At 65.1% G+C, this 57071-nt stretch carries 48 protein-coding genes, 1 tRNA gene and 2 riboswitches (2 of these 51 running past the window's edge); of the genes, 20 read left to right on the top strand and 29 right to left on the bottom strand.

Translation table 11 applies throughout. The features are described 5' to 3' along the window. On the bottom strand, positions 1 to 183 hold the 5' portion of the coding sequence (locus AC4D2W_RS15015) for a DUF503 domain-containing protein (protein ID WP_490927721.1). Its footprint begins 114 nt before the window's first position; only the first 183 of its 297 coding nucleotides appear in the window; the start codon lies at positions 181 to 183; its stop codon lies off the left edge, out of view. 116 nt (positions 184 to 299) lie between these two features. Between AC4D2W_RS15015 and AC4D2W_RS15010 the strand changes: the two genes are divergently transcribed. Together AC4D2W_RS15010 and AC4D2W_RS15005 are read left to right on the top strand one after the other, a co-directional pair. Further along, positions 300 to 785, top strand: coding sequence for a DUF2243 domain-containing protein (locus AC4D2W_RS15010; RefSeq protein ID WP_490927720.1), 486 nt, complete (start codon positions 300 to 302; stop codon positions 783 to 785). A gap of 2 nt (positions 786 to 787) precedes the next feature. Continuing rightward, complete coding sequence (locus AC4D2W_RS15005; protein ID WP_490927719.1) at positions 788 to 1567, top strand: cytochrome c oxidase assembly protein; 780 nt, start codon at positions 788 to 790, stop codon at positions 1565 to 1567. A gap of 10 nt (positions 1568 to 1577) precedes the next feature. Here the strand turns inward: AC4D2W_RS15005 and mmsB are convergent, their stop codons facing one another. Both mmsB and AC4D2W_RS14995 read right to left on the bottom strand, forming a co-directional pair. Further along, the gene (gene mmsB / locus AC4D2W_RS15000) at positions 1578 to 2525 is read right to left on the bottom strand and encodes a 3-hydroxyisobutyrate dehydrogenase (protein WP_490927718.1); all 948 of its coding nucleotides are present in this window, start codon (positions 2523 to 2525) and stop codon (positions 1578 to 1580) included. 104 nt (positions 2526 to 2629) lie between these two features. After that, the gene (locus AC4D2W_RS14995; protein ID WP_490927717.1) at positions 2630 to 4078 is read right to left on the bottom strand and encodes an MFS transporter; all 1449 of its coding nucleotides are present in this window, start codon (positions 4076 to 4078) and stop codon (positions 2630 to 2632) included. A gap of 235 nt (positions 4079 to 4313) precedes the next feature. On the opposite strand from AC4D2W_RS14995, the gene AC4D2W_RS14990 reads away from it, so the two are divergent. Genes AC4D2W_RS14990 through AC4D2W_RS14980 form a run of 3 tightly spaced genes read left to right on the top strand, consistent with a single transcriptional unit; the run spans position 4314 to position 7527 of the window. Further along, positions 4314 to 5534 carry a type III polyketide synthase gene (locus tag AC4D2W_RS14990; RefSeq protein WP_490927716.1) on the top strand — a complete coding sequence of 407 codons (1221 nt, stop codon included), beginning with the start codon at positions 4314 to 4316 and terminating at the stop codon, positions 5532 to 5534. Next, a complete protein-coding gene (locus AC4D2W_RS14985; protein WP_490927715.1) occupies positions 5531 to 6304 on the top strand; it encodes a class I SAM-dependent methyltransferase in 774 nt (257 codons plus the stop codon). The genes AC4D2W_RS14990 and AC4D2W_RS14985 overlap by 4 nt, the downstream gene beginning before the upstream one ends. Continuing rightward, positions 6301 to 7527 (top strand): FAD-dependent oxidoreductase, encoded by a 1227-nt coding sequence (locus tag AC4D2W_RS14980; RefSeq protein WP_490927714.1) that lies wholly within the window; start codon positions 6301 to 6303, stop codon positions 7525 to 7527. Before AC4D2W_RS14985 ends, AC4D2W_RS14980 begins: the two co-directional genes overlap by 4 nt. 153 nt (positions 7528 to 7680) lie before the next feature. Here the strand turns inward: AC4D2W_RS14980 and AC4D2W_RS14975 are convergent, their stop codons facing one another. The 4 genes from AC4D2W_RS14975 to speB form a co-directional block, all read right to left on the bottom strand. Beyond that, the gene (locus AC4D2W_RS14975) at positions 7681 to 9510 is read right to left on the bottom strand and encodes an MDR family MFS transporter (protein ID WP_490927713.1); all 1830 of its coding nucleotides are present in this window, start codon (positions 9508 to 9510) and stop codon (positions 7681 to 7683) included. Further along, positions 9507 to 10004 (bottom strand): MarR family winged helix-turn-helix transcriptional regulator, encoded by a 498-nt coding sequence (locus AC4D2W_RS14970; protein WP_490927712.1) that lies wholly within the window; start codon positions 10002 to 10004, stop codon positions 9507 to 9509. The genes AC4D2W_RS14975 and AC4D2W_RS14970 overlap by 4 nt, the downstream gene beginning before the upstream one ends. A 233-nt stretch (positions 10005 to 10237) precedes the next feature. Beyond that, a complete protein-coding gene (locus tag AC4D2W_RS14965) occupies positions 10238 to 11953 on the bottom strand; it encodes a thiamine pyrophosphate-binding protein (RefSeq protein WP_490927711.1) in 1716 nt (571 codons plus the stop codon). After that, entirely contained in the window at positions 11950 to 12918 is a 969-nt protein-coding gene (gene speB, locus AC4D2W_RS14960; protein WP_490927710.1) for an agmatinase, read from the bottom strand. The genes AC4D2W_RS14965 and speB overlap by 4 nt, the downstream gene beginning before the upstream one ends. Positions 12919 to 13080: 162 nt before the next feature. Between speB and AC4D2W_RS14955 the strand changes: the two genes are divergently transcribed. Then, positions 13081 to 14778: an FAD-dependent monooxygenase gene (locus tag AC4D2W_RS14955; protein WP_490927709.1), complete on the top strand. Its 1698-nt coding sequence runs from the start codon at positions 13081 to 13083 to the stop codon at positions 14776 to 14778. Positions 14779 to 14817: 39 nt separating this feature from the next. On the opposite strand, the gene AC4D2W_RS14950 is transcribed toward AC4D2W_RS14955, so the two are convergent. The 3 genes from AC4D2W_RS14950 to AC4D2W_RS14940 all read right to left on the bottom strand — a co-directional run bounded on the left by AC4D2W_RS14950 (position 14818) and on the right by AC4D2W_RS14940 (position 18561). Then, positions 14818 to 15393 (bottom strand): helix-turn-helix domain-containing protein, encoded by a 576-nt coding sequence (locus AC4D2W_RS14950; RefSeq protein WP_490927708.1) that lies wholly within the window; start codon positions 15391 to 15393, stop codon positions 14818 to 14820. A 77-nt stretch (positions 15394 to 15470) separates the two neighbouring features. Next, positions 15471 to 16631: an AI-2E family transporter gene (locus tag AC4D2W_RS14945; protein ID WP_490927707.1), complete on the bottom strand. Its 1161-nt coding sequence runs from the start codon at positions 16629 to 16631 to the stop codon at positions 15471 to 15473. A 40-nt stretch (positions 16632 to 16671) separates the two neighbouring features. Next, the gene (locus tag AC4D2W_RS14940; protein ID WP_490927706.1) at positions 16672 to 18561 is read right to left on the bottom strand and encodes a long-chain-fatty-acid--CoA ligase; all 1890 of its coding nucleotides are present in this window, start codon (positions 18559 to 18561) and stop codon (positions 16672 to 16674) included. Positions 18562 to 18849: 288 nt separating this feature from the next. Here AC4D2W_RS14940 and AC4D2W_RS14935 point away from each other — a divergent pair, with 288 nt between their 5' ends. The 3 genes from AC4D2W_RS14935 to AC4D2W_RS14925 all read left to right on the top strand — a co-directional run bounded on the left by AC4D2W_RS14935 (position 18850) and on the right by AC4D2W_RS14925 (position 23151). Beyond that, complete coding sequence (locus AC4D2W_RS14935) at positions 18850 to 19974, top strand: VIT1/CCC1 transporter family protein (protein WP_490927705.1); 1125 nt, start codon at positions 18850 to 18852, stop codon at positions 19972 to 19974. 9 nt (positions 19975 to 19983) lie between these two features. After that, positions 19984 to 20811 (top strand): aldo/keto reductase, encoded by an 828-nt coding sequence (locus AC4D2W_RS14930; RefSeq protein WP_490927704.1) that lies wholly within the window; start codon positions 19984 to 19986, stop codon positions 20809 to 20811. 396 nt (positions 20812 to 21207) lie between these two features. Further along, positions 21208 to 23151 (top strand): BCCT family transporter, encoded by a 1944-nt coding sequence (locus AC4D2W_RS14925; protein ID WP_490927703.1) that lies wholly within the window; start codon positions 21208 to 21210, stop codon positions 23149 to 23151. Positions 23152 to 23246: 95 nt separating this feature from the next. On the opposite strand, the gene AC4D2W_RS14920 is transcribed toward AC4D2W_RS14925, so the two are convergent. The 5 genes from AC4D2W_RS14920 to AC4D2W_RS14900 form a co-directional block, all read right to left on the bottom strand. Beyond that, positions 23247 to 24647, bottom strand: a complete 1401-nt coding sequence (locus AC4D2W_RS14920) for a sugar porter family MFS transporter (protein WP_490927702.1) — start codon at positions 24645 to 24647, stop codon at positions 23247 to 23249. Between the two features lie 84 nt (positions 24648 to 24731). Then, positions 24732 to 25634, bottom strand: coding sequence for a succinate--CoA ligase subunit alpha (sucD, locus tag AC4D2W_RS14915; RefSeq protein WP_400933744.1), 903 nt, complete (start codon positions 25632 to 25634; stop codon positions 24732 to 24734). A 38-nt stretch (positions 25635 to 25672) separates the two neighbouring features. Next, on the bottom strand, positions 25673 to 26842 hold the full coding sequence (sucC, locus tag AC4D2W_RS14910) for an ADP-forming succinate--CoA ligase subunit beta (RefSeq protein WP_490927701.1): 1170 nt from the start codon (positions 26840 to 26842) through the stop codon (positions 25673 to 25675). 210 nt (positions 26843 to 27052) lie between these two features. After that, on the bottom strand, positions 27053 to 29551 hold the full coding sequence (gene pcrA, locus AC4D2W_RS14905) for a DNA helicase PcrA (protein WP_490927700.1): 2499 nt from the start codon (positions 29549 to 29551) through the stop codon (positions 27053 to 27055). A gap of 86 nt (positions 29552 to 29637) precedes the next feature. After that, positions 29638 to 30444, bottom strand: coding sequence for an inositol monophosphatase family protein (locus tag AC4D2W_RS14900; RefSeq protein WP_490927699.1), 807 nt, complete (start codon positions 30442 to 30444; stop codon positions 29638 to 29640). A gap of 126 nt (positions 30445 to 30570) precedes the next feature. Here AC4D2W_RS14900 and AC4D2W_RS14895 point away from each other — a divergent pair, with 126 nt between their 5' ends. Beyond that, positions 30571 to 31197 carry a hypothetical protein gene (locus tag AC4D2W_RS14895; RefSeq protein WP_490927698.1) on the top strand — a complete coding sequence of 209 codons (627 nt, stop codon included), beginning with the start codon at positions 30571 to 30573 and terminating at the stop codon, positions 31195 to 31197. 546 nt (positions 31198 to 31743) lie between these two features. Here AC4D2W_RS14895 and AC4D2W_RS14890 read toward each other — a convergent pair. Beyond that, positions 31744 to 33882, bottom strand: a complete 2139-nt coding sequence (locus tag AC4D2W_RS14890) for an MMPL family transporter (RefSeq protein ID WP_490927697.1) — start codon at positions 33880 to 33882, stop codon at positions 31744 to 31746. 86 nt (positions 33883 to 33968) lie between these two features. Here AC4D2W_RS14890 and AC4D2W_RS14885 point away from each other — a divergent pair, with 86 nt between their 5' ends. Both AC4D2W_RS14885 and AC4D2W_RS14880 read left to right on the top strand, forming a co-directional pair. Further along, positions 33969 to 34478 carry a MarR family winged helix-turn-helix transcriptional regulator gene (locus tag AC4D2W_RS14885; RefSeq protein ID WP_490927696.1) on the top strand — a complete coding sequence of 170 codons (510 nt, stop codon included), beginning with the start codon at positions 33969 to 33971 and terminating at the stop codon, positions 34476 to 34478. Between the two features lie 67 nt (positions 34479 to 34545). After that, positions 34546 to 34622, top strand: a tRNA-Arg gene (locus AC4D2W_RS14880). Between the two features lie 64 nt (positions 34623 to 34686). On the opposite strand, the gene AC4D2W_RS14875 is transcribed toward AC4D2W_RS14880, so the two are convergent. Then, a complete protein-coding gene (locus AC4D2W_RS14875) occupies positions 34687 to 36585 on the bottom strand; it encodes an ABC transporter ATP-binding protein (RefSeq protein WP_490927695.1) in 1899 nt (632 codons plus the stop codon). 127 nt (positions 36586 to 36712) lie between these two features. Between AC4D2W_RS14875 and AC4D2W_RS14870 the strand changes: the two genes are divergently transcribed. Further along, a complete protein-coding gene (locus AC4D2W_RS14870; RefSeq protein ID WP_490927694.1) occupies positions 36713 to 38389 on the top strand; it encodes a sensor histidine kinase in 1677 nt (558 codons plus the stop codon). Between the two features lie 12 nt (positions 38390 to 38401). On the opposite strand, the gene fdhD is transcribed toward AC4D2W_RS14870, so the two are convergent. The 9 genes from fdhD to AC4D2W_RS14825 all read right to left on the bottom strand — a co-directional run bounded on the left by fdhD (position 38402) and on the right by AC4D2W_RS14825 (position 46218). After that, positions 38402 to 39229 (bottom strand): formate dehydrogenase accessory sulfurtransferase FdhD, encoded by an 828-nt coding sequence (fdhD, locus tag AC4D2W_RS14865; protein WP_490927693.1) that lies wholly within the window; start codon positions 39227 to 39229, stop codon positions 38402 to 38404. Between the two features lie 136 nt (positions 39230 to 39365). Continuing rightward, positions 39366 to 40664: a molybdopterin molybdotransferase MoeA gene (locus AC4D2W_RS14860; protein ID WP_490927692.1), complete on the bottom strand. Its 1299-nt coding sequence runs from the start codon at positions 40662 to 40664 to the stop codon at positions 39366 to 39368. Next, positions 40654 to 40944, bottom strand: coding sequence for a DUF6457 domain-containing protein (locus AC4D2W_RS14855; protein ID WP_490927691.1), 291 nt, complete (start codon positions 40942 to 40944; stop codon positions 40654 to 40656). The genes AC4D2W_RS14860 and AC4D2W_RS14855 overlap by 11 nt, the downstream gene beginning before the upstream one ends. A gap of 22 nt (positions 40945 to 40966) precedes the next feature. Then, positions 40967 to 41638 (bottom strand): molybdenum cofactor guanylyltransferase, encoded by a 672-nt coding sequence (mobA, locus tag AC4D2W_RS14850; RefSeq protein WP_490927690.1) that lies wholly within the window; start codon positions 41636 to 41638, stop codon positions 40967 to 40969. 20 nt (positions 41639 to 41658) lie between these two features. Beyond that, positions 41659 to 42159 (bottom strand): HNH endonuclease, encoded by a 501-nt coding sequence (locus tag AC4D2W_RS14845; RefSeq protein WP_490927689.1) that lies wholly within the window; start codon positions 42157 to 42159, stop codon positions 41659 to 41661. 211 nt (positions 42160 to 42370) lie between these two features. Next, positions 42371 to 43240, bottom strand: a complete 870-nt coding sequence (locus AC4D2W_RS14840; protein WP_490927688.1) for an NlpC/P60 family protein — start codon at positions 43238 to 43240, stop codon at positions 42371 to 42373. A 32-nt stretch (positions 43241 to 43272) separates the two neighbouring features. Further along, entirely contained in the window at positions 43273 to 44181 is a 909-nt protein-coding gene (locus tag AC4D2W_RS14835; protein WP_490927687.1) for an NlpC/P60 family protein, read from the bottom strand. 3 nt (positions 44182 to 44184) lie between these two features. Beyond that, positions 44185 to 44350, bottom strand: a riboswitch (cyclic di-AMP (ydaO/yuaA leader). A 118-nt stretch (positions 44351 to 44468) separates the two neighbouring features. Then, entirely contained in the window at positions 44469 to 45077 is a 609-nt protein-coding gene (locus tag AC4D2W_RS14830) for a M23 family metallopeptidase (protein ID WP_490927686.1), read from the bottom strand. A 164-nt stretch (positions 45078 to 45241) separates the two neighbouring features. Beyond that, positions 45242 to 45454, bottom strand: a riboswitch (cyclic di-AMP (ydaO/yuaA leader). A gap of 65 nt (positions 45455 to 45519) precedes the next feature. Beyond that, positions 45520 to 46218: an iron-dependent transcriptional repressor DtxR gene (locus tag AC4D2W_RS14825; protein ID WP_490927685.1), complete on the bottom strand. Its 699-nt coding sequence runs from the start codon at positions 46216 to 46218 to the stop codon at positions 45520 to 45522. Positions 46219 to 46446: 228 nt separating this feature from the next. Here AC4D2W_RS14825 and serC point away from each other — a divergent pair, with 228 nt between their 5' ends. After that, positions 46447 to 47577: a phosphoserine transaminase gene (serC, locus tag AC4D2W_RS14820; RefSeq protein ID WP_490927684.1), complete on the top strand. Its 1131-nt coding sequence runs from the start codon at positions 46447 to 46449 to the stop codon at positions 47575 to 47577. A gap of 33 nt (positions 47578 to 47610) precedes the next feature. Here the strand turns inward: serC and AC4D2W_RS14815 are convergent, their stop codons facing one another. Genes AC4D2W_RS14815 through AC4D2W_RS14805 form a run of 3 tightly spaced genes read right to left on the bottom strand, consistent with a single transcriptional unit; the run spans position 47611 to position 49896 of the window. Further along, positions 47611 to 48885: an MFS transporter gene (locus tag AC4D2W_RS14815; protein ID WP_490927683.1), complete on the bottom strand. Its 1275-nt coding sequence runs from the start codon at positions 48883 to 48885 to the stop codon at positions 47611 to 47613. A gap of 55 nt (positions 48886 to 48940) precedes the next feature. Continuing rightward, positions 48941 to 49498, bottom strand: a complete 558-nt coding sequence (locus tag AC4D2W_RS14810) for a DUF3027 domain-containing protein (protein WP_490927682.1) — start codon at positions 49496 to 49498, stop codon at positions 48941 to 48943. Between the two features lie 14 nt (positions 49499 to 49512). Next, positions 49513 to 49896, bottom strand: a complete 384-nt coding sequence (locus AC4D2W_RS14805) for a cold-shock protein (RefSeq protein ID WP_210231717.1) — start codon at positions 49894 to 49896, stop codon at positions 49513 to 49515. 291 nt (positions 49897 to 50187) lie between these two features. Between AC4D2W_RS14805 and AC4D2W_RS14800 the strand changes: the two genes are divergently transcribed. The 6 genes from AC4D2W_RS14800 to AC4D2W_RS14775 all read left to right on the top strand — a co-directional run. Continuing rightward, positions 50188 to 50451 (top strand): hypothetical protein, encoded by a 264-nt coding sequence (locus AC4D2W_RS14800; protein ID WP_400933812.1) that lies wholly within the window; start codon positions 50188 to 50190, stop codon positions 50449 to 50451. 39 nt (positions 50452 to 50490) lie between these two features. Continuing rightward, complete coding sequence (locus AC4D2W_RS14795; protein WP_490927681.1) at positions 50491 to 52923, top strand: helicase-associated domain-containing protein; 2433 nt, start codon at positions 50491 to 50493, stop codon at positions 52921 to 52923. Further along, on the top strand, positions 52916 to 54562 hold the full coding sequence (locus tag AC4D2W_RS14790; protein WP_400933818.1) for a DNA repair helicase XPB: 1647 nt from the start codon (positions 52916 to 52918) through the stop codon (positions 54560 to 54562). The genes AC4D2W_RS14795 and AC4D2W_RS14790 overlap by 8 nt, the downstream gene beginning before the upstream one ends. A gap of 79 nt (positions 54563 to 54641) precedes the next feature. Further along, on the top strand, positions 54642 to 55355 hold the full coding sequence (locus AC4D2W_RS14785; RefSeq protein ID WP_490927680.1) for a response regulator transcription factor: 714 nt from the start codon (positions 54642 to 54644) through the stop codon (positions 55353 to 55355). Between the two features lie 54 nt (positions 55356 to 55409). Then, positions 55410 to 56822 carry a sensor histidine kinase gene (locus AC4D2W_RS14780; protein WP_490927679.1) on the top strand — a complete coding sequence of 471 codons (1413 nt, stop codon included), beginning with the start codon at positions 55410 to 55412 and terminating at the stop codon, positions 56820 to 56822. Between the two features lie 153 nt (positions 56823 to 56975). Beyond that, positions 56976 to 57071, top strand: partial view of a WXG100 family type VII secretion target gene (locus AC4D2W_RS14775; protein ID WP_490927678.1) — the beginning only. The gene runs 195 nt beyond the window's last position; the window shows 96 of its 291 coding nt (coding positions 1–96); the start codon lies at positions 56976 to 56978; the stop codon falls past the right edge of the window.

Below are 57071 nucleotides of genomic sequence, written 5' to 3'. Positions count from 1 at the left end.
CGCAGTCACCAACCCCACCCCGATGCCCGCACGCCGGTGCAGGTCCGGCTCACCGGTTTCGGCGACCGATACCTCATATTTTCTCCGCAGCTCGGCCAGAATCGGGCGGATGACTGAACGTTTGCCCTTGAGCGAGTGCACGTCTCCCAACAACAGATCAAACTCAATGATTCCTATCCACATGGGCACCATCGTGGTGCATGCCTGCCCGCAAATGCCAGCGGCTGGTTGCCCGCGGGCGGGGGCGGGCCCGCCCGGCCGGGGTGCGCCCGCCGGTGAGCCGGTGTTATCTTCTCTGGATGAGCACGCCCGCCAAAGCTCCGGTCCGTCCAACCCGCCGCAACGTCCTCTCCGGAGTATTGGTGGGAATCGGGGTGGCGGCGTTTGTGGATGAAGTGGTCTTTCACCAGCTCCTGCATTGGCACCATTTCTATGACAAATCCACCCTCGCCGCCGGGCTGGTCTCCGACGGGCTGTTTCACGCCTTCGGCTGGTTCGCCGTGGTGGCCGGACTCTTCCTTTTCGCAGACCTGCGCCGCCGTGCCATCCTTCTGCCCGCACGCTGGGCAGGGGCGGTCCTGGTGGGGACCGGAGGTTTTCAGCTGTATGACGGGACTGTCCATCACAAGCTTCTGGAACTGCACCAGATCCGCTACAACGTTCCGCTGCTGCCCTACGACCTGATCTGGAATCTGACTGCGGCGGTGATGATTCTTGCCGGTGCCGTCCTGCTCTACCGGACCCGGGATGCGGCGCCAGCCCGCGCCGGCGCTCCCCGGGCCTAGCGGTGGACCATCACCAGTCAGGCGGATTCAGCGTTGAACTGCTGTTCCTGATACCGGCCGCCGCAGCCGTTGCCGCGTATTGGGCAGGCACTGTGTCAGCCCGTTCCCGGAACTGGCCGCTGCACCGCGCCGTACTGTTTACGGCCGGAGTGGCCGCGGTTCTTGCCACGGTCCTGGATCCGCTGGCAGCCCGCAGCCACATGGATTTTGCCGCCCTAAGCTTCACCCACCTCCTGGCCGGGATGCTGGGACCGTTGCTTTTGGTGCTGTCCCGCCCGGTGTCACTTGCACTGCGCACATTGGATGTTGTTCCCGCCCGCCGGCTCTCCCGTGTTCTGCGCAGCCGGCCGCTGCGGTTCCTGACCTTCCCGGTAACTGCCGCCGTCCTCAACGTCGGCGGGATGGTGGTGATGTTCCGGACCGGCGTGTTTACCGCCATGCAGGAATCAATGCCGGTCCATTGGCTGGTGACCTTCCACCTGGCGGCTGCCGGGTACCTGTACACCGCTGCCCTCGTGGGCCGGGACCCCATGCCGCACCGCGCCCGATTGCGGCTGCGTGCCGTGGTGCTGGTTCTTTCGGCAGCGGCCCACAACATCCTGGCCAAGTCGCTCTACGCCGATCCGCCGGCAGGAGTGGACCGGGCGAACGGAGAGGCAGGAGCACTGATCCTGTACTACGGCGGCGGAGTGGTTGAGCTGGTCCTGATGTTCCTTTTGTGCCGGCAGTGGTATTCCGCCCAGCGGCCCCCGTACCGGCTTCCCTCCGCCGCCTCCTCCTAGCTGTCTCCTCCTAGCTGCGTCCGCCGGCTGACAGCTCTGCCCCCGCTCCGCCGGTTCCGGTCTTTTCCGCCAGGCTCCCGTCCACCAGCGAGACAATCATGGAGCAGTCCTTTCCAGCCTGTCCCGCGTCCACCAGTCGCTGGAAGAGCTGCTGCACATGCTCACCGATCTCCAGCGGCGTCCCCGTGGCCCGGGCGGCGGCGATGGCCAGGTTGATGTCCTTGTTGGCGAGCTCTGTGGTGAAGGTCGGGGCGAAATCGTTGTTGGAAGCTGCTGATTCCACCACTCCGGGTACGGGGTACCATGTGCGCAGTGCCCAGCTGTCGCCGGAAGATACTGACGCGATATCCCAGAACACCTGCTTGTCCAGACCGAGCCGGTCGGCCAGCACGGCCCCTTCGGAGGTGGCCGCAAGGTTGATGAACAGCATCAGGTTGTTGCAGATTTTCGCCGCCTGGCCCGTGGTGGCTCCTCCGGTGGGAATCACGTTGCCGGCCATCGGCCCAAGAAATGCGCCGGCTTCCTGCACCGCACCAGGTTCACCTCCCACCATGAACGTCAGCGTTCCGGCCTCGGCACCGCTCATTCCGCCTGAGACCGGAGCGTCCACAAAGCGGAAGCCGGCGGCAGCGGCGGCGTCGTGCAGTGCCTGTGCCGACTCAATGTCGATGGTGGAGGAGTCCACCAGCAGCGTCCGGGTGTCTGCGTGCGCCAGGACTCCGTCCGGCCCCAGGTAGACCGAGCGTGAATGCTCGCCTTTGGGCAGCATGCTGAAGATGACGTCGGCTCCTTCCACCGCTTCGGCGATGCTGTCCACGGTTTGCACACCGTGATCGGCGGCCGCCGCCACCGCTGCGGGATTCAGATCGTAACCGCGCACGGTGTGCCCGGCCTTCACCATGTTGGCGGACATGTAGCCGCCCATGTTTCCCAGTCCAATCCATCCGACTGCAGCCATGATTCACAGCTCCTTTGCTTGTGGGCGCCTGCATCCTGCAGGCGCGGAAATCAGAATGTCACCCGGGTGTTGGGTGTTCAAGAGCAGAATTCCGCCGGGTCCGGTCACTTGCGGCGGCCGGACTTGGCAGCTGTCCCCTTGGCCGGGGATTTTTTCGCGGCTGCGGTCCGGGATGCTGCCAGGAGATCCGCGGTGCCCCGGGCATCGGCGGCATCCACGTCCTGCAGGGAGATGCCGTTGGTCTCCCGCAGCATCAGCACGGAGAAGGCGGTGACCGCACAGGCACAGAGCAGGTAGACGGCCACCGGAGTGGACGAGTCGTATTTCTCCAGCAACGAGGTGGCGATGATGGGGGCCAGCGAACCTGCAACGATCGATGTCACCTGGTACCCCAGTGAAACACCTGAATAACGCATCCGGGTGGGGAACATTTCGGCCATAATGGCGGGCTGCCCCGCGTACATCAGGGCGTGGAACAACAGGCCGATGGTGACGGCCCCCAAGATCACCAGGTCATCTGCCGTATCCATCATGGGGAACGCAAAGAAGCCCCACGTGGCACCCAATACTGCCCCGGCGAGATAGACAGGACGCCGGCCGAGCCGGTCGGACAGCTTCCCCACCACAGGTACTGCGCAAAAGTGAATGAAGTGCGCCACGAGCAGCAGCAGGAGAATCCGGGAGGTATCCACCTCCACCACCAGCTTCAGATAGGTGATGGAGAACGTCACCACCAGGTAATAGAGGATGTTCTCGGCGAAACGCAGCCCCATGGCGGTGAAGACCCCGCGCGGGTAGCGCTTGAAGACCTCGATTACGCCGTATCCTTTGGCTTCCTCCTCGACCTCCTTCTGCGCTTCCAGGAAGATCGGGGCATCGCTGACCTTGGTTCTGATGTAGTAGCCCACCAGTACGATCACCGCCGAGAGCCAGAAAGCCACGCGCCAGCCCCACCCCAGGAAGGCGTCCGAAGAAAGCGTCGCGGAGAGCAGGAACAGCACACCAGTGGCGAGCAGGTTGCCCATGGGCACGGCGGACTGGGGCCAGCTGGACCAGAACCCGCGGGATTTGTTGGGGCTGTGCTCCGCCACCAGCAGCACGGCGCCGCCCCATTCACCGCCAACGGCAAAGCCCTGGATGAACCGCAGCGCCACCAGCATGGCGGGAGCCCAGTAGCCCACCTGGTCGAAGCCTGGCAGGCATCCCATCAGGAAGGTGGACACGCCCACCAAGATGATGCTCAGCTGCAACAGCTTCTTCCGCCCGAATTTATCGCCGAAGTGACCAAACACAATGCCGCCGATGGGCCGGGCCACAAAGCCGACGGCATAGGTCACGAAGGCTGCAATGATGCCGTCCAGTTCCGTTTCGGCATTGGGGAAGAAGAGCTTGGCAAAAACCAGCGTCGACGCCGCCGCATAGAGGAAGAATTCGTACCACTCCACCACCGTGCCGGCCATGGAGGCCACCACAACCTTCTTCAGCCCCTCCGGCGCGCGCTCCCTGCGGCCGCCCGCCGGGGACCCGCCCTGCCGTGGAATTTTCGTACTCATGGGGTGCTCCTGACATGTCTCCGTTGACATTTCCCGCCGCCTCCCGGCGGCCGGGCTGCAATGTTTCATTGAGTATGGACGCATAACGCAGTCTCCTCAATCCCCATAAACACCGTGCCGCTCCGGAAATCGATCCAAGTGCGGTGGCGTCCCGGGTCCCGGCCGCGCTTCCCCGCGGGAAGTTGCAGCGGACCGCACCATTGTGTCCCGCAGAACATTCCCCTAAGAATGGACTATGACGGTTACCCTCAGATCACTGGAAATTGCTGTCCCGCCCACCGTGCTGGTACAAACCGAGGCACGAGACGTCTTTGCCGCCCAGCCCGGCCTTACCAGGCTGGGACAAAGGCTGGTCAATACCTGCTTCAACTCAGCTGCCATCGATACCCGCCGCACGGCCCTGACCGAGCTTTCACTCTCCAGCCGGTCCGAACACCCGCAATTCTTTGATGTTGAAACGGGCAACATGCTCAGTCCCAGCACAAAAACCCGGAATGACATCTTTGCCACCGAGGCCACCAAACTTTTCATTGAATCCGCCCAAAAGGCAGTTGATGCCTGCCAGGGCATCACCCCCCGAGACATCACCCACGTCATTACCGTTTCCTGCACGGGTTTCTTCAATCCGGGACCCGATTACAAGGTGGTCCGGGCGCTTGGCCTGAACCCGTCGGTGCAGCGGTTCCATCTGGGTTTCATGGGCTGTTATGCGGCCTTCCCGGCAATGCGGGCAGCCAAGTCCTTCTGCGAAGCGGACCCCGATGCCGTGGTCCTGATAGTCAGCGCCGAGCTGTGCTCCCTGCATGTGCGGACCTCCAATGACCCGGACACCATCATGGGCTCCTCGCTCTTTGCTGACGGTGCTGCTGCGGCCGTTATTACCGCCCGGGACCTGCCCGGCAACGCCCCCGGAATCCAGCTGGACCACTTCGAGACCATCCTGACTCCGGTGGGCGAGGAATCGATGGCGTGGAACATCGGTGACGAGGGCTTTGAGATGGTGCTGGGAACGTACGTGCCGCACATCATTGACGATCACATTGTCGGCGCGCTGGAACCGCTGCTTGCCAAGGACCCCAGCCTCACCGGGCAGGCTTACCGCGACATTGAGCATTGGGCCATCCACCCCGGCGGCCGGAGCATTCTGGACAAGGTGGAGGCCAAGCTCGACCTCACCGAGGAGCAGCTGGTTCCGGCCCGCGAAACCCTGCGCAACTGGGGCAACATGTCCAGTGCCACGGTGCTGTTCGTTCTCAAGCACATCCTGGACCAGCCGTTCCGCGGGGGCAACGAGCGCATCTGCTCCATGGCCTTCGGTCCCGGGCTGACGGTCGAAACGGGACTCTTCACCCGTGTGGGAGGTCCCGTTGAGCCCGCAACAGGCGACTCCACGGCAGAGCAGCTGCCGGCAGCAGCTACGGACCCGGCCGCCGTCCCGGCTCCGGCAGGCGTGTGAGCACCGGAACTTCTGCGGGCCACCTCACCCAGGGGCCGCTGGCGCGGCGGCTCACCCCGCCGCGCCTGCGGTCCCTTACGGAACGGGATGTCCGCGCAGTGGAGGAAATGGACCGTTCCGACTGCGACCCGGCGAAGCTGCAGCGCACCTATGCCCAGTTCTGGCTGATCAACTCAGTGGTCTCCGGCTGGCGGCGCAATTATGTCCGGTACCTGCGTCCCCGGTTCGAGACCGGGCGGACCAACACGCTGCTGGACATCGGTTCCGGCGGCGGCGACGTTCCTCGGATGCTGGCACGCTGGGCACGGCGGGACGGCCTGCGCCTGGAGATCACCGGAATCGACCCGGATGAACGGGCGCATGGCTTCGCCTCTTCGCGCCGGGACGTGCCGGGGCTGAGTTTCCGCCGCGCGTTCAGCAGCGAGCTGGTCGCCGAAGGCAGGACCTACGACGTCGTTATTTCCAACCATGTCCTGCACCACCTCACCGATGAGCAGTTCAGTTCCCTGCTCGCCGACTCGGAACAGCTGGCCACCCGGCTGGTCCTGCACAGCGATATTGAGCGCAACCGCTGGGGTTATGCCCTCTTCTCGGCCGGAACCCTGCCGTTTTTCCCCGGCAGCTTCATCCGGCAGGACGGACTGACCTCCATCCGCCGCAGCTACACCGCCTCCGAACTGGCCGCCGCCGCCCCGGCGGGGTGGGACTGCGTCCAGCACCGGCCGTGGCAGAACCTGCTGCTGTATTCGCCCGCCGGGAAGCAGCCGTGACGCCGCCGTTGCAGCCCGCTGCCCAGCTCCGGTCCGCCGCCGTTCCCCGACCTGTTTCCGATGTGGCAGTGGTGGGCGGCGGACCCGTGGGCATGTTCTTGGCTGTGCTGTTGGCTCAGGAGGGTGTGCGCGTGCAGGTCTTGGAGCAGCGGGCGGAGCGCTCGGCGCATTCACGCGCCATCGGCATCCATCCCCCGGCGCTGGACGCGCTGGCTGCTGCCGGGGTTGCCGAAATGATGAGCGGCGAAGGCGTCCAGATCCGCCGAGGCGAGGCCCGCAGCGGCGGCCGGCGTGTGGCGGAAGTGGATTTTTCCGCGGTTTCGAAGCGGTTTCCCTACGTTCTAACCCTTCCCCAGCTGCGCACCGAGGCCATCCTGGAGGCCCGCCTGCGCGAACTGGATTCCGGGGCACTGGTGCGCGGGGTGAGAGTCAGCGGACTGCACGACGACGACGGCCGGGTTCTGCTGCTCGGCACCGGCGCAGCGGGCACCGGTCCTGCCGGTGACCCGGAGGGCCGAGGGGAAACTTTTGCCCTGTCGGCACGGATCGCAGTGGCGGCCGACGGCGCCCGCTCCGGCCTGCGCCAGCTGGTGGGAACACAGTGCCGGACCCGTACGCTCCCGGACACCTATCTGATGGGAGACTTTGCGGACACTACCGGGGACGACGCCGTGGGCGTGCTGTACCTCGAGTCCGGCGGCATCGTGGAGAGCTTCCCCCTGCCCGGCGGCATCCGGCGATGGGTTGCCCACACCGACCAGCTGATGGGGTCGGCCACAGCGATGGACCTGGCCCGCCTGGTCCGTGAGCGCACCGGAATGCATCCGGATCCGGAAACCAACACCATGCTCAGCTCTTTTTCGGTGCGCACAGGGCTGGCGCGCCGGCTGGTCCGGGGCCGCACCGTACTCATCGGTGACGCCGCCCACGAGGTAAGTCCCATCGGCGGCCAGGGCATGAATCTCGGCTGGCTGGATGCCGAGGCACTCGCCCCGATCATCACCGCCTCCCTGCAGGGACAGGATGTTGGATCGAAGCTGGAAGCCTACAGCCGGGACCGTCGCCGGGCTGCGCTTGTGGCCTCCCTGCAGGCCCAGCTGAACATGGCGCTGGGCAGGCCGCTGGCTCCGAGGATTTTGGCGGGCCGCAATGCGGGGGTTGCCCGGATCCTCCGGTCCCCGTCGGCCGGCAACCTGGTAGCCCGCCGGTTCACCATGCAATAGGCCGGCGGTGCAGCTTGTGGCTGACACAGGTCATTGCACAGCCGCAGCTTAACGCGATCAGGCCCGGCCCCTGAGGGGACCGGACCTGAAGGTGCAGGACCTGTCACTGCTGAGCCCGCGACCTCCGGCCGGCCACTGCCGTCGGCCGGAGGGTTATCGCCTTGCGGCGCCGCTGCCTTGCACGGTTTCCGCGGCTTCTGCGGCGGTTCCGTTGTCCTGGGAGGTTCCGTTGTCCTGGGCAGTGCCCGGAACGGTGGACATGGCTCCGGAGTTCACCACGTCGGAGCCGCCGTTCATCCCCGGCTCAACCGACGTCGTGGCGGTCGGCTTGATGTCGAGCGTGCGGCGCAGGATCTGCTCCTTGATGAAAAGCACGGCAATGAATGCCACCACGGAGATGACTGCAGCGATCTGGAAGATCGTGGCAGTGGCGTCACCGTATGCGGCGCGGAAGATGCCCTGGATGGCGGGCGGCAGGCTGCCAATGTCGAGCGAGTCGCCGGCACCGCCGTCGGACACCGGAATGTTGGCGGCGCGCAGGCCGTCGGCAGCCCGGCTGCTCACGGAGCTGGACATGACGGCGCCCAGAACCGAGACACCGATGGCACCGCCAACGGTGCGGAAGAACGCAATCGAAGCGCTGGCAGAGCCCACCTCGGAAACCCGGACGGTGTTCTGCACCGCCAGGACGAGGTTCTGCATGAGCAGGCCCATGCCCAGGCCGAGGACGAAGATGTACAGGCTGACCAGGACCATGTCGGTTTCGTGGTCCACGGTTCCTGCCAGCCCTGTCCCGGCGATAACCATGATCGTTCCGGCAATCAGGAACCGCTTCCACTTGCCGAAGCGGCTGATCAGCTGCCCGGAGCCCACGGAACCGGCCAGGTTGCCGGCGATCATCGGAAGCATCAGCAGGCCGGCTTCGGTGGGGCTGAAGCCGCGGGCAATCTGGAAGTACTGGCCCAGGAAGGTGGTGGAGCCGAACATCGCGATTCCCACGGACACGGAGGCCACAATGGCCAGGGCCGTGGTGCGCTGGCGGATGATCTGCAGCGGGATGATGGGTTCGCGGACCTTGGACTCCACGAGGACCAGCAGGGCCAGGAGAACGACGGCGCCGCCCACCATGGCGGCGGTCTGCCAGGACATCCACTCGTAGTAGTCGGCCTTGCCTGCGAACGAAACCCAGATCAGCAGCAGGGAGACACCGGCGGTCAGCAGGAGCGAACCGAGCCAGTCGATGCTGACCTTGCGGCGGGTGTGCGGCAGGCGGAGCGTGACCTGAAGCAGGAACAGTGCCACTACGGCCAGCGGCACGCAGAGGAAGAAGGTCCAGCGCCAGCCCAGCGGGCTGTCCACGATGAAACCGCCCAGCAGCGGGCCGCCGGCCGTGGCAACAGCCATGACCGCACCCATGTAGCCGGAATACCGGCCTCGCTCGCGCGGCGGGATGATCGATCCGATGACGGCCTGTACGAGCGCGGTCAGGCCACCCATGCCGATGCCCTGGATGACACGGGCGGTGAGCAGGACGGGCATGTTATCCGCCAGGCCGGCAACCACGGAGCCGATGACGAAGACGATGATGCTCAGCTGGACCAGCAATTTCTTGCTGAACAGGTCGGCGAGCTTGCCCCAGATGGGGGTGGAGACGGCGTTGGCCAGCAGCGCCGCCGTGACCACCCAGGCGAAGTCCGTCTGCGTGCCGTGCAGGTCCGCCATGATGGTGGGCAGGGCGTTCGCCACAATGGTGGTGCTCAGCATGGCGGTGAACAATGCCGCGAGCAGGCCGGTCAGGGCCTGGAGGATCTGACGGTGGCTCATTTCGCCGGGAACATGGTTCTGCCGGGCAGGCTTGGCGCTCCGGCGGCCCTTGGCGGCCTTGGGGTTGTTGGGTTGGTTGGGGTTCTTGGGGTCGATGCCGGATGCGGACGCCGTGGCGTCCTGGCCGGGACTGGTTGTGGTTCTTTGCGACTCTGTCACTTCGCTGTCTCTCCTGCCGGGATGGGCATCTGTTGGGTACCCGGCTTCATTGCGCGGATTGCTGTGTGTAGTGATTCTGTGAGCTTGGCCAGCGATTCGCTGGCCGAACGTGCTTCTTCGCCTGTCCAGTCTCCGAGCATGTCCTGGAGCAGGGCTGCGCGGCGGCGCATCTCGTCAGCTACCACCCGGGTTCCCACCGGGGTAAGGCTCATCAGGTACGCCCGCCCGTCATCCGGATGGGGCCGCCGGAAGACGTAGCCCATCTCCACCAATTCGGTGATGTGCCGGCTCAGTCCTGCCGCCCCGATGCCCAGCTTCTCGGCCAGTTCGGTGGCCCGGATCTCGCCGGCATCGCCGATCATCCGCATTACTCCCTGCAGAGCAGTGCCGGGCCCCCGTGGATCCGCACTCTTCTGCGAGAGGCAACGCAGCTGGCGCTGGAGCTTGAAGACCAAGCTGATGAGTTCTTCGGCCGACTGCTGGTTGACTGCCACAAAACACCTGTCTGAATAATGTTGTTTGCCTCAGGCAACGGTACGAGAAGTAATTGCCTTAGTCAACGAAATAATGGCAGGAGTTGCTTCACGCTGAAGTTTTTCGGCAGGGATGCCCAGGCGGGCTCGCCGGAGTCAGCGGTTTACCGGCGCTAAATATTCCCTGCTCGCATATTCCTTGCTCCACGCCGGAAGCCGCTCACAACCCTCCACCGCGGACCGCTCCGGACCGCTTAGACCGCCAGGTGCGTTGGGGAGAAGAGGCCGAGAGTCGCTTCGACCACCACCACATTGGGTCCTTCGGCGGCGAGGGATTCAGCCAGTGCCGCCCCCACGCCGTCGGGCGCGGTCCTGAGGGCCGGGACGCCAAAGGACTCGGCCAGTTTCACGAAGTCCGGACCGGCAAGCTCGGTGGCGGTGGCCTTGCCGAAGGCGTCCACCATGTATTCGCGCAGGATGCCGTAACCGCCGTCGTCGACAATCAGCCAGGTCACGGGCAGGTTGTGCTGGCGGGCGGTGGCGAGTTCGGCGATGGAGTACATGGCCGAGCCGTCCCCGGAGACGGCGAGGACGCGCTCCCCCAGCCCAACGGCACCCCCGATCGCTCCCGGGTAGCCGTACCCCAGGCCGCCGGCACCCTGGGCGGAATGGAACTGTCCGGATCTGGCGTCCCAACAACTCCAGGCCCAGTACGCGGAGATGGTCATGTCCCAATAGGTCTGCATGGAATCAGGAACTGCGGCGCGGATGTCGGCCATGAATTTCCGCTCCGTCGCCAAGTCCTGGCCATCCAGGCGGGCGGAGACCTTCGCCAGGGTCTGGGCCACCAGATCCTCGGGCACCTGCCCGTTCCAATCCGGAACCTTCGCTCGCGAACCGGGAAGAACGACGTCGAGGGCCTCCACCAGCGCTGCGAGGGCCTGGCCGGCGTCGGCACGGATGCCCAGAGCGGGCCGGTTGGATTCGAGCACCCGCGGCTCGGCATCAATCTGAATGATCCGGCCGCGCGGCGCGAGCGTGAAGTAATTGGACGTGACCTCACCCAGGGAGGAGCCGATCACCAGCAGGACGTCGGCCTCTTCAAGGACATCGGTGGTGTGGCGGTCCTCGATCCACGACTGCAGGGACAGCTCATGGTTCCAGGGAAAAGCACCGTTTCCCCCGGGCGTGCAGATCACCGGTGCCCGCAGCATCTCAGCCAGGGACAACAGGTCCGCTTCAGCACCTCCCCGGCGGGTGCCGCCGCCGGCAATGATGGCCGGACGCTGCGCTCCGGAAAGCCACCGGACCGCTTCCTTGACCAATTCGGTCCGCGGCGGATTGTCGAACGGTTCGGCCAGCGCATCCTCGACGGCAGGAACCATCACCGGGTTCAACAGGACGTTTTGCGGGATTTCCAGCCACACCGGACCCATGGGTGAGGAAATGGATTCCGTCCAGGCATCCTGGATGGCCGAGGGGATGCCTGAGGCGTGCTGGATGAGGCGCTGGCTTTTGGTGACGTTGGCTGCCGACGCCTTTTGGTCATCGAGCTGGTGCAGCATGCCGCGGCGGCGGGCGCCAAGTCCCTCGATGGGTATCTGGCTGGCCACCACCACCATCGGCACGCCGGTGGCGTAGGCCTCCTGCAGCCCGGCGAGCGCCGTGAGGGCCCCCGGTCCGGTGGATAGGAAGACAACGCCCACCTGTCCCGTGGCCCGGGAGAAGCCGTCAGCGGCAAAGGCTGAGTTGTTCTCCACCCGCGAGGAGACAAACCGAAGCTCTGAGCGGGAGAGGGCGTCGAAGAGCCCCAGAGCGTGCTGGCCGGGAATGCCGAATACGGTGGTGGCGCCCAGGGCAGCCAGGGTTTCCACCACAAGGTCACCGCCGTTGCGCACAGGGGCCTGTTCGCGGAGGCCCCGGTCCCTGCCGTCTTCTTCCAGGCCGCCCTCTTCTGCCAGTGCGCTCATTCCGAAAGTCCCATCAGCGTGATCAGGTCATAGGCGACATGGGAAGCGGCCACCGCGGTAATGTCGGCGTGGTCATACGCCGGGGCCACCTCGACGACGTCGGCACCCACCAGATTCAGGCCCCGCAGCCCGCGCAGGATTTCCAGCAGTTCGCGGCTGGTCATGCCGCCGGCTTCAGGAGTGCCGGTTCCGGGCGCATGGGCCGGGTCCAAAACGTCGATGTCAACGGAAACGTAGAGCGGCCGGGTTCCGATGCGGTCCCGGAGTTTGGCGATCACTTCGTCCACCCCCTGCCGGAAGACATCGGAGGAGGTCACAATGCCAAAGCCAAACCGCCGGTCGTCCTCAAGATCCCGCTTGCCGTAGAGCGGTCCGCGGGTGCCCACGTGCGAAATGGCCTCAGTGTCGAGGATCCCTTCCTCCACCGCCCGGCGGAAAGGGGTGCCGTGGGTGTATTCCGCGCCAAAGTAGCTGTCCCAGGTATCCAGATGCGCGTCAAAGTGCAGCAGGGCAACGGGCTGCCCGGCGCGTTCGGCGGCGGCGCGCAGCAGGGGCAGGGCAATAGTGTGGTCCCCGCCCAGGGTCAGGAGCTTGGTTCCGGATTCGGTCAGGCCGAGCGCGTTGGCCTGGATGGCTTCGATGGCCTCATCGATGTTGAACGGATTGACGGCCATGTCTCCGGCGTCCGCAACCTGGAGGTTCTCGAACGGCGAGGCATCCAGCGCCGGGTTGTACGGACGCAGCAGCCGTGAAGCCTCGCGGACATGGTTGGCTCCGAAGCGGGCGCCGGGCCGGAAGGAGACCCCCGAGTCGAACGGAACCCCGACAACGGCCACATCCGCAGAATCGACCTCGTCGAGCCTCGGCAGCCGCGCATACGTGGCCGGGCCGGCGTACCGCGGCACACGAGCCGCATCCACAGGTCCGATATTGCCGTTGGCGGTGATCCGCGGCGGATTCTGCATGCTGGCTGCTCCGATTCCGGACCTGCCCGAAACGGCCATGCCCTGTGCAGGCCTCTCCGGGACGGGCGGCCGGACCTCCGGACGCCGTTGCCTGGGAGGCATCAATAGTTTTCCCTGAGGCTAAAGTGGAACGGCAGCTCCCGTCAAGACTAGGCTGTTCCTATGGCGGCTCAACAACACAGTGCGGACAGTAACTACGACGTCGATGTTCTGATCGTGGGCGCAGGCCCCACAGGGCTGGCCCTCGCGGCTCAACTGGCGAGTTTTGGCACCAGTTTCCGAATCATCGACCGCGACTTGAACCGGTCGGAACATTCCCGGGCGCTGGCTCTGCAGCCGCGCACACTGGAAGCTCTTCGTCCGTTCGGCATCAGTAGTGCGCTGGCAGCGGCCGGCCGCCCCGCACGCGAACTGCACCTCCATCTTCCGGACCAAACCATCCCCGTGGATTTGGCCGACGCCGGCATCAAAGACTCCGAGTTTCAGCATCTGCTCGTCCTCTCCCAGGCGGAGACGGAACGCGCCTTGCTTTCTTACCTGGCCGGACGCGGAGTCCGGGTTGAGCGCGGTGTTGAGCTCCACGACTTGGAACGCCTTGACTCCGACGATCCCTTTGCCGGGATGGAAGCCAAGATCCAGCGGATGGACCGTGGCATCGAACGCGTCCGTGCCCGCTACGTGGTGGGTGCTGACGGCGCGCAGAGCACCGTCCGCGCCAAGGCCGGCATGGACTGGCGCGGCGGGGTCTACCCCGGAACCTTCGTGCTGGCAGACCTGGAAGCCGACGGCGTGGAACCGGGCATTGTGCATTCCTACCTCAATGAGGACGGCTTCATGCTGCTGTTTCCGCTGGGCAGCCCCGCCACCTGGCGGCTGATCAACATGAAGGATAAGGCAGACACCGCCGAGGCAACCCTGGACTCCCTGCAGTCCATCGCCGACCGGTTCACCGGCGGCACGGTGACGCTTTCCGATGCCAAGTGGATCAGTACCTTCAAGCTCTCCCACCAGATGGCCGAATACTTCCAGGACGGCTCGGTCTTCCTGGCCGGCGATGCAGCTCATGTTCACTCCCCCGTGGCGGCCCAGGGCCTGAACACCGGAATCCAGGACGCCCTGAACCTCGGGTGGAAGCTGGCCCTGGGTGCACGCGGGCTGGCTTCGGACGACCTGGTGGACAGCTATGACGCCGAACGGCGGCCCGTGGACCAGAGCGTCCTGCAGTTTACGGACCGTATTTTCCGGCTGGCTTCCAGCAAGAACGGTCTGCTGAAGCTTCCCCGGACCAAGATCCTTCCCGCCCTTGCACCGAAAGCTTCGGGCTCCAAAGCCCTGCGCAACCGCCTCTTCCGTACGGTCTCCCAGGTGGACACGCAGTACCGCGGCAGCGACGTGGTGGACACCGGCTCTACCCGTCTGCCGGCGTTCCTCACTGCCGGGCCCAAAGCCGGCGACCGGCTTCCGGACGCCGTGGTGCTGGACCACGGGCGCGAACTGCGCCTGCACGACGTCCTCTCCGCCCCCGGCTTCCATGTCCTTCTGTGCGGTCCGGGCTGGCCGGCAGACGCCCAGCTGCGGCTGCACAACGCCTTGGAACGGCTCTCCCCGTGGGTCAGCGTCCGGCGCCTGAACGTGGGCAGCCGGCTGGCAGCCGCAAACCCCAATGAGGTCCAGGACGTCACCGGACTGGCGTTCGAACGGCTTGGTTTGAGTGTCCGCCGCCCGGAACTCCTGGTGGTGCGGCCCGACGGGCACATCGGCTTCCGTTCCCAGGGCATCGACACCACCGCGGCAGTGGATTACCTGAACCGGCTCACCACGCCCGCGGCAGCACTCAAGCCCGCCCCGGCAGAGGTTTAACCGTCCCGGCGGAGCCCGGGAACCGGCGGCCGGCTTTCGTCAGCTGGCCGCCGGGCTAACCAGCGTCCACAGGACCACAGCTTCCTCGTCCGAGGGGTTGTGCCAGGAGTGCGGCTCCTGCCCGGGGAACGTCACGGTGTCTCCCTCGGACAGCTCCATTGTCTCCCCGGCGAACAGCAGGACAAAGCTTCCGCGGGACACATGGACCACCTCTACATCGCAGTCCACCGAGTACAGCTCGGTTTCCCCGGACCCGTGGGGTGCAATGACGGCCCGGATGACCTGGACCCGGCGTTCCGCCCGGGACGTTACCAGCCGCTCGGTGATGCCGGTGCCGCCAAGCTGCACCGACGGTGCGTCATTCCAGCGCGTCAGCTCCCTGGCCGGAGCGGAGAAAAGGTCTCCAATGGAGATCGACAGCACCTGGCACAGGGTCAGCAGCGAGGCTACCGACGGGGAAGTGAGGTCCCGCTCCACGCGGCTCAGGAAGCCCTTCGTCAGGCCGGTCGCCCCGGCCACCTGCTCAATGGTCATTCGCCGGGCCTGCCGCGCGAGGCGGATCTTCGGCCCGATGGCCACCGGGGCGTTGGAGGGCTCTACGGGCAGGGCCTTCATGACGGCAAACGTCCTCTCACTTCGTGTCCCTGCCGCAAACCCGCAGAGTTCCCTTCTCCGGTTCCGTACTCTGCAACCTAGCTGCGTTCCGGGACCCCGGCAGCTTCGACCTCGTCCGAGTCCGAATCCGCGTCGTCCTCTTCCTCGGGATCACCCTCGTCTTCTCCGGTCCACACCTTGATGATCGCCCAGGTGACGGCCGCGATCGGAACCGAGAGGATGGCGCCGACAATGCCGGCAAGGATGGTTCCGGCGGTCAGGGCCAGCAGGATGACGAGGGCGTGGATGCTCAGGGTCCGGCCCATCACCACCGGCTGCAGGAAGTTGCCTTCCAGCTGGTTGACCAGAATGATCACGATGACCACGATCAGTGCCACGATCGGACCGTTGGCCACCAGGGCGATCAGGGCCGCGAGCACGCCCGCCGCCGTGGCACCCACCAGCGGGATGAAGGACCCAACAAACACGATCACGGACAGCGGAAGGGCCAACGGCACCTGCAGGATGAACAGGGCCGCACCGATGCAGATCGAGTCGACGGCGGCCACAATGGCGGTTCCGCGCACATATCCGCCCAGCACTTCCATGGCACGGGTTCCGGACAGGCGCGCCTTTTGCAGCCGTTCACCGTGGAACCAACGAAGAACGAAGGCCCAGATCTTGTCCCCGTCCTTGAGGAAGTAGAACAGGACCACGGCCATCAGCAGGAAGCCGGTGACAAAGTTGGTGGCCACACCGATGCCGGCCAGCGCACCGTTGCCCACGGTGGAACTGGTGGCGAAACTGATCGCAGTGTCACGCGCGTTTTCGATGGTGGCGGCGTCATGCGGGATGGGGCTGTCCTGGATCAGTTCATAGAGCTGGTTGAAGCCATCCACTGCCTGGTCCACGAGCGAGCTCCACTCACTGCGGATGGCAAAGACGATGCCCGTGATGAGCCCGCCGAAAACCGCAAGCAGGAGTAGGAAGGACACCCCGGTGGCCAGGGCGCTTGGCCAGCCCTTGTGCCGAAGCCAGTTCACGAACGGAGCGATTGCTGCGGCCAGGATCAGGGCCAGCAACACGGGGATGACCACCAGGGTGATCTGCAGCAGCCCGTAAACTGCCACGCCCACCAGGAGCAGAACCAGCAGGATCTGGGCGGAACGCTGGCCGGCATGGCCAAGGGCGCCGTTCCAATACCCGTTGGGAGTATCCCGAGCCGGTCCGCGCTTGAGGGGGGACGGTGTTCTGGGCATATCTGATCTTCCTGTCTGCGAAACCGGGTGAAGAGTTGCTCTAGCTGTTTTCTGTTGTGCTGCCGTTTTCGGCAGAGTTTGGGGTGTCCGGGGCATTGCTTCCCGCGCCTGGCTCGGCGATGTCCGGACCGGTCAGGCTGTCCCGGACATGCCGGCGCATCACCTTCCCGATCAGCGAGCGCGGCAGATCCGGGATTTGCACGATCCGGCGGGGCACCTTGTAGGCGGCGAGTTCACTGCGGACGTACTCGCGGAGGCCTTCAGGGTTGAAATGCGCGTCTTCCTTCAGGACCACTGCCGCCACCACGTCCTCACCCCCGCTGGCCCGGCCAATGCCGACGACGGCGGCGTCGGCAATGCTGTCATGGCGCATCAGGGCTTCCTCCACCTCGGTGGGAGAAACATTGAAGCCGCCGGTGATGATCAGTTCCTTGATCCGGTCGCGGATGGTGACGAAATGGTCTTCATCCACGGTTACGATATCGCCGGTCCGGAACCAGCCCCCGTCCAGCAGTGCAGCGCTCGTTTCCGCCGGCTTGTTCCAGTACCCCTGGAAGACCTGGGGCCCGCGGACCAGCAGTTCCCCCGGCTCACCCTGCGGGCGGTCGATGTCCGGATTTTCCGGGTCCACAACGCGGATATCGGTCAGCGGGAACGGCACACCCACTGTCCCGGACTTCCGGGTGGGTCCCATCGGGTTGCCAACCGCCACCGGCGAGGTCTCGGTCAGGCCGTACCCTTCGATCAGGTGGCCTCCGGTGGCCTCTTCCCACACCTTGACGGTGGACGCCGGCAGGTTCATGGCACCGGAAATCGCGTAACGCAGGCCCTTCAGCGATATGCCCTGCTCCTTGGCCCCGGCCGCAATGCGGTCATAAATCGGAGGAACCGCAGGCAGGAAGGTGGGAGGCGACTTCTTCACGGCCTTCAGCACCAGGTCCACGTCAAATTTGGGGAACAGGACCAGCTTCGCACCGAGGCTCATGGCCGTGGTGAGGCACAGCGTCAGCCCGTAGGCGTGGAACATGGGCAGGACGGCGTAGAACGTCTCCTTGCCCGGACGCAGCCCGGGCACCCAGGCTCTCCCCTGCGCCGCGTTGGCCATCAGGTTGGCGTGGCTGAGCATGGCACCCTTGGGGCTGGACGTGGTGCCGCTGGTGTATTGGATGGCGGCCAGGTCCGACGCCGCGGGGCGGGGATGGCGCCGGGGCAGCGGCCTGTTATCCAGCAGTTTCTTCCACACGACCACGCGGCGCGGCCCCGCGGCCGGAGGCTTGGAGACAGTCAGGGCACTGCGGGCCTTGCGTGCGGCGGGCACCGGAAGTTTCAGGGCCAGCCGGTTTTTCAGCGGCATGCTGTCGATGAGGTTCACTGAGATGATGGTGCGCAGCGGAACGTCCTCCGGAAGCGCCTGCAGCCGGTCCACTGCCTGGTCCCACGCCACGGCTACCGTGGCGCCGTGGTCCTCGAACTGGTGGCGCAGCTCCCGGTCGGTGTACAGCGGGTTGTGCTCCACGACGACGGCGCCCAGCCGCAGGATCGCGTAGAACGCCACGATGTGCTGGGAGCAGTTCGGCAGCACCAGGGCAACCCGGTCGCCCTGCTTCACGCCGAGCTTCTTCAGGCCGTTGGCTGCCCGGCGGATCTGTTCGCCGAGGGCTTGATAGGTGGTGGTTGCACCGAAGAATTCAAGGGCCGGTTTCGACCCGTACTTCCGGATTGATTCGTCCACCATGTCCACCAGGGATCCCTCCGGCAGACGCAGGTCCACGGGGACTCCGGCGCTGTAGTGGCGGGTCCAGGGCCGCGGGAAGTCTGCCGGGGCTGAAAGCGTAGAAGTACTCACGTCTCCGACTTTAGCCGCTGGGCGGAGGGCATCCTGCCGTGGCCCGCCCGGTCCGGTGCCAAAAACGTCTCCCACTGACTGCATCCTGCCTTCCTCTGATTGCTGGTCATTCTCGGCTACACTGATAGGTCGAAGGGGAGTAGCTCCGGCCCTCCCGCATCATCCATGGTAATAAACGCACGCAGCAGCGATCGCGTTTCATGCGCCGGATGTGCGGGCAGCCGAGGTCTGTCGACATACTGGCCGCCGTTGTGCGGCCCGGCATTCCACCCGCAGTGTTCAACGCACGGGCGAGCGAGACCTTCGGTCAGTTTGACTACCAACTGACCGGAGCCTCCCGAAAACCGCTCCGGTCCCCGCACCAGGAGCATTGTGAACACCCACCCCGCAGACGAGCGCTTCTCAGGTTCCGAGCCGCCGTCGTCGTCCGACCTTAAGCGGTGGCGGCAGTATCTGGCGGATGAACGCGCCGAGGCAGACACCTACCGCTATCTGGCCGAACGCCGTGAGGGCGAAGAACGCGACATCCTGCTGGCCCTCGCCGAAGCCGAAGGCCGCCATGAGGCCCACTGGCGCGAACTGCTGGGAGAAGACAGCCACCGCGAAGTCAGGGCAACCCTGCGCAACCGGATGCTGGCATTCCTGGCCCGGCGCTTCGGATCGGTCTTTGTACTGGCCCTGGCCCAGCGCGCCGAAGGCCGCTCCCCCTACGCACAGGATCCCCATGCCACCAGCGCCATGGCGGCGGATGAGCAAATCCATGAGGAAGTGGTCCGCGGACTGGCCACCCGCGGACGGACCCGGCTCTCCGGCAATTTCCGGGCAGCCGTATTCGGAGCCAATGACGGCCTCGTATCCAACCTGGCCCTGGTGATGGGCATCGGAGCCACCGGCGTGTCCAGCGGTTTCATCCTCTTCAGCGGGCTGGCCGGGCTGCTGGCCGGCGCGCTGTCCATGGGCGCCGGCGAATACGTGTCGGTGCGTTCCCAGCGTGAGCTGCTGGAAGCCTCCCGCCCCACCCAGATCACGCTGGATGCCGCCAAGTCACTGGATATCGACGCCAACGAACTGGTGCTGGTCTACCGGGCGCGGGGCATGACAGCCGAAGCAGCCGAACACCGGGCAGCTGAACGGATGGGACTGTACAGCTGCGACTGCGACCCGAGTTTTTCGCTCAATCCCGAGGCTGAGGAAGACGCCGGCGACGAGCACGAAACCGTGGGAACCGGACTCGGTGCCGCCGTGTCCAGCTTCTGCTTCTTTGCTTCCGGAGCCGTTATCCCCGTCCTGCCGTATATCTTCGGGCTTACCGGTGTGGCCGCCGTTGTTCTTTCCTGTGTCCTCGTGGGCCTTGCCCTGCTCATGACCGGCGCGGTGGTGGGCCTGCTTTCCGGCGCTTCGCCGCTGAAGCGCGGACTGCGCCAGCTGGCCATCGGGCTGGGCGCTGCCGGGGCTACCTACCTGCTCGGGCTCCTCTTCGGCACCGGGGTGGCTTAGGCTTCCCCCATGACTGTTTCCGTGCCTGTCCTTCCGCTGCGCAGCGGAGCCGCCATCCCGCAGATCGGACTGGGCACGTGGCCCCTGGACGACGACGAAGCGGCCCGCGCCGTGGACGCTGCCGTGGGACTGGGCTACCGCCACTTCGACACGGCCGAGAACTACCGCAACGAAAAGGGCGTGGGGGTTGGGCTGCGCCGCAGCGGGATCGACCGTGCGGAAGCTTTCATCACCACCAAGTTCAACAAGGAATGGCACAGTTACGACGGCGTCCGCAGGACTCTGGACGCTTCCATGCAGCGGCTGGGCACGGAGTACGTGGATCTGCTGCTGATTCACTGGCCCAATCCGGGGCTGGACCAGTACGTGGAGGCGTTCCGCGGGATGCGCGCCGCGCAGGATGAGGGCCTGGTGCGGGCGGTGGGCGTCTCCAATTTTAAGCCGGCTCATCTGCAAAAGCTCGCCGACGCCGGGTTGGTTCCGGAAGTGAACCAGGTTCAGCTTGACCCCTACCGTCCGCGCCGTGATGTGCGCGAGGCCAACGCGTCGCTGGGCATCGTGACGGAAGCCTGGAGTCCGCTGGGCAAGGGCACTTCCCTGCTGGAGGAAGCCCTGTTGAAGGACCTTGCGGCCAAGTACGGCAAGACGCCGGCCCAGATTGTCCTGCGCTGGGATGTCCAGTCCGGCATCGTCACGATTCCCAAATCCGCTAACCCGCAGCGCATGGCGGAGAACCTGGACATTTTTGGTTTTGAGCTGGCGCCGGAGGAAATGTCGGCCTTGGGAGGCCTGGAAACAGGGCTCCCGGTAACCGATTCGGACAGCTTCGGCCATTAGGACAGGAAGCCGCTGCACCTTCGCCTCCGGCCTGCGTCCCCGCACCTTGCGGAGAGGCGCGTGTGTGTGTTCTGCCACCGCGCGGCCGCCGGAATTCGCGTAGAACCGCGGTAACATGCGGTTGCCGCGGTTCGCCGGCCCTTGGAGCATTTGACTTGAAAGCCCAGCCGGGAAACTCTGATAATGACTACGAGTCATTACGTACCAGGTACGGAAGAACGCACAAGAGGGGCAGCGTCGCTTTCATCACCCGGTAGAGCCATGCCCGCAGAACCATTGGACGCAGAGTCTGTGTCTGCGAATCCGCTGATGAGCCGCCTCGTCCCAAGCCGCCTGTCGACTCCCTGCGGAGCCGGGCATTTCTTCCGTTAACACCAAGGAAGGCCTATGGCTAACATGACTGAACCTAACCCCGTTCCGGGGCAGGGCGGGGAAGGACGCGGCGGAGCGATCCTCCCTGACGCGGCCCCCGGAACAGCTTCACTGCCCGGCTATGATCAGCCCGCAGCGACCGTTGAAGCAGACGTAAACCCCGACCAGGAGCTGTTGCAGCAGTTGCGGGAAACCGAGCGTGCGCACGAAGAAGCGCGCAGCACCGAGACTCCGGCCAAACTGGACAAGGTTCTCTTCGGCATTACCGGAGCGCTGGCCATTGCCTTTATCCTCTGGGGTTTCTTCGGCGGGGATTCCCTGGCGACGTCGTCACAGGCCGCTCTTGACTGGGTCATGACCAATACCGGTTGGCTCTTTGTGCTGCTGGCGTCCTTCTTTGTGGTCTACGTCCTGTGGCTTGCACTGGGCCGCTTCGGAAACATCCCGCTGGGCAAGGATGACGAGGAACCGGAGTTCACTACTCTGTCCTGGATTTCCATGATGTTCGCCGCCGGCATGGGCATTGGCCTGATGTTCTACGGCGTGGCAGAACCGCTCTTCCACTATGTGTCGCCGCCCCCGGGCACCGTGGACGGACAGACGCCCGAAGCCCTGCGCACGGCGATGGCCACCTCCATGTTCCACTGGGGCCTGCACCCGTGGGCCATGTACGCCATTGTTGGCATCGCCATGGCCTACGGAAGTTACCGGCTCGGCCGCAAACAGCTCATTTCTTCGACCTTTACCTCGCTGTTCGGCAGGGCACGGGTGGACGGACCCCTCGGGAAGCTGCTGAATATTTTCGCCATCTTCGCCACTCTGTTTGGCACCGCAGCATCGCTGGGCCTGGGCGCACTCCAGATCGGCAGCGGACTTGAATCGACCGGCTGGATGGGAACGGTGGGCACTCCGATCCTGGTGGGCATTGTCGCTATCCTGACGGCCTGCTTTGTAGCCTCTGCCATGTCCGGAATTTCCAAGGGCATTCAGTGGCTCTCCAACATCAATATGGGCCTGGCCCTGGTTCTGGCGATCGTCGTCTTCATCGCCGGACCCACCCTCTTTATCCTGAACGTGGTTCCCTCCGCCATTGCCGACTATGCCGGCAACATGGCGGAGATGGCTTCCCGGACCGAGGCCGTGGGCGATGAATCCATGCGCGAATGGCTCTCCGGTTGGACCATCTTCTACTGGGCCTGGTGGCTGTCCTGGACGCCTTTCGTTGGCATGTTCATTGCCCGGATCAGCCGCGGCCGCACCATCCGCCAGTTCGTCACCGGCGTCCTGCTGGTGCCGTTCGTGGTGACTGTTCTGTGGTTCTCCATCTTCGGCGGAGCCGCCATCGGCACGCAGCAGAGCGCGGCACCGGGAGAGGCAGACGCCCTGACAGCGGCTGCCGGATCCGATGCCGCACTGTTTGAGCTGCTCGCACTGCTGCCCATGCCCAACCTCATCGCCGCCGCCGTGGGAGTTCTGGCGATGGTCCTGGTGGGCATCTTCTTTGTCACCGGAGCAGATTCCGCGTCCCTCGTGATGGCTTCCCTGAGCTCCAACGGCTCGGAGAAGCCGGCCCGCGCGATCGTCATCTTCTGGGGTGTGCTGACCGGCGCCGTGGCCGCAGTGATGCTCATGGCCGGAGGCGATGATCCCTCGGCGGCCCTGGGCGCCCTGCAGCGCATCACCATTGTGGCGGCCCTGCCGTTCGCCATCGTCATGCTCCTCATGACCGTGGCGCTGGCCAAGGACCTCGGCCGCGACCCCATGGCCCTGCGCCGTGAGTTGACCAAGTCAGTGGTGCAGCGCGCCATTGCCGCCGGCGTGGACGAGCACGGCGGATCAACGTTTGACCTGTCGACCGTTGAACACGACACAACAGCGCACGACGTCGTAACGCCCGCTCCGGTGCCGGCACCCTCGGCCCGGGCAGGCAAATCAGCAAACGGGGAAACTCTGAACCCGCGCAGCTAACCGCGCCGAGAACGCCGGCAAGCTGAAGCAACACAACAAAAAAGGTTCCGGCCGCCGCTTTCTGCGGCAGCCGGAACCTTTTGCTTTGCTAACCCCTAGTGAACCGCTCCGCGAAGCTGCGCTTCCACCTCTTCCAAGCTCTTTCCCCGGGTCTCGGGCATGAAGCGCTTCACGAAGAGGATGGCGCAGATGCCCAGGGCCACGAAAATGAAGAACGTGGAGGAGATTCCCAGTCCCGCCATCAGGACCGGGAAACAGAAGCCGACGGCGAAGTTCGCCATCCACTGGACGAAAACGGACAGGCCCATGCCCAGACCGCGGACCCGCAGCGGAAAGATTTCAGCGATCATCAGCCAGGTCACCGGTGAAATGGAGCCCTGCTGGAAGGCTAGGAACAGCACGGTCAGGGACAGCACCACAAAGCCGCGCGCAGTTCCCTCGGGCATGGCAATTGAGGCAACTCCAATCAGCAGCAGCGTGGTGGTAGTGCCGATCAGCCCGGTGATGAGCATGGGCCGCCGTGCCACTTTGCCCAGCAGCCAGATGCCCAGGATTGCCGCGGCAACAGACACCACCCCGTTGGCGATGTTGGCGGTGAGCGCGGCCTCGGTGCCGAATCCGGCGTCGGCCAGGATTTGGGTGCCGTAATACACAATCGCGTTGACGCCGGTGATCTGCTGGACCACTGACATGCCCATGCCGATCAGGAGCACCCGGAACAGCCAGGGCTCGGCGAAGTCCTTCAAGGACCCCTGACGGGTGGATTCCTCGGCGGCCAGGGCCCGGACGGCGTCGTATTCGGTTTGCGCATCTTCGGTGCTGCGGATTTTTTGCAGGACGGCCATCATCTGCGGATAGCGTCCCTTCGCGGCGAGCCAGCGCGGGCTTTCCGGAACGAACTTCATGCCGATCCACAGGGCGATGGCCGGCAGTGACGCCGCGGCAAGCATCCACCGCCAGATATGGTCTTCTCCGCCCCACACATTGCCGATGCCTGCGTTGACGGTGAAGGCAGCCAGCTGGCCGGTGACAATCATCAGCTGGTCGCGGGTCACCATTTGTCCGCGCCGGTTGGCGGGGGCAATTTCGGACAGGAACATGGGCACGACGGCGGACGCGCCGCCCACTGCCAGGCCCAGCACCACGCGGGCGACCACCATCAGGCCGACGGCGGGTGCTGCGGCAGTGCCGAGGGCGCCCGCGAGGAAGACCGCGGCGAGGACCATGAGCAGGCGGCGGCGGCCAAACCGGTCAGCCAGCTGCCCGGCGGCAAGCGCGCCGAATGCCGCCCCGAAAAGCAGGCTGGAAGTGATCAGTCCTTCGGTGAACGGGGTCAGGCCCAGGTCATCTTTCATGAAGGGCAGCGCCCCGTTGATGACCCCCGTGTCATAACCGAACAGGAAGCCTCCGAGGGTGGCAATCCAGGAGGCACGCCCCAGCGCACCGGGGTGGCGGTTGCGGCCCTGCTGGCCGGAGGGGGTTTCAGTTGCGGACATCACGTTCTTTCTGGATATAGCTAAGCGCACAAAAACCCCCGCCGGCCGGAAAAACTCCGGCAGACGGGGGCAGATGCGTGCGTATTAGAGCGCTGCGAAAACTTCGCGCAGCAGCGTCGCGGTCTCGGACGGCGTCTTGCCGACCTTGACGCCCGCAGCTTCAAGAGCTTCCTTCTTGGCCTGGGCGGTTCCTGCGGAACCGGAGACGATGGCGCCGGCGTGGCCCATGGTCTTGCCTTCGGGAGCGGTGAAGCCTGCCACGTAGCCCACAACGGGCTTGGTGACGTTGGCCTTGATGTACTCGGCAGCGCGTTCTTCGGCGTCGCCGCCGATTTCGCCGATCATGACGATTGCCTTGGTCTCGGGGTCAGCTTCGAACGCAGCCAGGGCGTCGATGTGCGTGGTGCCGATGACGGGGTCGCCGCCGATGCCGATTGCGGTGGAGAAGCCCAGGTCCCGCAGTTCGTACATCATCTGGTAGGTCAGGGTGCCGGACTTGGAGACCAAGCCGATCGGGCCCTTGGAGGTGATGTTGTTCGGGGTGATGCCAACCAGGGCCTCGCCCGGCGTGATGATGCCGGGGCAGTTCGGGCCGATGATGCGCGTGATCTGGTTGCCGTTCTCGTCCACCTTGGACTGGGCGTGGGCCCAGAACTCGGCGGAATCCTGCACGGGAACACCTTCGGTGATGACGACGACGAGGCCGATGCCTGCGTCGATCGCTTCCATGACGGCGTCCTTGGTGAAGGCCGGCGGCACGAAGACGATGGAGACATCGGCGTCGGTCTTGTCCATGGCCTCGGTGACGGTGCCGAAGACGGGCAGTTCCACGTCGCCGTGGGTGACGGAGGTGCCGGCCTTGCGGGCGTTAACGCCGCCGACAACCTGGGTTCCGGCCTTGAGCATCAGGGCGGTGTGCTTGGTTCCTTCGCCGCCGGTGATGCCCTGAACGATGACCTTGGAGTCCTTGTTCAAGAAGATAGACATAAGGGGATTCTCTTTCTAAAGGTTCGACAGGCTCTGGATCAGCGAGCGGCGTGAGCGAGCTCGGCAGCCTTGTCGGCGCCTTCGTCCATGGTGGTTGCCAGCGTGACCAGCGGGTGGTTGGCCTCGGCAAGGATGCGGCGGCCTTCTTCGACGTTGTTGCCGTCCAGGCGGACGACCAGCGGCTTGTTGGCTTCGTCGCCCAGGATTTCCAGGGCCTTGACGATGCCGTTGGCGACTGCGTCACAGGCGGTGATGCCACCGAAGACGTTGACGAACACGGACTTAACCTGCTCGTCGTTCAGGATGACGTCCAGGCCGGCGGCCATGACGGATGCCGAGGCTCCGCCCCCGATGTCCAGGAAGTTGGCGGGCTTCACGTTGCCGTGCTTCTCACCGGCGTAGGCGACGACGTCCAGCGTGGACATGACCAGACCGGCGCCGTTGCCGATGATGCCCACCTGGCCGTCGAGCTTGACGTAGTTCAGGTCATTGGCCTTGGCCTTGGCCTCAAGCGGGTCCGCTGCGTCCTTGTCTTCCAGCGCGGCGTGGCCGGGCTGACGGAAGTCTGCGTTTTCGTCCAGGGAAACCTTGCCGTCGAGGGCAACGATGTCACCGGCTCCGGTGCGGACGAGCGGGTTGACCTCCACGAGAGTGGCGTCTTCCTTGACGAAGACGTCCCACAGCTTCAGGATCGCGTTGACGACTCCTTCGCGCAGTTCCGGTGCGAAGCCGGCGGTGTCGACAATCTCTTCTGCCTTTGCCTGGTCGATGCCCACGGCGGGGTCAACGGCAACGCGGGCCAGGGCGTCGGGGCGCTCTACGGCGAGGACCTCGATTTCCATGCCGCCTTCAACCGAGCACATGGCCAGGTAGTTGCGGTTGGCGCGGTCCAGAAGAACGGAGAAGTAGAACTCCTCGGCAATGTCCGCACCCTGTGCGATCATCACGGTATTGACGGTATGGCCCTTGATGTCCATTCCGAGGATGTCGGAAGCGTACTGGAACGCCTCGTCAGCGGTCTTGGCGACCTTGACGCCGCCGGCCTTGCCTCGGCCACCGACCTTGACCTGCGCTTTGACGACAACTACGCCGCCAATCTTCTCGGCTGCAGCTTTTGCTTCTTCAGGAGTGTGCGCCACGATTCCGGCAAGCACGGGTACTCCGTGCGCCTCAAACAGATCGCGCGCCTGATATTCAAACAGGTCCACGGGCTAGTGTCCTTCTACGTCGAAGTAGGTTTACATTCGATCAAATGATCGCAGAAGCAGATGCGTCACGCCGGTCTGCCTCTCTGGGAACTTTAGTCGCTTGGTGTCCGACGCCGTCCCCAGAGTACCCCTTTAGTGATTAAGCGCACAGTTCTATGGTTTGTAGAAATTGGGCACCGTGAGCTATGAGGACGGAGCTTACCGCAAGCGTCAGGACTCTTTGGTCAGCGGCGCGTACCGCAGCAGGAGGCGCTTCTCACCGACGTCGAACTTGACCTTGGCTACGGTCTTGTCTCCGCTGCCTTCCACCGCGAGCACGGTCCCGTGCCCAAAGGAGGTGTGGTTGACCTTGTCCCCCGCGGACACGGCAATGACTTCCTTTTGCGGCTGGACCCGGCCGATGGCCTTGGCCACGGGCGCGGCGGAGATGTTGCCGCCGGTCCCGGAGCCCGACGCCGATCCGGCGCCCCAGTGTGAGCCGCCGTAGCGGCTGGAGCCGGAACCGGTGCTTCCGCCCCAGGTGGGCCGGTCCATCCCCTCGCGCTTCCAGTCGATGAGCTCCCCCGGAATTTCGCCCACAAACTGGCTGGCCGGGTTGTACTGGCTCTGTCCCCACATGCTGCGCACTTCCGAGCGCGTGATGTAGAGGCGTTTGCGGGCGCGGGTCAGGCCCACATAGGCCAGCCGCCGCTCCTCGGCCAGTTCCGCCGGGTCGGTGGCGGAGCGCTGGTGCGGGAACAGCCCCTGCTCCATGCCGGTCAGGAAGACCACGGGGAATTCCAGGCCCTTGGCGGTGTGCAGCGTCATCAGGGTGACCACACCCTGACGCCGGGATTCCTCCACGGCAGCAGCAACCTCCTCGGCTGATCCCTCCGGGGCGTCGGGAATGGAGTCGGCGTCCGCCACCAGGGAAACCTGTTCCAGGAAGTCGCCCAGCGATCCCTCGGGATTGTCCTTTTCGTATTCGCGGACCACTGCCACCAGCTCGGCAAGGTTTTCCACCCTTGATTCGTCCTGGGGATCCGCGGAAGAACGCAGCTGCGCCAGATAACCGGTCTGTTCAAGCACAGCTTCCAGAGCGGCGGAGGCGCCAGAGCCGTTGGCTACTTCGGCCAGGTCATCGATGAGCTTGACGAACCCGTTGACCGCGTTCAGTGACCGGGTGGCCAGCCCGGGGGCCTCCCCGGCCCGCCGCAGGGCTGCCATGAAGGAGACGCGTTCCCGTTCGGCCAGGGCCGCCACGGAGTATTCGGCACGGTCGCCGATCCCGCGTTTGGGCTCGTTGAGGATCCGGCGCAGGTTCACGACGTCGTCGGAGTTCACCAGCACGCGCAGGTAGGCCAGCGCGTCCTTGATTTCCTTGCGCTCGTAGAACCGGGTGCCGCCCACCACCTTGTAGGGCAAACCCACGCGCACCAGGACGTCTTCCAGGGACCGTGACTGTGCATTAGTGCGGTAGAACACCGCGACGTCGCCCGGGCGCAGGCCCTCTTCGTCCTGCAGCCGGTCGATTTCCTCGGCAATAAAGCGGGCTTCTTCGTGTTCGTTTTCGCCGACGTAGCCAATAATCTTCTCGCCGTTGCCCTCGGCCGTCCACAGCCGCTTTTCCGGCCGGTTGGGGTTGCGGGAGATAACGGCGTTGGCCGCGTTGAGGATGGTCTGGGTGGAGCGGTAGTTCTGCTCCAGCAGGATGGTGCGGGCCCTCGGGTAATCCTTCTCGAAGTCATTGATATTGCGGACATCGGCACCGCGGAAGGCGTAGATGGACTGGTCAGAGTCGCCGACGACGGTCAGCTCGGCCGGCGGAATGTCCAGCGTGTTGCCTTCCCCGGGCACACCCACCAGTTCCCGGACCAATGCGTACTGGGCGTGGTTGGTGTCCTGGTACTCGTCCACGAGGATGTGGCGGAACCGGCGGCGGTAATACTCGGCCACTCCGGGGAAAGCGCGGAACAGATACACCGTCTGCGCAATCAGGTCGTCAAAGTCCATGGCGTTTGCTGAACGCATGCGTTCGGCGTAGCCCTTGTAGACGTCCGCCACGGCCTGCTCGAACGGATCGGCGTAGTTGGCGGAGGCGGCAAAGGACTCCTCATCAACGAGCTCATTCTTCAGCGCGGAGATCTTGTGCATGATCATCTTGGGAGTGAAGCGCTTGGGGTCCAGATCGAGGCCCTTGGCCACCAGGGTGATCAGCCGCAGGGAATCGGCGGAGTCGTAGATCGAGAAGTTGGAATTCATGCCCACGGTCTTCGCCTCGCGGCGCAGGATGCGCACGCAGGAGGAGTGGAACGTGGAAATCCACATGGTCTTGGCCACCCCGCCCACGAGTGCTTCGATGCGCTCACGCATTTCCGCCGCGGCCTTGTTGGTGAACGTAATGGCCAGGATCTGGCCGGGGTTGGACCGGCCCGTGGCCAGCAGATAGGCAATCCGATGGCTGAGCACCCGCGTTTTTCCCGACCCGGCGCCCGCAACGATCAGCAGCGGCGAGCCGGCATGCTTGACGGCTTCCTCCTGCTGCGGATTCAGGCCGTGCAGCAGTTCCGCCGCCCGCTTCTCGTCCACTCGGGAGGCAGCCCTGTGGTGCTCCCCGCCGGAGGACCCGGCCCGTGCCGCATCCGTCTTCACGGAGTCGGTTTTGGCAGAGTCAGTCTTGGGAGAGTCGGTTTTGGCGGGTGAAAAGTACGGATCAAAAAGATAGTCCATGGTGTTCTTAAGTCTAGGCGCTGGCACCGACCATTTCCGGCGGCTCCGGCGTGCGCGGCAGCGGCCCTCCGGACCCGGCCGCGGCGTCAGGCAGAAGCGGACGCGAGCGCGTCCCGGATTTCACTGACCGCTGAAGCCGTTCCGGCGATGTGCCAGCGAAAGCCGTTCACTTCCTCCACGGCGGTGCTTCCGCCGGCAGCGCGCACAATGGCCTTGCCCGGCAGCCAGTCCCATTCCGGGCAGCTGTGCTGGAACCAGGCGCCGAGACGCCCGGAAGCTACCCCGCCGAGATCGCAGGAACCCGATCCCAGCATGCGGATCGTGGCAGTCCTCGAGGCTGCAGCCGTCCAGGGGCCGGCCACCTCAGGGCGGCGGAGCCAGGTGGGATGCAGATACGTTCCGGCGCTGAGACGGTCCAGGGAGACGTCGTCAAGCGAAGGCATCGGCGCCCCGTTCAACGTGGCGGGATGCCCCTCTCCCCCAACCCACAGCTGATCTTCCTGCGGCTGGTAAATGGCTCCGAGCAGGACGTCCGGGTCTCCGTCCAGGGATTCCGGCTCGTCCGCTTTCAGGGCAATGGCGGAGCACCAGTAAGTGGATCCGGCAAAAAAGTTATAGGTGCCGTCCACCGGATCAATGACCCAGGACCGGCCCGAAGTGCCCTGCACGCTTGCGCCCTCCTCCCCCACGATCCCGTCGTGCGGCCGCAGCCTGCGCAGTTGTTCCACCACCAGTTTTTCCGCGGCGTGATCCGCCGCTGTCACGACGTCGGACACGCTGGTCTTGGCTGTGGCAGTCAGTCCCGCCGAGCGCATGCGCAGTGCCAGGGCACCGGCTTCACGCACCAAATCAGCGGCCAGGGAAAAGTCATCCTTTGTGGCGGTAACGTTCATGCCGACAGCCTATCCGCAGGCACCTGCGAACCAAAGGAAGCGGACCGGGAGCCGCAAACCAGCGCCGGGCCGGGCTGTCTCCGCTCCGCAAAACTGATGAAGGGAAGCGGAGATACCCTTATAAGCATGGGAAAAACTCCGGCACAGCGGGCAGCGAAGCACGGCTCCGAAGCGGCAATGCCTCCGCATCTTGCACAGACCACAGCTCCCCGCTCTCCGCAGCAGACCAAGTCCAACGCGAATCTGCTCCTGACGGCAGCTGTTGTCACCACCTTGTTTATGTTCTTTTACCTGCATCTCATGGTGCTGGAGCAGATGACGCAGCTCTCCAACGGCATGGCCATGCCGGATTCGCTGGTGGGCGGTTACAGCATGGAGTACCTGGCTGACCTCCGCTCGGTAATGGACGGGGATGCCCTCGGCCAGCTCAGCTACGTCCATAAAACAGCGGGCACCATCTTTCCCCTGATGTTCGGGTTTACGTGGCTGCTGATCATTGGGCTGAACGCCCGCGGGCGGATCCGGCGCTGGGTACTGTGGGCAGCCCCGATCCTCTTTGTCATTGTCGACCTGTGGGAGAACGTCGCCATTGACGCAGCCTTGGGCACCGGAACCCTGACCAGTGCCGACGCCACGCTGGCGAGTGTCCTGACGATAGCCCGCTGGGTGCTGTTCGCCCTGAGCCTGCTGGCCGCTGTTGTTGCCGTGTTCGGCCGACGCGTTCCGAAATCTCCCCAGCGGCTCCCGCGCTAGGCAAAGCGGGACGGGGGCCGGCCCGGCGGAGCTACTCGGCCGGGCTTTTCGCCGCCGCAAACCCCTTGGTGAGACTCCCCGCGACTCCGGCCAGAAGAACATATGCCGCGATTATCAGCACCCTGTAGGCTCCGTCGCCGAGCGAATCGCTAAGCATCGTTCGTCCGGCGAAGATGAACCCCGAAGCGCTGAGACAAAGTGCAGCCAGGGCGAACCAAAATACTCTGCGTTTCGACAAATCGCTGTCTTTCACCGGACACTCCCTGCGTTTGAAAGCTCTACCGGCCCAAGGCTCCAGAAGGACCCTGAACCGCTCGAAGCACTGCGTCAAAATCAGAAACCGGCCACAAACATACATAATGTTGTCACCGCCGTCACCCAAGAGCGGATTTTGCGAAACCCGGGTCGGTGAAGATGAAGTCCCGGCGGGAGTAATGCGCCGGACACGGAACGGGAGAGGGCCCGCCCGGTATCGTCCGGACGGGCCCTCTCCCGTTACTGCTTCGTTTGTCTTACGTTTCTATTGCCGTGACAGTGGCTGCTGCGTTACCGGACATCCGCCCGGTGCGCACCCGCGGGTGCGGTCTCCAGCTTCGGGCCCGAGTCATTCCCCGGCTGCGCCTCGTGCCGGCCGCCCCCTGTGCCGTTGGAATCCGGCTTGGACGGCCACCAGAATTTCTCCCCCAGGATGAAGACCAGCGCCGGAACAATGACGGTCCGCACCACCAGGGTATCCAGCAGGACACCGATGGCCACGGTGATGCCCACCTGGGTCAGCGTGACCAGCGGCAGGACACCCAGGACGGCAAACACGGCCGCCAGCAGGATGCCGGCGCTGGTGATCACGCCGCCGGTGGAGCGCAGCGCGCTGAGCATGCCCGGCTTGGTGCCCATGGTCATGGCATTCTCACGTGCCCGGGTGGTCAGGAAGATGTTGTAGTCCACACCCAGGGCCACCAGGAAGATGAAGGAGTACAGCAGGGTCAGCGTGTCCAGCGCGGGGAAGCCCAGCACGTTCACGAACAGGAACCAGCTGATGCCGGTGCTGGCAACATAGGTGAGCAGCACGGATGCAACCAGCAGGACCGGCGCTACGAGGCTGCGCAGCAGGACCAGCAGGACCAGGAACACCAGGATGATGACCGAGGTGACCACCAGCGTCAGGTCGTGCTGGTTCGCGGCGAGCTGGTCCACGCGTTCGGCGGCTTCCCCGCCTACCAGGGCTTCGTATTCAGGGGTTTCTGCCAGCTCGTCGCGCAGGTCGGTGATGAAGGCATTAGCCTCCGCCGTTCCCGGTTCGTAGCTGTCCACCACATCAATGCGGGTGATGCCGTTGTTCTCCCCGGCCACTTCAGCACTGGAAACGCCCTCCACAGCCGCGAGTTCCTCCGCCGCTGCATCCGCCGTGTCGGAGGCGACCAGGACGGTCACCGGCGAGGTGGAGCCGGCGGGGAAGCCCTCGGCGAGGGTTTCGGCGGCCGTAACGGCCTGCGGCTTTTCAGTGAACTGCTCGTTTTCGCTCAGCCCGATTTGGACGTTGAACAGGAGACCGCCGGCAGCCAGCAGGACGACGACGGCGACTGCGGCGATGCGCTTGGGCGCCCGTGCCGTCATTTCACCCAGCTTGCCCCAGAACTTTCCTTCGCGGGCAGCGTCCCCCACCTTGGGCACGAACGGCCAGAACAGCTTCCGTCCCAGCAGCACCAGTGCGGCGGGCAGGATGAACAGTGCGCTGAGGATGGCCAGGACAATGCCGGTGGCCGCGGAGAAGCCCAGGCCGCGGTAGCTCATCGTGTCGGTGAAGAGCAGGACCAGCAGGGCCAGGATCACGGTGCCGCCCGAGGCAATGATCGCTTCCCGGGTGCGGGTCAGCGCCTTGCCCATGGCGGAGTACTTGGATTCATGAATGCGCAGCTCTTCGCGGTAGCGGGCAATGAGCAGCAGGGCGTAGTTGGTGGCGGCACCGAAGACCAGCACGCTGGTGATGCCCACGGCCGAGGGGTCGACGTCGATGCCCACCACCGGTGCCAGCAGGTCGACAACCTTCAGGGCAGCCTGTTCGATGGTTCCCACCACGGCCAGGGGAACCAGCCAGAGCCACGGGGACCGGTAGGTGATGAGCAGCAGCAGTGCCACCACGCCGGCGGTGACCGTCAGCAGGATGAAGTTCGCGCCGGAAAACACACCGGCGAGGTCCGCGGTAAATGCCGCGCCTCCGGTGAGCTCGGCCTTGATGCCTTCAGGTGCGGCATCCGAGATGCTTCCGCGGAGGCTTTCCACCTCAGCGGCCACCGCGTCGCCGTCGTCGGCCGCGGACTGCAGCGTAACCGGCACCAGGCCAACGAGCTTATTCTCCGAAACGATCGGCGGAACCTGCGGAGGCGGGCCCACGGCCCCAAGCTCCGCGGCCGCAGCGTTGATGTCCGCAATGGCCGCTTGGTCAGCGTCCGTCAGCGCCCCGCCGTCTTCGCGGGACACCACGATCAGCGCGGTGGATTCCTGGGCGTCGGGAAACTCTTCGAGGAGTTCATTGACCTGGGTGGTCTGATATTTGTCGCTCAGCCCGCCAACCGTGCTCGCTTCGTTTTCCTGCGCCGGCAAAGCAAAGAGGCCAATGACGACCGCAAGGCTCAGCAGCAGCGTGATCCAGGCCGCTTTGGCCGACTTCACTATCCCTGCGTACATGCTCGCTCCTGGTGCTTTATGAAAGTATCTCCCGGAAAAAGTATCTCACTTATAGAGATACTTCAACCTCGAGTTACTATGGGAGCGTGGAAAACGAGGATCTGCGGCGAGACATTATTAATGCCATCCGCGGCATGGGCCTGGACGGGCAGCGGGTGGCGGATACCTTTGCGCACCAGCAGGGGCTGAACAACACGGACATGCGGGCGCTGACCCTGATCATGGAAGCCGAGGTTCGGCATGAGGCGCTGACGGCCGGCCAACTCAGCGCGAAGCTCGGCACCTCCTCCGGCGCCACCACAGCAGTCATAGACCGGCTGGAGCGGATCGGGCACATCCACCGAAACCGCACCCATTCGGACCGCCGAAAAGTGACGCTGCACTTCGAGCCTCTGGCCATGCAGATGGCCGGCGCCTACTTCGGACCCCTCGGAGCCCTCACCGCTGAGGTCATGAACCGTTACACCACCGAGGAACTGACAACCGTCCACCGGTTCATGGAAGACATGCGCTCGGCCTATGCCGCTCATCAAGCCGCACTCGAGCAGGCCGAAGCGCGGGCACCGGAGACTCCACCCGAACAACACACGCCCTGAGACCTGCGCCAACCCGGCCGCAGAAACAGGTAAGCTGATAACCGCCTGCCGGCCAGCCCGGCAGTCCGCCCTCGTAGCTCAGTAGGATAGAGCGGCCCTCTCCTAAAGGGCAGGTCGTCGGTTCGATTCCGGCCGGGGGCACCACCTCTTTAAAGGGCTCCTCCGCCCAGGGATTAAAGGGCGCAGGGAGCCCTGGCACACAGCCCCGCTAGCTGCGGACCTCATCCCCGGCGGCATCCACCGTGGTTTCCACGGCAAACTGTGTGCCGTGCAGTTCCGCATAGCGTCCGCCCAGCTCCAAGAGTTCGGCATGCGTTCCCTGCTCAGCGATGCGCCCTCCTTCGATGACCAGGATCTTGTCCGCATTGCGGATGGTGGACAGCCGGTGGGCAATGACGACGGCGGTTCGCCCTTCCAGCGCCTCTCCCAAAGCGGCCTGCACGGCGGCCTCGGACGTGGAGTCCAGCGCCGCAGTTGCCTCGTCCAGAATCACGATCCGCGGCTGTGCCAGCAGGAGCCGCGCAATAGTCATCCGCTGGCGTTCTCCGCCCGAAAGCCGGTAACCGCGCTCCCCCACCATGGTGTCCAGACCGTCCGGAAGGGAGCGGATGAGGTCTTCAAGGCGCGCACGCCGAAGGGCATCCCAGACCTGGTCCTCGGTGGCATCGGGATTGGCCAGCAGCAGGTTGGACCGGATGCTCTCATGGAACAGGTGACCGTCCTGCGTCACCATGCCCAGGGCCTGGCGGATGGAGGCAAAACTGACATCCCGCACATCCGTGCCGGAAAACCGCACGGCTCCGGAATCGACGTCGTACAGCCGGGAAAGCAGCTGCGCGATGGTGGATTTGCCGGCACCCGAGGTGCCCACCAGGGCAACCGTCTGGCCGGGCTCCACCCGGAACGAGATTCCGTGCAGCACTTCCTCCCCGCCGCGCGAGTCCAGCACCGCAACATCCTCCAGGGAGGCCAGCGACACTTTGTCCGCAGTGGGATAGGCAAACCGCACGTCGTCGAATTCGACGCCCAGCGGACCGTCCGGAACCGGCACCGGATTCTCCTTCTCCCGAATGAGCGGCTTGAGGTCCAGGATCTCGAATACCCGCTCAAAGCTGACCACCGCGCTCATGATTTCCACCCGGGCATTGGCCAGCGAAGTCAGCGGCGCGTAGAGGCGGGTCAACAGCAGCGCCAGGGTCACGACATCGCCGGTGTCCAGGTTGCCGGTCAGCGCAAAGTAACCGCCCAGGCCGTAGACGAGTGCCAGCGCGAGGGCTGACACCAGCGTCAGCGCGGTGACAAATACGGCCTGCATCATGGCCATCTTGACGCCGATGTCCCGTACTCGGGCTGCACGGACGGCAAATTCAGTGGACTCCTGCTCCGGCCGGCCAAAGAGCTTCACCAGGGTGGCTCCGGGTGCGGAGAACCGTTCGGTCATCTGGGTGCCCATGGAGGCATTGTGGTTGGCGGCTTCGCGGCGCAGCGCCGCCAGCTTTCCGCCCATGCGGCGGGCCGGGATCAGGAACACCGGCAGCAGCAGCATCGCCAGAACGGTCACCTGCCACGAGGTATTGAGCATGACTATGAGCGTCAGCACCAGGGCGACAACGTTGCTCACCACCCCGGACAGCGTGCCGCTGAAGGCCTGCTGGGCACCGATGACGTCATTATTGAGCCGGCTGACCAGCGCTCCGGTTCGCGTGCGGGTGAAAAAGGCGATCGGCATTTTCTGGACATGGTCAAAGACGGCTGTCCGCAGGTCCAAAATGACCTGTTCGCCGATTCGCGAAGAGAACCAGCGGGTAGCCAGTGACACTCCCGCATCCGCTACTGCCACTGCGGCAATGAGCAGGGCCAGCCGGATCACGGTTCCGGTGGCGGAGCGGTCCACGATGGCGTTGACCACTTCACCGGCCAGCACCGGAGTGGCCACGGCAAGGAACGCTCCGAGTGTGGACAGCAGGATAAAGCCGATCAGCTGCTTCTTGTAGGGAGCTGCGAACGCGACGATCCGCCTGAGTGTCTCCCGGGAAATCTTGTTGGTGCCGCCCTTGGCAGTGGAGATCTTATGAAGGGAACTCCACGCCGCGCCTTCCATGCTCATGATGAGTCCTCCGTTGTTGTCACTGTCCAGCTTAAGCCTCGGCACTGACACGGCATTCCGAATGCACGCTGGTACACTTCCATTCGCCGCCTGCCATCAGGAACCCGGCAACTGACGAAAGGCTTCCATGCCCACGGCGCTTCTACCGCAGGAGGAAACGTCCGACGCTGCAGACGTGCAGTATGCGGTGGTGGCGGTGCGGAGTCCGGATCTCCGGGCCACGGCGGAAACGGTCCTGCGGGCAGCAGGGGTGGTGCCGCTGCAGGCAACTGATGAACACCAGAGCATCCGGGCGGTCCAGGAACACGACGTCGTCCTGGGCATTGTCGATGCCGACATGCTCGCAAGCGTCCGGCCCGAACAGCTGCGCCGGCTGCGGCAGGAACCTCTCATCGCCGGCGTGCCGATCCTTCTGTTGTCGGGGAACGGGCAACTGGACATAGAGGCAATGGTCCGGGCAGGCATCACCCACTTTGCGAGCGGACGGATTGTGGATGAGGATCTCACCAACCGGGTTGCCCTGCTTCTGGCCGGCAGCCGTGCAACCCGCCGCCGCCGCATCGCAGCAGCCCGCCTCCGGGATAAAACCCGCGCGGTTTCCGCGGCCCTGCGCGCAACCAATGACCCTGAACAGATGGCAGCACTGGTGGTGCAGGGACTCGGTGAGGCATTCGGTGCGTGTGCTGTCCGGATGGACACTTTCCCGGATGAACGGGTTCCGAAGCTGTCTGCATCGTGGAGCCGGGTTCCGGAAGCTGCTGACCTGCCGCAGGTCCCGCTCCCCGATGCGGTTCTGCTGTGTTCCTCCCTGTGGGACCGGGAAACGGTCCTGCGGGTGGAGGACCATCTGTGCCCCGGCACTGTGGAAGACACCATCCTGCCCGCCCGCACGCCGCCCCATCCGCGCACCTCGGTTTTTGCGCCGCTGGCCCACGGGGACCAGGTGTTTGGGTATGTCTGGATCGCGGGAACGGCGGGAGCCCGGAGGTGGAGCCGGACCGAGCTTTCCCTGATCCAGCATGTGTGCGGCAACCTGGCGCACGGACTGCTGCAGGGCCACCTCATTACGGGCCAGCGCGAAGTGGTGACCCGGCTAAGGGAACTTGATCAGGCGAAGACGGATTTTGTGGCCACGGTGAACCATGAGCTGCGAACACCCCTGACTTCCATCACCGGCTACCTCGAACTCATCCTGGACGGCTCAGGAGGGGAGGTCCCGCCGCATGTGGGACAGATGCTGGACATCGTGGGACGCAATGCCGTCCGTCTTAACCAGCTCATTTCAGATCTCCTGACCATCTCGCGCGCAGAGGATCAGACGTTTCTGCCCTCCGTGGAGGAGATCGACCTCGGGGAGCTGCTGTCCTCCGTGGCCGCTGCGCTGGCTCCCGCCGCCGCCGCCAACGCGATTACCGTGCGGCTGGTCCCTGCGGCCGCCCCGCTCCTGGTGGACGGAGACAAAGCCCAGCTGGAACAGGTGTTTACGAACCTACTGTCCAACGCAGTGAAATTTACGCTTCCCGACGGGTGTGTGGAGGTGCGCGGTGACGTTCTCCGCAGCGATGCGGGAGCCCAGGTCCGGGTGGAAGTGGCGGACAATGGCATTGGAATCCCGGAGGCCGATATCCCGAAGCTCTTCCAGCGTTTCTTCCGGGCATCCAATGCAACAGCCGCGGCCATTCCGGGAACAGGGCTCGGTTTGGCCATTGTGCAGGACATCGTCCACCGGCACGGCGGAGAGCTGGGTGTCGACTCCGCTGCCGGGCGAGGAACCACGGTCACCGTTTCTCTTCCCGCCCGCTGACCGGCGCCGGCTTCAGGCCAGAATACGCTCCGGGAACGCGTAGCAGTTCAGCGAAGTGCCGCGGCTGAAGCCCACCAGGGTCATCCCGGCGTCCTGGGCCAGTTCCACTGAGAGGGACGACGGCGCACTCACCGCGGCCAGCACGGGAATCCCGGCAAGCTGGGCCTTCTGCACCAGTTCAAAGGACGCCCGGCCGGAAACCTGCAGCACGGTCCCGCGCAGCGGCAGCATTCCCGCCCGCAGCGCCCATCCCACTACCTTGTCCACCGCATTGTGGCGTCCCACGTCCTCGCGCAGGCAGAGCAGCTCTCCGTCAACACTGAACAGCCCTGCCGCGTGGACTCCCCCGGTGCGGTCAAAGACTTTCTGGTGCTGCCGCAACTTGTCCGGCAGCCCCGCCAGCGTCGGCAGCGGCACACGTACGTCGTCGGCCCCCAGGGAAAAGTGCGAGGACTTGCGCACCGCTTCAATTGAAGCGGTGCCGCAGATACCGCACGAACTAGAGGTGTACACGTGCCGTTCCATGGCTGTGTCCGGAAGCGCAGTTCCGGGGCGAAGCTGCACGTCCACCACGTTGAACGTCTGCTGTCCGGAATCGTCGACGCCGGCGCAGTAGCGCAGGCTGATCAGCTGTCCCGGATCCCAGATAATGCCTTCAGAGACCAGGAAACCCGCCACCAGATCAAAGTCGTCGCCGGGGGTGCGCATGGTTACGGTAAAGGAGCGTCCCTCAACCCTGATTTCCAGGGGCTCCTCACCGGCCAACACATCCTCGCGCTTGGTGGTGGTTCCGTCAGTCCGGAACTTAGTAACCTGTCCGCGGCGGGTAACCCGTCCCATTCCGTCTCCTTAGACGCGTGCCGCACCCGCCCTGTGACGGATCCGCTGATTCTCAGTTGCCCGGCCGGAGTCCCCGGCCGGTTTCCCTTTTTGAGATTAGCTCACGCGGTGCTTTCCGGGGCACCCGCAGAGACATCTACCGTGCCGGCGGCTCCTGCACCGACCAGGGCAACGGCAGTGCGGTGACGGCCTCGTCCATGGTGCACCCCGCCTCGGGCACCACCATGACTGCGTCCGCATCTGCTATTCCGCGGAGCATGCCGGACCGGAAATAGGGGGACGGGACGGCCCGCCCGTTCTCAATCCGGCACGGAACCAACCGCGTTCGTCCGGGCAGAGGCTCCATGTCCACACCCACCAGGACATGGCGCTCCGGCGAGAGCGGTGCTCCGCGGAGTCCATCCAGAAGCGGCTGAAGGACGGAGAATACTGCCATCATCGCCGCCAGCGGGTTGCCGGGGAGAGCGACGAGCAGCCGCCCGTCCGGAAGCCGCGCCAGCATGGTGGGATGTCCGGGGCGCATGGCAATGCCGTCAATCAGCATTTCCGCCTGCATGTCCTCCAGCGCCTGCCGCAGGTGGTCCGCTTCCGAACGGCCCGTGCCGCCGGTGGTGACCAGGACATCACCGGAAGACATGGCGATGGAGGTTTCATCGGTGGCATCGCTGCTCAGTGCAGCCACCACGTCTTCATAGCGGTCCGAGACGCGCCTGACCACATCCATGCGGCCGCCCATCATCGTGATGAGCTGGGGCAGCTGGGGCCCGAAGGTATCCCTGACCTGCCCCGATTCAGGCAGTCCGTACTCGATGACCTCATCGCCGGTCAGCAGGAGGGACACCCGCGGTGCGCGGAGCACCGGCAGGGTGTCGTGCCCGCACACCGCTGCCAGGGCAATGTGCGCCGGGTTGAGGAGGGTCCCCTGCTTGATGGTGACTTCTCCGGCTGCTGCTTCCTCCCCGGCCGGGCGGATATGCTCGCCGTCCGCGGGCTCGTCCGGCCGGGCCGCGGAGCTGAGGTTCAGGACCGGATTGTCGGTTCCGGACACAATGCCGCTTTCAGACCGCAGCACGCTGGAGGCACCGGCAGGAATCATGCCGCCCGTAAGGATGGCGACTGCCTGCCCCGGCTGAAGCGGGCGCCGGCCGGATTCCTTGTGGATCTGCCACCGCTCGATGTGCGGTTCCTCGTGGGTCACGAGATGCCACGGCGCCGGTCCGGCCACTGCCCAGCCGTCCATCGCGGACGAGGCATAGTGCGGCACCGGCTGCAGGGCCGGCGCATCCTGGGCGAGGACCTGGCCCAGCGCATCGGCCAGCTGAACGGTTTCGTAAGGCAGCGCCCGGCCGGCGGAGAACGCCAAGCTGCGTGCATTCTCCCAGGGGGCATTGGGCTGGAGCGGTAGTATCACGGGGGTGGAATTGTCAGTGGTCATTAACGTCTCCGGTTTCACCATAGGTTTTGCACTCCCGGGCTGCCACGCGCATAGCTGCGTTCATGGCCGCAGTGTCGCCGGTCTGGCCGCTGCCTGCCGCGAGGCCTGCAGCGAATCCGGCCACGAAAGTGGTCAGCGGAGCAGCCGGGCGAACCACGGAGTGTGCCGCGTCGGAAGCCAGCTGCAGCACTGCGCTGACATCCACCGTGGTTCCTTCTAGCTCGAAGGCGGTGAGCAGTCTGCGGCACCACTCCTCGAGTTGTTCTTCTTGGCTTGCCATGTTCCTGCTCCTTAACGGGCTTTCAATTGCGCGTTGCGGGATGCTCAGCATCTCCGGCGCCGCCGGTGTCCACCGACCAGCGCCTGGCATCCTCCCACGTGTCAATGTCCGTTGTGCTGTGGGGCGGAACCGTAACGCTCCTGTATTGCACCCTAGCAAGGAGCCGCTTCATCGAAAGGTTTTCCAATCCTGCAGGCCTGTCGAAAAAGCCGATCGCAGCGCCCAGATGGGCCGTCCGGTAGAGCCCGGCCAGCGGCTGCTCGCGTCCGGATTCGTCAACGGCCAGGAGGGAGAGAGGCACCGGGCCGCGTGTGCCGTTGGAAGCTTCGGACAAAAGTGCATTGACTGCCCGGGAGATGAACGGCATGTCACAGGCCAGGACCAGGGTCCACTCGGGCGGACGCCGCCCTGCCTGTTCATCTTGGGCGGCCAGCGCCGTCCATGCCGCCGCCACCGCGGCCGCGGGCCCGGAGAATGGCGGATCTTCGCGGATCAGCAGGGCGGGGATTCCGCCCGCCTCCAGCGCCTCCTGGAGTTGGGGCGGCCCGGCGACAGCCCGTTCGGCAGCACCGGATGCTGCTTCCAGGGCAACAGCCAACAGCGTTCGCCCGGAGGACTGAAGCAGCGCCTTGGGGGTTCCGCCCAGGCGCGACGACCTTCCCCCGGCCAGCACAATGGCGTTGAACGAGGGCATTGCCGTATCCATCACCGGCATCAGGCAGCCGTGCCGGCATCGAGGAACTGATTCCACTGCGGGGCCGGGCGTTCCAGTTCGCGGATTTGCCAACGAGCCCCGCGTGGCGGCTGGGGATGGATGCGCAGCTGCCATCCGAGCTGGTTCAGAGTCCTGTCTCCCTTGGCATTGTTGCAGCGCAGGCAGCAGGCAACCATGTTCTCCCAGCTGTCCTCTCCGCCCCTGGATCTGGGCAGGACGTGATCCACGGTGGAGGCGGCCTTGCCGCAGTATGCGCACTGGTGCAGGTCCCGGCGCAGAACACCCCGCCGTGTAACGGGGGTGCCTTCGCGGTAAGGAATTTTCACGTATCTGTGCAGCAGGATCACCGAGGGGCGCGGAAGAATTTCCGTGGGTCCCACCACTGGATCCCCGCTCTCGGCAATAACGCTGGCCTTCCCTGACAAGACCAGCACCAGCGCCCGGCGGAAGCTCACAACGGCCAGCGGCTCGTAGCCTGCATTCAGAACGAGAGTGCGCATGCACATTCCTCTTCGCCTGCGGTCCTTCGGCGGGAGGTTGCCCGCCGCGGTTGACGGTACTTCACATGATCTATGGAAAGAGTATGCCCGGATCCTGCTCTTCGCCATTTTCGGCGCCGCCCGGCGGTTTAAACGGATCAAGGGTTCCTCCCGGAGGAGAAACCCTTGACCGCTGCCGGCGAACCGGCAGGCAAACTGTGGGTAGCGTTTTCTAGCGGACGTGGATGTACACGCCGCCCGAGCCCAGCTCTGCGGGAGCCACAACAGTGGAATTACCGTTGAATCCACCGTGGATGGCCTGGCCGTTTCCAACGTAAACAGCAATGTGGGCCATGCCCATGCCGCCGTCGGCGTAGTAGATCAGGTCGCCGGGAACCGCCTGGGAGGCGCTGACCGTAGTTCCCAGAGACAGGTAACCGGCGGGCCAGTCATGGAAGCTGATGCCGGCGGCAGCCAGTGAGTTGGTCACCAGCATGGTGCAGTCCTGTGACACGCCCAGCTGCGCATAGGCAGCGGCGGCGATGGTCGCAGCAGTGCCGGAGGAAGCAGCCGGAGCCGCTTCCGGCGCCGGGGCCGGGGCCGCCGCCGGAGCGGAAACAAAACCTGCCGGTTCCATGGCCGGAGCAGCTTCTTCCGTCAGCACTGCCTGGGCAGGTGCCTGGGCAGGAGCCTCGGCCGGCAGCGGCTGCGCTGCCGGCGCTGCCTGGGGCTCGGTTGCCTGCGGCTGCGCAGCAACAGGCTGCACTTCCTCAGACGGAGCTTCCTCAGGCTGCACTTCCGGGGCCAGAATGACGCCGGCCACGGCCGGACGGTCAAAGCTCACCACGGCGGTTGCGGGAACCATCAGCTGCGTAGACGCCGCCAGATCCAACGTGCTGGTTTCCGCGCTGCGGACCACGTCGGAACCTGTTGCGTTGGCCGCAACGCCGGTGCCCAGAACCAGGCCTGATGCGGCAACCACCACAGCGGCCTGACGCCCAAAGGTTCCGGCGTTGGCGGACACTGCCTGCGCAAGCGTGCTCAGCGCAGCGGTACGTGCTGCGGGCGCCCGGTGACGGGCGCGCTCAGTTGTAGATGTCATGCGGGTGCAATCTCCGTTATCTGCAACAGGGCTTAGCTGACGCGGACGAAGCTTGCGCCGCCGAGGTAGGACAGCGGGTGCAGCACGGTGTTCATACCGTCGAAGCCGCCGCTGATGACCTGGCCGTTGCCCACGTAGATGGCTACGTGGCCGGAGGTGATGACGAGGTCGCCGGGCTCGGGCGAGCCAACAACCGAGCCGAAGGCGTAGAACTGTGCGGGGGCGAGGTCGCCCACCGACTTGCCGACGGAGCGCAGTGCATTCTCCACCATGGCGGTGCAGTCCTGAGCAACGCCGAGCTGTGCGTAGGCCGAAGCAACGAGTGCTGCACCGACGCCGCTGGTTACCGGAGCCGGTGCGGGGGCCGGAGCCTGAACCGGTGCGGGAGCTGCAGCGGCGGGTGCCGGGGCAGCAGCCTGGGCCTGAGCCGGCGTGTTGGCCGCGGGGGCCCAGTTGGCAGTGGTGGCTGCCAGCGGTGCGGAAGCCTGCTGCGTCTGAGCGGCAACTGCCTGCTCAGCCTGAACAGCCTGCTCGGCCTGAACTGCAGCGGCCTGCTCAGCCTGAACAGCTGCCTGTTCCTGAGCAGCGGCTTCAGCGGCGGCAGCCGCTTCTTCTGCTGCGATGCGGGCGCGGTAGTCCGCTCCGGAAACGGAGGAGACGGGCTGCATGGTGGCCAGCTCAAACGGTGCCTGTGCGGAGACAGAAACAGCGCCGGTTGAAGTTACGACACTGAGCGGGGTGGCTTCGAGTACCTGGCGGTCGGTGCTGGGGGCTGCCTGGGCGGGAAGGCCTGCAGCGAGGACGAGGCCTGAAGCGGCGACGACGACGGCGGCCTGGCGGCCGATGGTTCCAACATTGGAGGTGACGGCCCGGGACAGTGCTGAAACGGGGCTCGACTGGACTGCGGACGCGCGACGGCGGCCGTGAGCTACTGATGACACAAGTTTGCCTCTCCCAATGCCTACGAGGTGAGCTGTCGGATTCGGATGGGAGTCACCCGGCTGCGTGGGCGGTAAGGCCCATGCAACTTAACCCCTAGGGTTTCTTTCGAAACCCGAATGTGGTTCCCCCGCCTCTGCCATGCGATGTTGCGAACGGACCTCAAACAGTGGCAGAGCTCGGCGATCTGTTCGAGGGTGCCCGACCTTTGGCCGATCAAGCACGAGGATGACCCTACAACAACATTTGTCGAATGTCACGTTCAGGTCACGAAATGGTTATCCTGCGGTCACAGCCAACCGAGCGGGTCAACGACCTCGCCGTTGACCATCACTTCAAAGTGAAGGTGGCAGCCCGTTGAGGCCCCTGTGGTGCCGCTGGCCCCCACCAGGGCGCCGCGCTCCACCTTGTCCCCCACGGCCACAGCTAGGCTGGACATGTGGTTGTACGTGGTTTCCACGCCGTTGCCGTGATCAACCACCACGCGGTTTCCGCCGCCGAAGTCGTGCCAGCCCGAGAAGGTTACGGTGCCGGCTGCGGCAGCCGTGACATCCGTGCCGCAGGCAGCGGCAAAGTCCTGGCCGCGGTGCAGCTCGTCTGCGGCACCGGTGATGGGGCTGACGCGGTAGCCAAAGCCGGACGTCTGAACGAGCTCCGAGGCCAGCGGTCGGGCAAGAGCGCCCGCGGATGCACCGGCGGAAATCTCCGCACCGGACGCCACAGCCACGTGGTGGAGCTTTGCTTCCGGGTCAAACCGGCTGCTCAGGGCGGGCCGGTCAAAGTTAACGGCCGCTGCGGGATCCGCTGAAACTACCGGCGCTTCCACGGCGACAGGCTGCATTTCCTGGGCTGGTTCGCTCACGGCTGCGGTGGTGGGGACCGCAGCAGTAAGGATCATGCCCGAGGCTGCTGCGGTGATGGCGACTTTTTGTGCGGCACCGCCGATGGAGCGGTTTCTGGATTCTGCTCGGCGGCGGCCGGATCTGGGGCCGTTGTCCGGGCGTGGAGCGGGGGCCGGGGCAGACGCGCGGCGCCTGCCCGGGGCAGCATGCTTCGACAAGGTATACCTCTCTCATATGCCTGCGAAGTTAGCTGTCGGATTCGAGTGGAGAAACTCGGCCCCGCATTCAGCGACGGGCCGCACCGTCGATGCGGGGGCAGTGCTGATGCTGGAGGCTTCACCCCAAGGCAGCTCAAGCTGCCGGTGATGGGTCCTCCGCCCCTGCCTGAACTATGTAATTCCGGGCCAGTGGCAGGGTTCGGCGTAAGGCCCGGATAACGGTGTTATTTCAACGTCAGTAAGTCACTATAGGTGAAGATGCCCAAAAGAGACCATTTCGTTATCCGAGTGTGGATACAAACACGTGGGCAGCCACCTCTGGAGGAAGTTCCAGGGCGCCTTCGATTCCGGGAACGCGCACAGAAATGTAGCCCGCCACCACTTCGGCACTGATCTCCGCTCCGGGGCGCAAACCGGCCTCATCGAACTGGCAGAGCAGTTCCGGTTCCACCTGGACCGGTTCGGCCAGCCGGACCAGCTTCATCTTGGTTCCCGGCTCTGCCTGCGCCACAGCGGAAACGAGGTTGGTCACGCCGTCGTGGAACGGTTCAGCGGCCACGCCGCCAATCTCGGCGAGGCCCGGAATTGGGTTGCCGTAGGGCGACTCCGTGGGGTGCCCCAGCAGGTCGTACAGCCGGCGCTCCACGCGCTCACTCATGACGTGTTCCCAGCGGCAGGCTTCGTCATGGACGTAAGCCCAGTCCAGGCCGATCACGTCGGCGAGCAGGCGTTCGGCCAGCCGGTGCTTGCGCATCACTTCGGTGGCGCGGCGGCGGCCCTGCTCGGTCAGCTCCAGGTGCCGGTTGCCCGAGACCACCACCAGGCCGTCCCGCTCCATCCGCCCGATCGTCTGGGACACGGTTGGCCCGGAGTGGCGCAGCCGCTCGGCGATGCGCGCCCGGAGAGCCACGATGTTCTCTTCTTCGAGTTCCAGGATGGTCCGCAGATACATTTCGGTGGTGTCAATGAGGTCCGTCATGGCAGGCCGCTCCTAGGTACTCAATTGGGAAGATCAGGAGAACAACGGCGGACGCCGCCCCCACAGGTCAGTACTGCCAATACGTTAGCTCATCCGGACAAAGGGCAGATAATTCCGTCGGCTCCGGACGACCCGGCGGGCGGGTTCACAAATCGCATGCGGACGGGGCGGTGGGGCAGAATGAAAGGCACATCAGAGCACCCTGCCTACCGCTTGGAGCGACACCCCATGGGCGAAACAGCCGCAGTCAAGATCCCCGCCGAACTCCTTCCCAGGGACGGGCGGTTCGGGGCCGGTCCGTCAAAGGTTCGTCCGGAGCAGCTGGAAGCATTGTCCCGCGCCGGAGCCCGCCTGCTGGGCACGTCCCACCGCCAGGCTCCCGTCCGCAACTTGGTGGGCAGCATCCGCGAGGGACTGTCGAGCCTCTTCCGCGCCCCGGAGGGTTATGAAGTGGTGCTTGGCGTTGGCGGCTCCACCGCATTTTGGGATGTGGCATCCTTCGGTCTGGTCAAGGACAAGGCCCAGCATCTGTCCTTCGGCGAGTTCGGTTCCAAGTTCGCCGCTGCCACCAACAAGGCGCCCTTCCTTGCACCGTCCTCCATCATCAAGGCCGAACCGGGCACCCGTTCCGTTGCGGCGGCCGAATCCGGGGTGGATGTCTATGCCTGGCCCCAGAATGAGACGTCCACGGGTGTTGCCGCCCCGGTGGCACGCGTTGCCGGCGCGGACTCCGGTTCCCTGATCCTGATTGATGCCACTTCGGCGGCGGGCGGCCTGGATGTCGACCTCGCCGAGTCGGATGTCTACTACTTTGCTCCGCAGAAGAATTTCGCGTCCGACGGCGGCCTCTGGCTGGGCATGTTCTCCCCGGCGGCGCTGGAACGGGCCGCGCGGATCAATGCGTCAGACCGCTGGATTCCGGACTTCCTCAACCTGCAGACGGCTATCGACAACTCTCGGCTGAACCAGACCTACAACACGCCCTCGCTGTCCACACTGGTGACCCTCAACGCCCAGATTGAATGGCTCAACGCGAACGGCGGCCTGGATTTCGCCTCGGCCCGCACTGCGGACTCGGCCGGCCGAATCTATTCCTGGGCCGAGGCTTCCCCCGTGGCCACCCCATTCGTTGCCCGGCCCGAGGACCGTTCCAACGTCATCACCACCATTGATTTTGAGGATCACATTGACGCGGCGGCCCTCGCCAAGACGCTGCGTGCCAACGGCGTCGTGGACGTGGAACCGTACCGCAAACTCGGCCGCAACCAGCTGCGCATCGCAACCTTCGTGGCCATTGAGCCGGACGACGTCAGTGCTTTGCTGCAGTGCATCGACTATGTCATTGAGCCCTCCCGGTAGCAGACGGCGCACCCCTGTTGCAGGACCCGGACCCTACGCTGGTTCCGGGTCCTGTTCCGTTTCACTCGTAGTCATGTGCAGCCGGCGGGGAAGGGTCCGGTCATAGTGGATCCGCAGGTGGTGGGCCCGCCAGGCCCAGACAAAACCGACGACGGCGGTGATCAGTCCGGAGGCCGCGGCAACGCCGAGGCTCCACCGCGGCCCAAAGCTGTTGGCTACCCACCCCACCAGCGGGGCGCCGATGGGAGTTCCGCCCATAAAGATGGCAAAGTACAGGGCCATCACACGTCCGCGCATCACCGGCGCAGTGGTGGTCTGGACATAGGCGTTCGCGCTCGTCATCAGCGTCAGCGCAAACAGACCCACCGGAATCAGGGACACCGCGAACCACAGAAGAGTGGGAGAGGCAGCGGAAACCAGGCACGCGGCCCCAAAGGCGCCGGCGGCTCCGAAGACAAAACGCAGCCGGGGTTTGTCCCTGCGGGCCGACAGCAGCGCCCCGGTGACGGACCCGATGGCCATGACGGAGTTCAGCAGTCCAAAGATTCCGGCGTCCTGGCCAAACTCGGTACGGGCCATCGCCGCGATGTACACGGCAAAGTTCAGGCCGAATGTTCCCACAATAAAGATGGCCAGCAGCACCATCACCAGGTCCGGGCGGTACCGGACATATTTCAGCCCTGCCCTGATCCGGCCCTTCCCCGGCGGGGCCTTGGGCAGCACCCGCAGCTCGGAACTGCGCATCTTGAGCAGCGCCAGAACCATGGCGGCGAAGGTGAACGTGTTAATAAGGAAGACCCAGCCCGGGCCAACGGCCACTGTCAGCAGGCCGGCAACTGCCGGGCCCACCATGCGGGCACCGTTGAAGGAGGCGCTGTTGAGCGCAACGGCGTTGGGAAGATCAGCCTCGCCCACAACTTCCGAGACAAAGCTCTGGCGTGCCGGTGCGTCGACGGCTGACACCACGCCCAGGGCCAGGGCAAATGCGTAAACGTGCCACAGCTGGGCCTCGCCGGATAGGACGAGCACGCCCAGGCCAAGGCCCAGCGCAGCCATGGCCACTTGGGTGAACAGCAGCACCTTGCGCCGGTTATAGGTATCAGCCACCAAACCTGCCCACGGCGCCAGAACCAGCTGCGGCCCAAGCTGCAGCGCCATGACTATGCCCATGGCCGCTGCGTCCTGGTCGGTGAGGATGTCATAGACCAGCCAGTCCTGGGCTGTCCGCTGCATCCAGGTGCCGATGTTGGACACCAATGCACCGATGAACCAGATTCGGTAGTTAAAGAAGCGCAGTGAACGGAACACAGCTCAGCACCGTTTACCCATGAACTTGTTGACTGCTGCCCCCGGACCCAATGGTTTAGCGCTCCTCCTGAGTTCCCGCCCCGCCGTTCGCGGAATGACCGGCACTGTCCTCAGAGTGTCCGCCGCGATCCCGCTCGTCTCCTTCGTCGCCGTCGGCCTGCGCCCGGGCGGCTTCCTCAGCGGCAACGGCGGCTTCCTCCGCGGCTACATCCTCCGGACGGATCCGCTCCGACCACGGCACCCACTCGGGAGCGAGGACGGCATTCTCCGAGGGAAGCAGTCCCACCTCGCAGACCGTGGCAACCTTCCCGCGCGGCACCCTGGCCACGGTGGCGTACCAGTGCCAGCCGTTGTATCCGGGGCGCAGGGACTCAAAACGGTGCGTCACCAGGCGCTCAGCGTCCGGCGTTGCCCCTATGTAGGCGCCGATCTGTTCCGGGGGAACAACTTCCAGAAGTCCTGCACGTGCCGCTTCAACGGCAGCGGCAAGCACTGCGTCAGGCTTGGACGGGCGTCGTGCAGCACGCCGCGGTGCCGTGGCAGCGGACTGCCCTCCGGAAGCTTCGGGAGCCGGAGAATCCGATTCGGAATGGGTTGTTGCGCGAGTGGTCATGCAGTGGATCCGCCTTATACGTCCAGGTCATCGGCGACGGCGCGCAGAACGGCCGCCACCTTGGTGGCATGCTTCTTGTCCGGGTAACGGCCCTTGCGCAGGCCGTTCGAGACTGCATCCAACAGTTTAATAAGGTCTTCCGTAATAACCGCCATGTCATCCGCACTCTTCCGCGTGGCCCGTGCCACTGACGGCGGTGCTTCAAGGATGCGGGCCGAGAGGGCCTGGGGGCCGCGGCGGCCGTCGGCAACGCCAAACTCCATGCGGGTACCGGGCTTTACCTCGGTGACGCCTGCCGGGAGGGCGGAGGCATGAAGGAAGACTTCCTGCCCCTCGTCCGTGGCCAGAAATCCAAAACCTTTACCAGTGTCGAACCACTTCACCTTGCCGATGGGCACTTCGGTTACCTCGTTCTTAGCTAATGAGTGCAGCAGTTATACCTGCCGCAGTGTTGCGCAACCCGCAGTGCCGGCCGTATGCAGAAATGAATGCTCCGGTAGTTCCGCACCTACCGGATGCTTCCGATACTGGGTCGTCCAGATACCAGGTCATCAAGATACTGGGTCATCCAGATACTACGGGAGAGATACTACTGGGAAGCATGTTCCCTTTAGAATATCCCGGCAGTGCATTCCTTCTCCCGTGCCGGACCTTTGGAGCCGGGAGTTTCCGCTGTTAGCGTTAAATTCATGGACACCAGCGCGCCTTCTCCCGGCAGGACCCCGCACCGGACCGCAGCAGACGTGCCGCGCTGGCGGCGGGTCCTCACGGGTGTGGCAGCGCTGCTCGCCGTTCTGGGCCTGCTTTGCCTGGGTGCCGTCCTGCTCTCGGCCCTGCGCGGGGAAAGTGTGTGGCCCGGCTACGCAGCGGGTGCCATTTATGCCCTCCCGGCAGCATTCCTCCTGATGGCAGCGCTAATAATTGACGGAATTCGCCGTCGGCGGCGCGGCTAGGCCGTTCGTTTTGGAACCGGTTCGGGTAACGTAAAGACGATGTCCGCGATCCGAGCCTTAGCCGAAGATCTAGCTTCACGCAGCGACGACCAGCTGCGTGAATTGCTTGCGGCCAGACCGGATCTGGTGTTGCCTCCCGTTCCGGATTTCCAGGCCCTCGCGGCGCGCGCCTCAACCCGCATCAGTGTGCAGCGGGTGCTGGAAAAGCTCACAGCGCCTGAGCTGCAGGTCCTTGAAGCCGTGGACCTGACCACCAATGAGGATTCGCATCTCAGTACTACGGCGTCCTGGCTGAAGAGCGCCATCGCGGGGTCCACCATCAAGGCGCTGGACGCCATCCTCAATCATCTGCATGCTCTCGCCCTGCTCCGCCGCGCGACCCCGCACCCCGGGGCCCCCAAGGCCGACGCCGGGCGCCGGTTCTATCTGCCGGTGTCAGTGCTCGGTGAAGCACTGGGAGCTTATCCGGCCGGCCTTGGCCGGCCCTATTCCACCCTTGCCGTCCAGCAACCCGAATTCGGTCAGCGCCTGGTGGGCATCGTGGAGGGGCTGCGCAGAAGCGGCATAGCCATGGAGCGGGCGGACACACCGGCGACGGCGGCCCATTCCCTGCACCATCTGGTTTCGGATCCGGTGGCCTGGGCCTCGCTGATGTCCGGTGCTCCGCCCCAGACACAGGAGCTCCTGAAGCGATTCAAGTACTCCCCGGTGGGTGCCATTCCCAAAAAGGCCACCATGGGCCGCGCCGTACTGGACAATCCCTCCCCCACCCCGGTGGAGTGGCTGGTGGCCCGCGGCCTCCTGGTTCCGCTGGACGCGCTGCACGTTGAACTCCCCCGGCCGGTGGGGCAGGCGTCCCGCGGCCATGTCATCGTTTCCGATTTCCAGCTTTCCCCGCCGGCACCGGTCACCCGCCAGGTTCCCAACAGTGTCCGGGACAACGCCGCTTATGGGGCGGTGGCGGAAACCCTGCGGCTGGTGACCGAACTGCTCACCCTGGCCAAGACAACTCCCATCAGCACCCTGCGCTCCGGCGGAGTGGGAGTGCGGGAAGTGCGGCGTGTCTCCGAGTCACTGCGCATCGATGCTTCCGCCACCGCCTGGCTGCTGGAACTCTCCGCCCTGTCCGGGCTGCTCGCCCTCGACGTCACTACGTCACGGTGGTGTGTCACGGAGCGGGAATGGCTGACCCTGGACCGGGATGAGCAGTGGAAGCAGCTGGTTTCGGCCTGGCTCGAAGCGGACCGCGCGCCGTCCCTGGTCGGCAGCCCGCTGCCCGGCGGCGGCGCCGTCAATGCTTTGGCGGCTGAGGCATCACGTCCGGATGCCCCCCTGGTGCGCAAGCGGGCCCTGGAAATGCTGGCGCGCCTGGCGGCTGAGGACACCGCCGGGGAAGGAACCACCGGAGCCCTCGACGCCGCTGGCCTAGTCAGCGCACTGACCTGGCACCAGCCGCGGCTCCAGCGCAGGTTTGCGCGGCTGGTCCCGGGCATCCTCAAGGAAGCAGCCCAGCTGGGGCTGCTCGGGTCCGGCGCCCTCACTGATTTGGGAGCAGCGGTTGCTGCCGGGGATTGGGATGCGGCCTTGGACCGCCTGCGCGGCGCCCTGCCGGAGCCGCTTCATTCGTTTCTCCTGCAGGCAGACCTGACTGCAGTGGCTCCGGGTTATCTGGAGCCCGGCGTCGCGCGCCGCCTTGCCGCCATCTCGGTAGCCGAGGGCCAAGGGCCGGCGGCCATCTACCGCTTTTCCGCCGACTCCGTCCGGCAAGCCCTGGACAGCGGACAGAGCGCTGCCGAGATCATGGAATTCCTGCACCGGCACTCCGCCACTGATGTGCCCCAGCCGCTGAAGTATCTGGTCGAAGACACCGCGGCCCGCTACGGCCGGCTCAGGGTCGGCTCCATGGCCTCCTATCTGCGCAGCGACGACGAAGACGGCCTGACCGGACTGCTGGCAGATCCGGGCACCACGGCCCTGGGCCTCGTACGCCTCTCGCCCACCGTCGTCGGATCGGTGGCAAGCCCGCAGGAACTGTCCTACACCCTGCGCGAACTGGGCTACTCGCCGGCGCTGGAGGGCCGGGCACGCCCGGTGGCGGGTTCACATGCCCATCCCCCCGTGACGGTGCCCGCATCTTCCCGGACCCGGATCAATCCCTGGCACCTGACCGACGAGGACATCTCCGAACAGCTGGCCGCACTCCGCGGCGAAGGACCGCCGGTGGCCGGGCACGGCGAAAGCCAGCCGCTGGTCGGGCTGGAGATCCTGCGCGAGGCCATCCGCACCCGAAGTTCTGTCCGGATGGGCGTTGTGGACAGCCAGGGGAATCAGCGGCAGGAAATATTCGTTCCCTTATCAGTCACCGACGGACGGGTGCGGGTTTTTGATCCGCGCCGGGACGTGGAGCGAGTGGTGTCGGTGCACCGAATCATGGACGTAGAAATAGTGGAGGATACCCCGGCGCATGGCTGACGGACCGTTGATTGTCCAGAGTGATAAAACCATTTTGCTGGAGGTGGACCATCCCCAGTCAACCGAGGCCCGGCACGCCATTGCGGCGTTTGCCGAGCTGGAGCGGGCTCCGGAGCATATCCACAGCTACCGGCTGACGCCGCTTGGCCTGTGGAATGCCCGGGCTGCCGGCTTGGACGCCGAACAGGTTTTGAACACCCTGCTGACGTATTCCCGCTTTCCCGTGCCGCATTCGCTGCTGGTGGACATTGAGGAAACCATGTCCCGGTACGGGCGGCTGCGGCTGGAGAAGGATCCCCAGCACGGCTTGGTCCTGCGGACCACGGACTATCCGGTGCTGGAAGAGGTCATGCATGCCAAGAAGATCCAGCCGCTGCTGGGTCCGCGCATCGACGGCGAGACGGTGGTGGTGCAGTCCGCGATGCGGGGACAGCTCAAGCAGCTGCTGCTGAAGCTCGGCTGGCCGGCCGAGGATTTGGCCGGCTACGTGGACGGCACGCCGCACCCCATCATGCTGAACGAGGACGGCTGGGCGCTGCGCCCGTACCAGAAGCTGGCCACTGAGAACTTTTGGGCCGGGGGCTCCGGCGTCGTCGTCCTGCCCTGTGGTGCGGGCAAGACCCTGGTGGGCGCGGCAGCTATGGCCACCAGCTCCACCACCACGCTGATCCTGGTCACCAACACGGTGTCCGCTCGGCAGTGGAAGGATGAGCTGCTCAAGCGCACGTCACTGACCGAGGATGAAATCGGCGAATATTCCGGTGCCATGAAGGAAGTCCGCCCAGTCACCATTGCCACTTACCAGGTACTGACGCTCAAGCGCGGAGGCCTGTATCCGCATTTGGAACTGCTCGACGCCAATGACTGGGGCCTGATCATCTATGACGAGGTGCATCTGCTGCCGGCTCCGATCTTCAGGATGACGGCGGACCTGCAGGCGCGCCGGCGGCTGGGCCTGACCGCCACCCTGGTGCGGGAGGACGGCCGTGAGGGCGAGGTCTTCTCATTGATCGGCCCCAAACGCTACGACGCTCCGTGGAAGGACATCGAGGCCCAGGGCTACATTGCCCCGGCCGAGTGCATTGAGGTGCGCGTGGACCTGCCCCGGGATGAACGCGTTGCCTACGCCATGGCCGAGGACGGGGACAAGTACCGGCTGTGTTCGACGTCGGAGACCAAGACCGACGTCGTCGAGCAGCTCGTGAAGCGCCACGAAGGCGAGCAGACACTGGTGATCGGGCAGTATCTGGACCAGCTGGACGAGCTTGCCCAGCGGCTGGACGCACCCGTCATCAAGGGCGACACTCCTGTGAAGGAACGCCAGCGGCTGTTCAATGAGTTCCGCGAGGGCGCCCTGAACACGCTGGTGGTGTCCAAGGTGGCCAACTTCTCGATCGACCTGCCCGAAGCGTCAGTGGCCATCCAGGTCTCCGGTTCCTTCGGCTCCCGTCAGGAGGAGGCCCAGCGGCTCGGCCGGCTGCTGCGGCCCAAGGCCGACGGCAAGGCGGCGCACTTCTACACAGTGGTGGCCCGGGACACGGTGGACCAGGACTTTGCGGCCAAGCGGCAGCGGTTTTTGGCTGAGCAGGGGTATGCCTACTCCATCCTGGATGCCTCGGATATCGAAAAGCCGGTGTAGCGGCGAGCATCAGCCGGCGGTCAGCAACCTTCGGGCCCGCCTACAGACAACGCACAGCTAAATGTAAGAAACTGGTGCAGTGAACAAATCATCCGGACCTGAAGCCCGTCTCCTGGTTGTTGACGACGAGCCCAACATTCGCGAACTCCTGTCCACCTCGCTGCGCTTCGCCGGCTTCGACGTCGTGGCTGCCGGCAACGGGCGGGAAGCTCTGGCCGCTGTGGAGGAACATGCCCCCGACCTCGCAGTCCTGGACGTCATGCTTCCGGACATGGACGGCTTCACACTGACGCGCCGCCTGCGGGCAGCCGGCCGGCACTTCCCGGTGGTGTTCCTGACCGCACGGGACGACACCGAGGACAAGGTCACCGGCCTGACCGTGGGCGGAGACGACTACGTCACCAAACCGTTCAGCCTTGACGAAGTTGTGGCGCGCATCCGGGCAGTGCTGCGGCGCACCCAGCCGCTCGACGAGGACGACGCCGTCCTCCGCGTGGACGACCTTGAGCTGGATGACGACGCCCATGAGGTCCGCCGCGGCGGGGTGGTCATTGATCTTTCCCCCACCGAGTTCAAGCTGCTGCGCTATCTGATGCTCAATCCGAACCGGGTGCTGTCCAAGGCGCAAATCCTGGACCACGTCTGGGAGTACGACTTCAACGGGGATGCTTCCATCGTTGAGTCCTACATTTCCTATCTGCGGCGCAAGATCGACCGCAGCCCGGATGCTCCAGCCCTGATCCAGACCAAGCGCGGGGTGGGCTACCTTCTGCGCACGTCGGAGAAGCGCTAAGCCTTGCTCCGCCGCTGGAAATCCGCCTCGCTGCGATCCCAGCTCGTAGCCATCATGGCGATTTTGATGGTCATCACCGTGACCATCACGGGGCTGGCCACGATTTACGTGCTGCGGCAGATTCTGATAACGCGCCTTGATGTTGAAATCGGCGACAATGCCCCGGCAGTGTCCCGCTATCTGCTTTCGGACGGCCCTGCCAGCGATACCTCCCTGTTCCAGTTCTACGGGCTCTATCTGGCCGACGACGGCAGCTACGGACCCGAGACCCACTCCGATCCCCGACAAGACACCCCCGTGGTGGACCATTACACCGCCGAGCAGGTGAGGGAGCTCGATCAGCAGGGACAAACGGTTCCCGGAACTGCTCCGGGCAGCAAAGGCTGGCGCCTGAAGGTCTTCCCTCTCGAGGCCGCTCCCGGTTCGGTGGTTGTTGCGCTTCCGCTGGACTCCGTGGCCACCACCGTGGATGAAGCCGCGTCGCTGGTGTTCTCCGTGGGGCTGCTCGGCACCCTGGGCGCCACCGGGATCGCTTACTGGGCCGTCACCCGGCAGTTCCGCCCGTTGAGCCAGGTGGAGAAGACCGCTGCGGCCATCGCTGCCGGCGACCTTTCCCGGCGCGTGGACGTCGGCAACCCGACCACGGAAATTGGCCGTCTGTCCCGCTCCCTGAACGCCATGCTGGCGCACATCGAAACCGCTTTTGCGGCCCGGACCAAGTCCGAGCAGAAGATGCGCCGCTTCGTCCAGGATGCCTCGCACGAGCTGCGCACCCCGCTGGTCACGATCCGTGGCTTCTCCGAGCTGTACCGCCACGGCGCACTGCAGAAACCCGAAGAGGTGGCTGCGGCCATGGGGCGGATCGAGAGTGAGGCCAAGCGGATGGGCCAGCTGGTGGAGGATCTGCTTACTCTGGCCCGTGTGGATGAACAGCGCCCGCTGGAGTACGAGCCGGTGGACCTGATGCTGTTGGGCAACGATGCCGCGATGGACGCGCGTGCCAGCTCGCCGGGCCGGGAGATCCGCGTGGTGGGCCTGGACGGGCAGCAGCCGCGTCCGGCGCCTACTTTAGGCGACGAGGCCCGGCTGCGGCAGGTAGTGGCGAACCTGATCACCAATGCCCTGCGTTACACACCTGACGGGTCCCCGATTGAGATTGCCGTTGGTGTGGCACCGGTTATCCACAACCGCTCGGACGCCGTGCTCGAGGTGCGGGACCACGGACCGGGCATCTCCGAGGAAGATGCGGCGCGGGTCTTTGAGCGTTTTTACCGCGCCGATTCCTCGAGGTACCGCGAGACGGGCGGCACGGGTCTTGGCTTGGCGATTGTCGCCGCACTGGTGGCACAGCACGACGGCACCGTACGGCTGTCCGAAACGGAAGGCGGCGGCGCCACCCTCTCCATCCGCCTCCCCTATCACCCCGCGGGGGACCTCGACGCGGAGCAGTCCGAGCCGGGCAGCTAGCACAGGGCATCCCCCTCCACAGGGGCAGCCCCGGCGCCGTGGTCCCGTCCTGTCCACAGGTGTGACCTCGCCTGTGCGGCACAGTGTCCGCCCGCCTAGCCTCGGAAGCTCAAGGCTCATGGAGCCGCAGGCAACTTCTGAAGGGGAGACACCATGGCACTAGTTTCAGTGGACAGCGAGGTTCTCGACGCCAAGAGCGCCGAGGTCCGCGGCACCATCGACCGGCTGCAATCGGAGATCAACCGGATG

The organism is Arthrobacter sp. TJ-58 (assembly GCF_058269295.1).
Note: the sequence above shows the minus strand (reverse complement) of the source record. Positions and strands in the feature narration are given on the sequence as shown.

What these genes read in the sequence shown, in the direction of transcription:
- AC4D2W_RS14855 (WP_490927691.1), bottom strand. Translation starts at nt 40,944, where the DNA reads ATGGCAAGCCAAGAAGAACAACTCGAGGAGTGGTGCCGCAGACTGCTC.
- AC4D2W_RS14920 (WP_490927702.1), bottom strand. Translation starts at nt 24,647, where the DNA reads ATGTCCGCAACTGAAACCCCCTCCGGCCAGCAGGGCCGCAACCGCCAC.
- AC4D2W_RS14950 (WP_490927708.1), bottom strand. Translation starts at nt 15,393, where the DNA reads ATGAAGGCCCTGCCCGTAGAGCCCTCCAACGCCCCGGTGGCCATCGGG.
- AC4D2W_RS14900 (WP_490927699.1), bottom strand. Translation starts at nt 30,444, where the DNA reads ATGAACGTTACCGCCACAAAGGATGACTTTTCCCTGGCCGCTGATTTG.
- serC (WP_490927684.1), top strand. Translation starts at nt 46,447, where the DNA reads ATGGGCGAAACAGCCGCAGTCAAGATCCCCGCCGAACTCCTTCCCAGG.
- AC4D2W_RS14995 (WP_490927717.1), bottom strand. Translation starts at nt 4,078, where the DNA reads ATGAGTACGAAAATTCCACGGCAGGGCGGGTCCCCGGCGGGCGGCCGC.
- AC4D2W_RS14870 (WP_490927694.1), top strand. Translation starts at nt 36,713, where the DNA reads ATGCCCACGGCGCTTCTACCGCAGGAGGAAACGTCCGACGCTGCAGAC.
- AC4D2W_RS14810 (WP_490927682.1), bottom strand. Translation starts at nt 49,498, where the DNA reads ATGACCACTCGCGCAACAACCCATTCCGAATCGGATTCTCCGGCTCCC.
- sucD (WP_400933744.1), bottom strand. Translation starts at nt 25,634, where the DNA reads ATGTCTATCTTCTTGAACAAGGACTCCAAGGTCATCGTTCAGGGCATC.
- AC4D2W_RS14795 (WP_490927681.1), top strand. Translation starts at nt 50,491, where the DNA reads ATGTCCGCGATCCGAGCCTTAGCCGAAGATCTAGCTTCACGCAGCGAC.
- AC4D2W_RS14930 (WP_490927704.1), top strand. Translation starts at nt 19,984, where the DNA reads ATGACTGTTTCCGTGCCTGTCCTTCCGCTGCGCAGCGGAGCCGCCATC.
- AC4D2W_RS14940 (WP_490927706.1), bottom strand. Translation starts at nt 18,561, where the DNA reads ATGCAGTCAGTGGGAGACGTTTTTGGCACCGGACCGGGCGGGCCACGG.
- fdhD (WP_490927693.1), bottom strand. Translation starts at nt 39,229, where the DNA reads ATGGGACGGGTTACCCGCCGCGGACAGGTTACTAAGTTCCGGACTGAC.
- AC4D2W_RS14800 (WP_400933812.1), top strand. Translation starts at nt 50,188, where the DNA reads ATGGACACCAGCGCGCCTTCTCCCGGCAGGACCCCGCACCGGACCGCA.
- AC4D2W_RS14825 (WP_490927685.1), bottom strand. Translation starts at nt 46,218, where the DNA reads ATGACGGACCTCATTGACACCACCGAAATGTATCTGCGGACCATCCTG.
- AC4D2W_RS14925 (WP_490927703.1), top strand. Translation starts at nt 21,208, where the DNA reads ATGACTGAACCTAACCCCGTTCCGGGGCAGGGCGGGGAAGGACGCGGC.
- speB (WP_490927710.1), bottom strand. Translation starts at nt 12,918, where the DNA reads ATGCAGAATCCGCCGCGGATCACCGCCAACGGCAATATCGGACCTGTG.
- mmsB (WP_490927718.1), bottom strand. Translation starts at nt 2,525, where the DNA reads ATGGCTGCAGTCGGATGGATTGGACTGGGAAACATGGGCGGCTACATG.
- AC4D2W_RS14895 (WP_490927698.1), top strand. Translation starts at nt 30,571, where the DNA reads ATGGGAAAAACTCCGGCACAGCGGGCAGCGAAGCACGGCTCCGAAGCG.
- AC4D2W_RS14965 (WP_490927711.1), bottom strand. Translation starts at nt 11,953, where the DNA reads ATGAGCGCACTGGCAGAAGAGGGCGGCCTGGAAGAAGACGGCAGGGAC.
- AC4D2W_RS14890 (WP_490927697.1), bottom strand. Translation starts at nt 33,882, where the DNA reads ATGTACGCAGGGATAGTGAAGTCGGCCAAAGCGGCCTGGATCACGCTG.
- AC4D2W_RS14945 (WP_490927707.1), bottom strand. Translation starts at nt 16,631, where the DNA reads ATGCCCAGAACACCGTCCCCCCTCAAGCGCGGACCGGCTCGGGATACT.
- AC4D2W_RS14790 (WP_400933818.1), top strand. Translation starts at nt 52,916, where the DNA reads ATGGCTGACGGACCGTTGATTGTCCAGAGTGATAAAACCATTTTGCTG.
- AC4D2W_RS14990 (WP_490927716.1), top strand. Translation starts at nt 4,314, where the DNA reads ATGACGGTTACCCTCAGATCACTGGAAATTGCTGTCCCGCCCACCGTG.
- AC4D2W_RS14875 (WP_490927695.1), bottom strand. Translation starts at nt 36,585, where the DNA reads ATGAGCATGGAAGGCGCGGCGTGGAGTTCCCTTCATAAGATCTCCACT.
- pcrA (WP_490927700.1), bottom strand. Translation starts at nt 29,551, where the DNA reads ATGGACTATCTTTTTGATCCGTACTTTTCACCCGCCAAAACCGACTCT.
- AC4D2W_RS14955 (WP_490927709.1), top strand. Translation starts at nt 13,081, where the DNA reads ATGGCGGCTCAACAACACAGTGCGGACAGTAACTACGACGTCGATGTT.
- AC4D2W_RS14830 (WP_490927686.1), bottom strand. Translation starts at nt 45,077, where the DNA reads ATGATCCTTACTGCTGCGGTCCCCACCACCGCAGCCGTGAGCGAACCA.
- AC4D2W_RS14845 (WP_490927689.1), bottom strand. Translation starts at nt 42,159, where the DNA reads ATGCGCACTCTCGTTCTGAATGCAGGCTACGAGCCGCTGGCCGTTGTG.
- AC4D2W_RS14840 (WP_490927688.1), bottom strand. Translation starts at nt 43,240, where the DNA reads ATGACATCTACAACTGAGCGCGCCCGTCACCGGGCGCCCGCAGCACGT.
- AC4D2W_RS14780 (WP_490927679.1), top strand. Translation starts at nt 55,410, where the DNA reads ATGGCGATTTTGATGGTCATCACCGTGACCATCACGGGGCTGGCCACG.
- mobA (WP_490927690.1), bottom strand. Translation starts at nt 41,638, where the DNA reads ATGCCCTCGTTCAACGCCATTGTGCTGGCCGGGGGAAGGTCGTCGCGC.
- AC4D2W_RS14860 (WP_490927692.1), bottom strand. Translation starts at nt 40,664, where the DNA reads ATGACCACTGACAATTCCACCCCCGTGATACTACCGCTCCAGCCCAAT.
- AC4D2W_RS15010 (WP_490927720.1), top strand. Translation starts at nt 300, where the DNA reads ATGAGCACGCCCGCCAAAGCTCCGGTCCGTCCAACCCGCCGCAACGTC.